A 46,779-nucleotide genomic window follows, 5' to 3' on the forward strand; every position below is an offset into this window, starting at 1 on the left:
GAGCTGACGCCGCCCGCGGACGGGGGTTTCGGGCGGCGTCAGCTCAGTGCCGGGACCAGGCCGTCCAGACGCTTGTGGCAGCCCCCGTCCCAGGCGGGGCTGCCACAAACGGGGAGTGCTGACTACTTGGCCTGCCGCTTCGCGATGCTGATTCGTGCGTGGTCGTCCCGCCGTTCGCGCGGCCAACGCCATCGATGACGACTGCGGCTTCCCTCCATGCACCTCATGCGTTCAGGCGTTCCGGGAGCCAGAGGTAGTCGGACGGACCAATGCCCGGGAGCCCGATCCCGCACAGCGTGTTCTCGAAGAAGCCGCAGGCGTGAGCAGGATCGGGAGGCAACCCCTCCGTGAGCGCGGTCTCCCAGCGACGGTCTACGGGCGCATACGGGGGACGGGAGATCTTGAACCACTCGCCGCCCACATGGGTCGCCGCGCAGCACCAGGAGCAGGACCAGATCTCCTCAGCCCACTCGTTCGGGTCCAACGGCCGTTGCCACATCCAACGCCCGCATACGTCGCACTCCACAGCGCGATTCTCACAAGATCGGGTCTTCCGCTCTGGGAGCTCTGACCGTCCATCCGTCCCGGATCCCTTAGACCGTGTCCTATGTGGTGAGGCGGACCAGGCGTTTGTAGCAGCACAGGGCGGCGGCGAGGCCGAGGAAGGCCAGGTGGTTGCGGGGGGCGTTCGTAGCGGTGGTTCAGTCGGCGGTAACCGGTCAGCCAGGACATGGTCCGCTCGATCACCCACCGCCGACGCCCTCATCGTTCGCTCGACTCGGTCCCTTTGCCGGCGATACGGACGCCGATCCGCTTGCCGCAGAGCCATTTCCGCAGTTCAGGTACGCCGTAGGCCTTGTCGGCATGCAGGCGCTGGGGCTTGAAGTGGCGGCCGCGGTGGGGGTCGTGTCTCGTTCGGTGACCGAGCACCATGGGCTTCAGCGCTTGGCTGTCGTGGGTTTGGCGGCCGAGACGCCGACGAGGAGGGGCAGTCCGGCCGCGTCCGACAGGACGTGCATCTTGGAGCCCGGCCTGCCCGGTCCACGGGGCTCGGACCTGTGAGTTCGCCCCCTTTTTGGCCCGTACGTGGGCGGAGTCGAGGACGACGCGGGACAGGTCGAGCAGTCCGGCGTCGTTGAGGCGGTGCAGAATCTCCTCGTGCAGCCGGCCCCACACGCCGGCCCTCGACCAGATCAGAAACCGGCGGTGGGCCGTCGACTTCGATATCCCGAAGCACGGTCGCAGGGCTCGCCAGGCACAGCCGCTGACCAGCACGTAGATGATGGCCGCGAACAGGGTCTCATCAGGCGTGTCCTGAGTCCCGCCGCCCTGCGGCCGCACCCTCGACGGAGGGATCACCGGCTCCGCGATCTCCCACAACCCGTCCGGAACAATCCAACTCCGCGTACCCCGCCCCATATCGAAGTGAACGACGCCTCACCACATAGGACTCGGTCTTAATCGAGTGCGAGAGTCCTGGTCCGGGTGATACAAGGTCCGCGTGACTGATCATCTCTCCTTCCCCACCCTGCTGCGGATGATTGACGAGCGTTCCGCCGCGTTCCGCGCCGCCGTCGCCGCGGCCCCCAGCCTCGACGCCGACGTCCCGTCCTGCCCGGGCTGGACGCTGTACGACCTGGCGAACCACCTCAGTGAGGGGGACCGCTTCTGGGCCTACATCGTGCTGAACACCGCGCCGGGCGACGAACGGCCGAGCAAGGACGGGCTGGCGGCGCCCAGGGAGCGCGAGGCCCTCATAGCCTGGCTGGCCGACTCGACGGAGCAGCTGCTCACTGCTCTGCGCGAGGCCGGCCCGGACCGGGGCTGCTGGGCCTGGTGGGAGCCGCTGGCATCGCCGCACACGGTGGCCGCCGTGGCCCGCCGCCGCGTCCCGGAATCGCTGATCCACACCTACGACGCCCAGCTGGCCTCCGCTACCCCGCAGGAGCTGCCGACGACCGAGGCGGTCGACGCCATCGAGGAGTTCCTCGCCACCGTCTGCACCGGCACGGTCCCGTGGCCGGGCGAGCCCGCCACCATGGACTACCACGCAGCCGAGGCCGGCTCCTGGCGCCAGACGGTGGACGCCGCCGGTTCCCGCTTCACCCGCCTCACCGCGGCGGAGGCCGCCGAGAGCAAGCCCACCGCCGCCGTCTACGGCACGGCGAGCGAGATGGCCCTGCTCATGTACATGCGCATCCCGGCCGGCTCGCTGCGGATCGAGGGCGACGCCGACCTGCTCCGGCAGTTGCAGGACTGGGGCTGAGGCCGACCGGCAGACGGATCACTTGAGGCGTCCGGTGGTGGGGCGGCCGTCCCAGCGGCAGCGGCTCGCCGAGCGCCGGATGAGCACGCGGAGCCTGACGGGAGTGGCGGCGAGGTAGAGGCGGAAGTCCACGGCGCGTAGCCGGAGCCGTGGACCAGCGCGAGCACGATGTACCCGAAGACGGTCCGGTCTGGAATCCGTCGCCGGTGGCAACCCGGCGCATGGCTCCCGGCGTATCCCTTCCGCACGGCAGCAGAGCGGCGAAGTGGTCCCACAGGGGTTTCGAAAGGCATGCCGGGACCGCAGGCGCGAGCCCTTCGGGTGATCACAGAGCGTCAAGAACTCCGTGATCCCTCAGGCTCGTGCCTGCCTTGCGTTCGGTCCTGCCCGGGCTGCCCCACCCGCCATTTGCCGGTCGGTCTCAGTTGGTCGTGTGTGTGGGGTAGACCTGGACGTCGGTGTAGGCGCCCTTGATCCCGCCCGCGCCCGCAGGCCACTTCAGGCTCACCGTATGGGTCTCGTTCGGCGGCGTCACCAAGATGTCGGTCGGGTGCGCGAGGCTCCTGCCACTGCCGTCGATGGTGTAGGCGAGATCGAAGACAGCGGCGTCGCCGGGCTTGAGAGTGGTGACGCGCGGCTGGGCCTGTCCCCGCTCGATGGGGTTCGAAGTGTGGTCGGCGTCCTTGATGTCGACGCCCGCGAAGCCCGTCGCCGAGCAGGTGCCCGAACCCCGGTTGACCATCGTTATGTTGATCCTGCCGGAACTCTGGTCAGGCGCAGCGTTCGTAGCCTCGATGGCCAGGTCCTGCGTCTTGCAGAACGGGGTCTTGCCAGCGCTCTCCGCCCCGCCGTTCACAGCGCTGGAAGACGACGAGGAACCTTTCCCTGAGCCAGGCTTCGCGCTTCCCCCCTGCGCACCACCGGAGCCCGAACTGTGGTCCGGGGACGTCCCGCCGCCCGACGACGAGGACGACGAGGACGAGGACGAGGGGTCCTTGGCTGCCGGGGCCTGCGCGGAATCCTCACCGTTGTTGCAAGCGGTAAGCGACAGAGCCGCGGCGAGGCCGAAAGCGGCGAGCACGGCGGTGCGGGACAGCTTCATGATGATCCCCAGCAGGTAGCGCATACAAACGGTCGGAACTCTTTGTATCCCGCATCGAGTTACAGGCCCTTCCCCAATACGTCATCGTTCGGTCACGGACGGACATCGACTGCACCAACACACCCAGCCGATCCTCACCCACTGCCAGGCCGTGGGAGCCCGTCCACCGAACACGTCCTCTGACATCCGTCGGCTCCCAGACGGACGGGGAGACGAGGCAGTCGTGACGGCCACCATCCGTCTGCAGCGCCCGGCCGGTTGTCCAGGCCGGGACCCCCTCAGGGAGCCGCGCCGGGTCTGCAGGAGCAGGCGGCCGCCGGGGCCGGTTGGGGGTGAAGAGGATCGCGCGGTGGCCGTCGAACTTCTGCTCCGCCGCGAAGCCGCGCGCTAGCCCCGCGGCGGCGATGCCTGCGAATGCCTGTGAATGCCAAGAAGTGTTCAGCCTTGCGCTCGTGGCGACGGTGCAGGCGGCGGCACCCGGACAGCCATGCCACGGTGCGTTCTACGGTGCATCGGTGCTGGCCAAGGCGCTGGGAGGGTTCGACGCCTCGCCGCGCGATGCGCGGTGTGATGTTGCGGGAGCGGGCCTTGTGCGTAGACGGTCGAAGTCGTGGCCGTTGTCCCCGTGCAGCTTGGCCGGCCAACGGCGGCGCGGTCCGCGGCGGGACCGGATGGGTGGGATGCCCCGCACCATGGACTCCAGCCCTTGGCTGTCGTGGGTGTTCGCTGCTGAGATCCGGGTGGAGAGGGGCAGACCGGTCCGCTCAGTGATCACGTGGCGAACACCTGTCGGTTCCCGCAACTTGGTCACCAGCCGGTGGTGAGGGTGGTGGGGCTTGCGAAGGTGGTGTCGTCGTGGCCGGCCCAGCTGCGGAGGCCGGTGGTGGTGTCGTCGCGGGCGATGAGGTCGGCCTTGCCGTCGCCGGTGAAGTCGGCCGCGGTGGTCTGGGAGAAGGGGCGCCAGCCGCTGGTGACGTTGATGGGGGCGTTGAAGTGGCCACCTGCGTTGTGCGTCCACATCTTGAGGTTCCCTGATCCGTCCCGGGCGACGATGTCGGCTTGGCCGTCGCCGGTGAAGTCGGCTGCGGTGGTCTGGGTGAAGTCCCAGCCGGCGGTCAGGGATGTCCCGGCGCCGAAGGTGCCGTCGCCGTGGCCTGCCCAGATCTTCAGGGTGCCCGAGGAGTCGCGGGCGATGAGGTCGGCCTTGCCGTCACCGTCGAAGTCGGCCGCGGTGGTCTGGGTGAAGTCCCAGCCGCCCGTCACCGTGAGGGCGGAGCCGAAGGTGCCGTCGCCGCGGCCCTTCCAGAGCTTCAGGGTGCCCGAGGGGTCCCGGGCGATCAGGTCGGCCTTGCCGTCACCGTCGAAGTCGGCTGCGGTGGTCTGGGAGAACGGGCGCCAGCCGGCGGTCACGTCGACGGCGGAGGCGAAGGTGCCGTTGCCCCGTCCGCGCCACATCTTGAGGGTGCCCGTCGGGTCGTGGCGAGCGACGAGGTCCTGGGCTCCGTCGCCGTCGAAGTCCGCGGCCGCGGTCTGGGACATGGCGACGCTGGGCCCGTCGGCTGCACGGATCAGGGTGTCGGCGAGTGTCCTGGTGCCGGCGTCACCGAAGTGGAGATGGTCATCGCCGCCCGGGTTCAGCATGTCCGGCAGGAGCTGGGAGGGCATGTCGGGGTCACGGGTGGCGAGGTCGAAGTCGGTGGGGGCGTCCGCCTCCGGCATCGTCCTGATGGCGGCGTTGACCTGCTGGCGTGCGGTGTCCTTGGCGTCGCTGTAGGCGTAGTAGCCCCCGAATGCGGGAAGGGTGGCGACGACGACGCGGATGCCGCGTGCCTTCGCCCGTGCGCTGATGCGGCGGATCGCGTCCGTGACCGACTGCGCGGAGGCGTTGTCATGGGCAAGGTCGTTGATGCCCTCGTAGATGACGACCGTACGGACGTTGCCCTGGGCGAAGACGTCCCGGTCCAGTCTGCTCAGGGCGCTGGGTCCGGCGCTGTCGGTGCGGTCGGTCAGCAGCCGGTTCGCGCTGATGCCCGCATTGACGACGCCGGCGGTCTGGGAGGTGGCGTTGAGCGCTGCGGCGTAGTGGTCGGGCCAGCGCTGGTTGTGGTCCGGGGAGGAGTGGGCGCCGTCGGTCTGGGAGTCGCCCAGGGTGACGATCGTTCCGATGTTCTCGGTGGTGGCGACGTCGATGCCGCTGACCAGGGCCCAGTGGGAGAGGGTGCCGGGGAATGCCGTTGCGGCGGTGTCGGCCGTGTGGTCGCCCGTTTGCCGGTTGCCGATGTAGGAGGTCGTCAGGGCGTAGTCGTGCGTGGGCACGACCGTGACCTGGTCGGGGAGGTAGATGCTGACCAGGAGGTTCCTTCCCGCGGTGACGGGGATGGTGACGGGATCGCTGTAGGTCTCCGCGCCGGCGGGAAGGGTGGTCTCCGGTGCACCGCCGAAGGTCAGGGAGACGGGTGGCTGGGCGGCGGCCGCGCCGCCCGCCGGGGCCTGGGCGGCGACCGTCGCGTGGCCGAGCCGGATCGGCTGTGGGGAGAAGGTGTTGGCGAACCGGATACGGGCGGTGGTCCCGCTGGTGTGGGGGTTCACGACCATCCGCAGGGTCTGCTGGGCCCAGCCGGGCTGGGCCAGCAGCTGGGCGGACCCGAAGGAGGCACCCCAGCTGCCTGCCCAGAACTTTCCGCCCGGGGCGGCGGGTGTGCTGCGTACGGAGAGGTCGAAGACGTGGAGCGCGGGGGCGCCCGGCGCGGCGGAGCTGCCGGTCCTGGGCAGAGTGACGGAGGCGAGGTTCTTGCGCGGGTCCAGCGGCACGGTGACTGCGTGGAGGCGGGCGGGGGCCGTCTGCTGTCCGGAGGGGGTGTTGCGGTGGTCCAGGCTGAGGGCGGCCGTGGTCGTCGCGCCTGAGGTCCAGTCGGCGATCTCCAGGGTCTGCTGCGCCGATGTGCCGTCGGTGTAGGTCACGGTGACGGGCGCAGTGGCGGGGCCGGACGTGGCCGAGGCCAGGAATCCCAGTGCGTTACCGGCGCCCCGTATCGCGATGGTCTGGCCTGTGGCCAGCACGTTGTCGGGCTGGCCGGGGGCGACATCGGCCCGGGTGTAGGTCGTTCCGGCGATCGTGACCCTGGTGCCCCGGCGCCAGCCCGCCCTGTCGAGGTCGGTGGCCGACAGGCTGCGTCCCGCGGCGTCGAAGTCGGCTGCTGCGGGTTCGCTGTCCGGGCTGATCGCCGTGTTGTTGAACGCCTCGCGCACGGTGGGGTACGTCGCGGCGTGTGCGGTGGTGGCGTTCGTCGTGACCAGGGTGCCTGCGGCCAGCGAGAGGAGCAGCGGCAGGGCCGTGGTTCTGATCCGGCGGACGGCGCGTCTGGGAGAGGGCATCGGAGCGTTCCTCGGGTCGGGGACGTGGCCGCCGCCCGGTGGTGTGGTGTCCGGTCCGGGCGGCGGTCGGTCGGTCGGTCGGGGAGCGGGGCTCTACCAGCCGCCGGTGAGCTTGGTGGCGGCGCCGAAGACGGTGTCACCGCGGCCGGCCCAGATGGTGAGGTCGCCGGTGGTGTCGTCGCGGGCGACGAGGTCGGCCTTCCCGTTGCCGTCGAAGTCCGCCGCCGTGGTCTGCGTGAAGTTCCAGCCGCCGGTGACGTTCGCGGCGGCGCCGAAGCTGCCGTCGCCGCGGCCCTTCCAGAGCTTCAGAGTGCCCGAGGGGTTGCCTTGACCGTGACGGCGGGGCCCTGTGTCAGCGCGCCCGCGCGGGCGGCGGCGAGTGTGATCCGTACGGCCTGGTCGGCGGTGCCCTCCTCGACCGGACCGGAGCCGACCAGCAGCCGGAAGTAGATCGGCGCTGCCATGGTTTCGAACACCGCGACGTGATCCGTCCCTGCCGGGAATTCACCCCGCTCGATGGCACGGACGACCACGGGCTCGGCTCGCCGGAACCGGTCGGAGAGGACCCGGCGCCGCCCCTCGGCGACCTCTGGCAGCCGGCCGGCGTCGGAGAACAGCGCGGCCTGCACCGCCCGGCCCACCGGGCCCGTCAGGCTCTGCACGAGTGCTCGCGCGAGTGCTTGGAGGTCGGTCTCGACGGCCCCCGTGTCCGGAATGGGGATGTCGGTGGCGAGGTGCTCGGCGAGCGCGTCGACGACCAGGCTCGCGCGGTCCTTCCAGTGCCGGTAGAGCGTCGTCTTGTGCACCCCGGCCCGCTGGGCCACGCCCTCGATGGTCAGCTCGGCGAACCCCCGGTCCACCAACTCGGCGAGGGTGGCGGCATGCACCGCTGCCCGCGCCTTGCGGCCGCGCCCTACCGGGCGGACGGGTCCGGAGGAGTCCGACTCCATTGCAACTCCTAGTTGCGTTAGCGAGCGATCGCGTGTCAGTCTCCACCGTATCGCAACTAGAAGTTGCGTTGCCTGGGCTCCTGCCGCGCTCCTGCCGCGCGCGTGAGCAGCGCCCCGACCCCGACAGGAGCCTCGCCCCGTGTCCCGCACCCCCGACGTCGTCACCCTCGTTTCCCTCGACACTCACCGCCTCATCGTCGCCCTTCCGAACCGGGGCCCCGCCGACGTCCGCTCGAACCTCCCGCGCGCCACCGCCGCCGGGGTGCTGCGCCACCTCGCCGACGAGCTCGACGCCGGGCACCGCGGCGCCGGGCAGCTCCCCGCCACTGCGCCCGCGGAGGCACCCGCCACCCGCACCCGCCCGCCCACCCGCCGCCACTGCCCCGCAGAGATCGCCCGGCACGCCGCCGACACCGTCACCCACCGCACCCGCGAGCTCGCCGGCATGCTCGCCGCCGCCCTCGACCGAGGCGTCGCCGCCGAAGCCGCGTCGGCCGGCCGGCACCGGGGTCCGATGCCGCGCTGCAACGCCGACGGGCCCGACGGCCCGCCCCGGATCGCCGCCGACGACATACTCGACCTGGCCGCTGCCCGCCGTGCCCGCCGCACCCTCCGACCGCGCCGATGAATGGTGAGCCCCGCTTCGGAACGGATCGGCCCGATACCCGTACCGGTACGTGAGCGAGTCCGCCTCCGCCTGCTCGATGTCGGCGATCGTCAGCTCCGGCATCCGCAGCTGGGCCGGGGTCACCTCGGCCGAGGACGGCTGGGCGTCCGCCGGCAGCCACTGCTCCGGATTCCAGGCGCCGCTGCGCAGGAGCGACTTGGGACAGCGCGGGTAGCCACCCTCGATCCCCAGCACCCGCGCAAGGGCCGCCGGCTCACAGGGCTTCCCCTACAGGCCCGTGGTGGTCGCCGGGGATTCCACCATTCGCCTGGACGGTGCCGATACCCTCGCCGCAATCCACAGCAGCCTCCACGAACGCTGCGTACGCCTGTCGCCGCCCATCCCGGCGCGAGCGCTCGTGCTGTGAGCAGCGTTGCATGGTGCCGCTCAGCCGTTCGCCCCCGAGTGCGCCCAGGGAGAGCTCGTAGCCGAATGCCCGGGCAAGCCGCCTCTCGCGGGTGGCTTGCCCAGGGTCGCCTTGAGCTTGCCCAGTCGTTCAGGCCTGTCCGGCGGCCGGCTCCCACAGTGGACGGGCGCGGTCGGCGCCGTCGCAGTGGAAGCACCGGCCGCCGCCGGGCGTACTGCGAGCCCCGATGGTGCCGACGGCCCGACGCAGGATCTGGGTGAGGCCGTGGACGTGGGCTGGGTGCAGCGTGAGTTCGTGGCGCGTGCCCACCTCGATGTCCAGCGTCTCCCCGGGAAGGGCACGCCTGTCGTCCCTATCCAGGGCAGGCACCAGATCCGCTACCAGGTCGTGCAGGTCGGCCATGGTCTCTCCACCTGCCGGCTCCACCCGCACCCTCCGGAGGAGTTCCGGCCGCGTGAGAGACCGCAGCGCCTCCGGCCGCTGGGGAAGCCCTCCACGCCAAGGGCTTGTTCAGCAGATTCGGCCGTTTTGTCTGACTGGATGTCGGTTCAGGTGGCTTGCGTGGCGCCGTAGTTGCTCAGGTTGACCCTGTGAGGGCGCGCAACGCGTCCACGCACACCAGGGCTCCGCGCGGACCGGGTCAGCTGCCCGGGTGGGAGGCCGCCCAACCGTGTTCGAGCAATGCGAAGGCATCGTCGGCGGCGCGGTGCGGCTCGGAGTGCCGCAGGATGAGGCTGCGGGCCTCAAGGGCGAAATGAGCCAGGGCGGCGCAGCTGACGTCGTCCTCGGGCGCGCCGACAGCCTCGGCGATGGCCCGCGCCAGCGCTGCCTCGTGGCGCGTCCACATGCGGTGAGCGTAGTCGCGCAGCGCAGGGGTCTCCTGCACCATGCGCGTGAAGTCGGCGAATCGTGGGTCCGCGGCATGGACGGCGAACTGGGTCTGCTTCAGCAGGATGTGCTCGCGCAGTGCCTGCGGGATCGACGTGCCGGGGGTGCGGTCGCGCACGGCGGCAACGAGCGCGGCCTCCAGGTCGTCGTCCTGGTCGAAGACCAGGGCTTCCTTGCCGGAGAAGTGCTTGAACAAGGTGGTTATCGAGACGTCGGCGGCGTCGGCGACGTCCTTGACGCCGACCTGGTCGTAGCCGCGGTCGAGGAAGAGCTCGAGCGCGGCGTCGGCCAGGGACTGGCGGGTCTGGGCCTTCTTGCGCTCGCGGCGCCCGGTCGGTTCGGTCACCTGCATATCGTACCCGATTGTGAAGTGATTGCAAAAGTTGAGTCGTTGTACTTATTTAGTGAGTGTGCTTTCTTGGTGAGGCCGGACCTTCCGGCGACTCACCCACCTCCCGAGGGACACTCCCATGAACCCTGCTCGTGGTCCCCGCATCGCGATTGTCGGCGCCGGCCTCGGCGGCCTCGCCTGCGCCCGAGTCCTGCAGCAACACGGCCGCTCCGTCACCGTCTTCGAACGCGAGGCTTCCGCCGACGCCCGCCCGCAGGGCGGCACCCTCGACCTGCACGCCGACACCGGTCAGGCCGCCCTGCGTGCGGCGGGGCTCCTCGACCGGTTCCACGCCCTCGCCCGCCCCGAGGCCGATGAGTGGCGCGTGCTCGACTACGCCAACGCCGCCCTCCTGGCGCATCAGGGTCCGCCCGCCGCCGGCGGCCGGCCGGAGATCGACCGAGGCCAACTGCGCGGACTGCTCCTGGACTCGATCACCGAGGGCACGGTGCGGTGGGCCCGCGCCGTCACCGGGGTCAGCCCGCTGCCGGACGGCACTTGCCGGCTGCTCTTCAGTGATGGCACAGCCGAGGAATTCGATCTGGTGGTCGGTGCCGACGGCGCCTGGTCGAGTGTCCGCCCGGCCCTGTCGGGCGCCGTGCCCGGTTACACCGGCGTCACCTTCGTCGAGGCCGGATTCGACCAGTGCGACACCCGCCATCCCGACCTCGCGCGGCTGGTCGGCAACGGATCGATGCTGGCGAAGGGCGCCGGCAGGTCCTTGGTCGCCCAGCGCAACGGCAACGGCCACATCCGCGCCTACATTGCGCTGCGTGCGCCGCAGGACTGGCACATGGCTGCCGGTATCGACCTCGGCGACCAACGGGCCGTGCAGACGCACTTGTTGAGGATGTTCGACGGCTGGGACGAGAGCCTGCGCTACCTCCTGCGCAACAGCGACAGCGGGTTCGTCAACCGGTCCCTCTTCGTCCTGCCCGCCCCGCACACCTGGGAGCACGTTCCCGGCGTCACGCTGCTCGGCGACGCCGCGCACCTGATGCCCCCGGTTGGACTGGGTGCCAATCTCGCCATGCTGGACGGCTCCGACCTCGCCCACGCCCTCGTCACCGAATCCAGCGTCGACGACGCCGTCCGCGCCTACGAGAGCATCATGCTGCCGCGCTCGATCGAGGCCGCGACGGGCAGTGCGCAGGGACTCGACCACCTCGTCCCCGCAGCGACTTCCTGAGTCATGACAGCTCTCCTCACGTTTTCACTGGAACCATCCAAACGTTATCAGCGATAGCATCAATGGAAACATGTGGCCGATAACGTTGATAGTGCTGTTGGTGCGCAGCGCTGCCGTTGTTGGTCCATGCCTGTTGAACCGACCCCTGCGCGGCGTGCTGCGGAACCCGGCGCCAACGATCAGGAAGAGCCCCTCCTCCGGACCGCTCCGAGCGAACGCGGCACTCGCCCCACCCAGCCCAGCTCGGCATCCTCAATCCGACGAACGCCCCGATGCCCGCGCATGAGAGTCCGTAACACCTATCAGCCGGTACGCGGCCCCTCGCATCGGCTCGCCCCCATCCGGCCCCGTACCCTTCTCGAACACGTACGCGATCTTGGGGGACTTGATGGGGCGCAGGCCGGGGCACAGACGGGGAGTTTGGGGATTCGTGCTGGTGGTGTTCGGTGTGGCGATGGTGTTCGCCGCGCTGGTGGCCATCGGCCGGTCGATGCCTTCGGGCGGGTACGACGGCCTGCGCATGGGCGACGAGTCCATGGTGCCGTCCTCTCCTCGCGGTGCGGCGCTCTGGTACGAGCTGTGCGGTGCGGAGCGGGTGCACCGCGGTGATGTCGTCGTGCTCTCCACCGGCCGGCCGGCCGGCGCCGTCGGTGTCGGAGGGCGGGTGGTGGCGGTCGGCGGGGACCGGCTCTCGTACCAGGTCGGCGACCGCACGCTGATGCTCAACGGGAACCCGCTCGCCGAACCGTACCTGCCGCCCGGGAGCCGGCCATCGGTCGCGGCCTTCGACGTCCAGGTCCCAGAGGGCCGGGTCCTGGCCCTCGGCGACAACCGGGCCGTCGCATATGACCATGACTTCCCCGACGGCCGCCCCGGCACGTTCAACACCGCGGACATCCGGGGCAGAGTCGTCCCCAAACCGAACTGGCTTCTGGTGGCAGCCGGTGCCATCGCACTTGGCGCGCTGCTCACCCTCGTCGGCGGCGGCCTGGGCCTGTCGGCACTGATCGCCAGACGTCGCAGACACCCCGCACCGGCCCAGCCCGCGTACACCACCCTCGGACCCGAAGGGGCACCTGCGGACGACCGCTGAGCGGACCACACCACGGTGCGGTGGCTGGCGAGCCGCAGCGGCCTGCCGACGCCGCCCGGCTCCCTCGGCGACAGCAGCTCTCCGCGCTCGCCGCACTCGGCGTCTGAGCCCGGTGATGCGCACAGCGTGTTTGGAGTGGTCGGTGACCCGCTGCTCGTCCGGGCCGGCCAGGGGTTGGTGCCCACGCCGCGCGCCGTGGAACTGCGGGAGGACGTCGCCTCGTTGCTGCGCGGCTGCGATGACGTGCTGCGGCCCGGTGCCGGCTTCGACGCCGTGCACCTCCAGCGCATCCCTCACGGTGCAGGCCGCTGACCTGCTGCTGGTGGGACCGGCGGGGAGCCTGACCGAGCGGATCCACGCGCAGGCCCCGCAGGTGGACGTCGTCTTCCTGCCGGAGTCGGTGGAGGGCGGCCCTGGGCTGCGGCAGGGCTGGGTGGACGTCGAACTGGGCGTCCTGGGGCACCTGGACCCGGAGATCCGGACGCGGCAGCTCACCCGGATGCCGCTGGTCGGCATCGCCCGCAGTGATCATCCGATCTTCGACGGGCGGATCGGCGCCCTCGCGAAGCTCGGCGTCATCTGGCACCGGACCTGTGGGCTCCTGTTTGCCCGGCGCGCGCCCGTAGGTCAGGTCGTGCCAGAACAGCGCCCCCGGCCGGCTTCCCGAGGCCTTGTCCGCTCTTCCCGCTCTCAGCTGGCCAATACGGCTCTCCCCCGGGCCGCATGAGCTGGCTGACGGCACCGAGAACGAGGCACGGTTCCTGGACTGCTCGTGGACTCGGCCGTGGACGGTCGACGTACGCGTCAGCCGACCCGGAGACCGACCGCCAGCGTCAGCTCGAGGACCCGGTGTGGCGATGCGAGATCCGGAAACAGCTCCCGCAGCTGCGACATCCGGTACCGGACGGTCTGTGGATGGACGAACAACGCCGCCGCCACCTCGTCCCGCCTGCCCTGGTGCAGCAGCCACTCCCGCAACGTCTCCTCCAGCCGCCGTGCGGTCGCGACGGGCAAGGTCCGCAACGGTGCGAGGGCTCGGGCACGCAGGTCTGCGAGCACGTCCGCGTCGGCACTCAGCACCAGCTCGGGCAGGTGGTCCTCGGTGTCGCGGATATCGGAGGAGAGCAAGCGGGCGCGTGCGGCTCGTGCGTACGAGGCGGACGCTCGGGTCCATGGCCGGGCCGGGCCGACCACGGCGGTGCGGTCGGTCAGCTGCCGCAAGAGATGTGACCGGTCGGCATCGGGGACGAGCAGCACACCGGTGGCGTCCGGCAGATCGTCGAGAACGAGGGTGCTCGGGTCGAGCGCGCGGTAGGCAGGCCGGGCCTGGGCAGCGGGCAGCAGGACCGCGGTCAGCGAAACCGGAGGCTGCCACCCGGCCCGTTGAGCAGAGGCCAGCAGCACGTCCGGGCTCGCGTCGGCAAGGAGGTCGCGGGCCAGGTGTTCCCGGTGGCGCTCGTGGTCCCGGCCCCGGGCGGCCAGTTCGTCGGCGTGGCCCGCGGCGCTCGCGGCGGAGAGCTCGTCGATGTAGGCGAAGGTCAGCTCGGCGAACTTGGCGACCTCGGCGGCGGGCAGACCTGCGGGTACCGCCCCCGCTGCCAGGCATCGCCAGGCCACGCGGGCGCCGACGCGGTAGGCGCTGAGCAGAGCGTCCATCGAACGGCCGTCGCGGACCTCGCCGCGCCCCAGCTCGTAGGCCGCGTCACCGCCGTCGCCGCCCGTGGCGTTCCCGCTCGCGAGGTCCAGGTAGTGCCCGAGGGCGGTGCGGACGGCGCGGCGGATGGTGGCGCCCATGTGTCCCGAAAGGGCGTTGGCGTAGGGAGGGACCTCGTCGATGATCGCCTGGACGACCTCGTCGGCGGTGGTCTTCAGCGCGGCCCGAAGTACGGTGACCGTCGTCTCATCCAGGGCCAGCTCGCTGGCCCTCCGGGTTACATGGCTCACGTTTTTGTTCCCTGCGAACAATTCTGCCGATCAGATTCACGCCCTACGGTTAGGATCTTACGCCCTGAGGCACAGCAAGCTGGAGCCATGACGAGTGCAGCCCTCCGCAGTAGGGCGTGGAAACTGCTGGAGATGGTCACGACGCCGCTGCTGCCGTCGGACTACCTCGACCTGGTCAGCCCGCTGCGTGCGGGCGCCGACCTGCGTGGGCGCATCGAGGCCGTGCACCCCGAGACGGGTGACGCCGCGACCATCGTGATCAGGCCGGGACGGGGCTGGCGCGGTCACACGGCCGGTCAGTACGTGCGGATCGGGGTCGACGTCGACGGGAGGCGCCTGTGGCGTGCCTACTCCCTCACCTCGCCGACCAACCGCCGGGACGGCCGCGTCACGATCACCGTGAAGGCGATCCCGGACGGCAAGGTCAGCAACCACCTGGTCCGCAGGGCGAAACCGGGCACGCTGGTCCAGCTCGACCAGGCAACCGGTGACTTCGTGCTGCCGCAGGCCAAGCCCGCCAAGGTGCTCTACCTGACGGCCGGCAGCGGCATCACGCCCGTGATGGGCATGCTGCGCGACATCGAGTTCGACGACGTCGTCATGGTCCACTGCGCGCCACAGCCGCAGGACGTGATCTTCCGCAGCGAACTGCACGACCTGGTCGCGGCCAAGAAGCTGCGGCTCACCGAGGTGCACACCGACACGGACGGCATGCTCGACATCACCCGTCTCGACGAGCTGGTGCCCGACTGGGCCGAGCGCGAGACCTGGGCCTGCGGGCCCGCGGGCCTGCTGGACGCCGCCGAAGGGCTCTGGAGCGAACACGGCGTACAAGAGCGCCTGCACACCGAACGCTTCCGCCCCGGCATCGTCGTCGCCGGCGAGGGCGGCGAGGTCACGTTCAGCGCCACGGGCAAGACCGTCGACGCGGACGGCGCCACGCCGTTGCTGGACGTCGGCGAGGAGGCCGGCGTGCTCATGCCGTCCGGGTGCCGCATGGGCATCTGCTTCGGCTGCGTCACGCCGCTCAAGGCCGGCGCCGTCCGCGACCTGCGCACCGGCGAGATCACCGAGGCCGAGCCGGGCGTCCTCATCCAGACCTGCGTGTCCGCCGCGGCGGGCCCCTGCGACATCGAACGGTAGGAGCACCTTGACCGCCATCGACCCCACCGCACACCTGACCGCGGAGCAGATCGAGGAGCTCGGCCGCGAGCTGGACGCGATCCGCGACGAGGTGATCGCCAGCCGTGGCGAGAAGGACGCCGCCTACATCCGCAAGGTCATCTCGGCGCAGCGCAAGATCGAGCTGGTCAGCAGGGGCGTGCTGCTGTTCTCGTTCTTCCCGCCCGCGTGGCTGATCGGCACCGCCGGGCTGTCCGTGGCGAAGATCATGGACAACATGGAGATCGGCCACAACATCCTGCACGGCCAGTGGGACTGGATGCGGGACCCGAAGATCCACTCCACCACCTGGGAATGGGATCACGTCTCGCCGGCCGACCAGTGGAAGCACTCGCACAACGAGCTGCACCACACGTACACCAACGTGATCGGCAAGGACAACGACCTCGGCTACGGCATCATGCGCGTCGACGAGGACCAGAAGTGGCACCCGTTCCACCTCGGCCAGCCGCTGTGGAACTTCATCAACGCCTGCTTCTTCGAGTACGGCATCGCAGCGTACGACCTGGAGCTCGGCAAGAACCTGCACAAGCGCCGCCGCAATACCCCGGAGTTCCGCGCGCGGGCCAGGGCCGTGGGCCGCAAGATCCGCAAGCAGGTGCTCAAGGACTACGTGATCCACCCGCTGCTGTCGGGCCCGTCCTTCCTCACCACGCTCGCCGCCACGTTCACCGCGAACCTGGTCCGCAACATCTGGTCCCACTCGGTGATCATGTGCGGGCACTTCCCCGAGGGCGTTCAGGTCTTCGAGCGCCGGTCGATCAAGGGCGAGACGCGCGGCCAGTGGTACCTGCGCCAGATGATGGGCTCGGCGAACATCAGCGGCAGCAGGGCCATGCACTTCATGACCGGCAACCTGTCGCACCAGATCGAGCACCACCTGTTCCCGGACCTGCCGAGCAACCGGTACGCCGAGGTCGCGGTGAAGGTGCGCGCGCTGTTCGAAAAGTACGAGCTGGAGTACGTCACCGGGCCGCTGCCCAAGCAGGTGTTCTCCGCGTGGCGCAAGGTCTTCCGGCTCTCGCTGCCGAACAAGAAGCCCAGGGTCAAAACGCCGGACCGCGAGCAGGAGCTCGTCGCGGCCTGAATCCCGGTACGGGTTCAGGTCCTTCGGCCGTACCGGCGGCACCGAGAGGTCGGCCCCCGCCGGCGGGCTGAGGACATGAACCCGGCTTGATGCCGCCGGGCGGGGCACGGTCTTCGTGGAGGGATCACGTCCCCGGATCCGCCTCGGGCCTCCCCCGGCGGCGTTCGTGAGAGGGCCGGTCTGAACATCCGTGCTCGGGCTCACTGCTGACCCATTGGATCCACCTCGCGGCCATCCACATCTGGGCCGCCAGGTGATCGTCAGCCACCCAAGGCCACACAACCACCGCACTCGGATCGGCTGCCCACGGGCTCGGCGCAGCGCTCAGCTGCGGGGCTCCTGCCCCGTCTTCCCCGGCAAGCTCCACCTCGACCGGAAGGGTCTCGACGCGGTCCGTCCGGTCCGCGACCGGATCAGGGATGCTGCTGGAGGGGCCTGATCACCGAGATCATGGCCGCCCGAACTGCGGCGACGTGTCGTTTTCGTCATCATCACGGCCGGAAAGAGCGGATCCTCGGCCCGGCGAGTCGCGTCTTGCAGAGGACGACAGGCGTCACGTGCCTGCGTTGGTACTGGCTGTTGCGAGGGGAGCCACCACGTGGCCGGAGCATTCCGATTCGAGATACTCGGCGCGGTGCGCGCGTACCGGGGGGACGTCGAGCTGCGAGTGGGGCCGCCGCAACAGCAGGCGTTGCTGTCGCTCCTGCTGCTGCGGGGGAACCAGCCCGTCTCCATGGCGCAGATCGTCGGGGCACTGTGGGGGGACGAGCCGCCCGCCCGGGCGGTCACCACCGTCCGCACGTACGTGTGGCGGCTGCGCAAGCTGCTGGAGCCGGGGGACGCCGCGCCGACCACCCTGGAGCTGGCCGGTGACGGCTACCGGCTGACGGTGCCCGACGGGGCACTGGACTTCTGCCGGGCGGAAGGGCTGGCGGCCGCGGCGGCGTACGCCACCTCCGACGGCCGGACGGCGGAGGGCGCCCGGCTGCTGGCACAGGCGTTGGAGCTGTGGCAGGCGGAGCCGCTGGCCGGGGTGCCCGGGCCGTTCGCGGAGCGGCAGCGGGTCCGCCTGGAGGAGTTGCGGCTGACCTTGTGCGAGGAGCACTTCGAGCTCGCCCTGGCGCTGGGTCGGCACCGCTCGGCCATTCCGGATCTGGTCGAACTGACCGAGGCCCACCCGCTGCGGGAGCGTCCCTACGGCCTGCTGATGCGGGCGCTGCACAAGGCGGGGCGGCAGGCCGATGCCCTGGCGGTGTTCGGCCGGGTGCGGGACCTGCTGATCGAGGAACAGGGCATCGAGCCCGGGCCGGAGCTGACCGAGGTGCAGCGTCGGATCCTCGTGGGCGATCCCGTGCAGGCCGGGCCGGAGCCGGTGCAGTCGATCGCGGCGCCGGAGCAAGTGCAGTCGCTCGCGGCGTCAGCGCCGGAGCCGCCGCCGGGGCCGGGCGTGGTGGGGGGCGGGACCGAGGGCGTGGTGCCCGCCCAGTTGCCGTACGACGCGCCGGACTTCGTCGGACGGCGCGATCAGGTCGACGTCTGGCACGCGCTGCTGACCGAGCGGGTGCGCCGGACACCGGTCGTGCTGGCCGCCGCGGGAATGGGGGGCGTCGGCAAGACCTGCCTCGCCCTGTACGTCGCCCATCGGGCGCGCTCCCACTACCCGGACGGCCAGCTCCATGCCGATCTGCGGGGCAACGGTCCCGACCCGGCGGAACCGGGTTTCGTCCTGGCCGGGTTCCTGGCGGCCCTGGGGGTGCCGGAGGACCAGGTGCCGGACGGCGTCGAGGACCGGGGCAGGCTCTTCCGGTCGCTGATCGACGGGCGGCGGCTGCTGATCGTCCTGGACAACGCCCGGGACGCCGCCCAGGTCCGTGAACTCATCCCCGGGTCCCCCAGTTGCGCGGTCGTCATCACGAGCAGGTCGCCCGTGTTCGACCTTTCGTTGACGTCCCAGCTGCTGCTGGAGCCGTTCCGCACCGACGAGGCACTGGAGCTGATCGGGGCGATCATCGGCCGGGATCGGCTGGCCGCGCAGCGGGAGGATGCGCTGCGACTGGTCGAGGCCTGCGGCCATCTGCCCCTCGCGGTGCGGATCGTGGCCGCCCGGCTGTCGGCCCGGCCCTCGTGGGCGGTGGCGACGCTGACCGCGCGCCTGGCGAACGAGCAGCGGCGCATCGCCGAGCTGCGGATCGGCACGCTGGCCATCGACGCCGTCTTCGAACTGGGCTACCAGCAGCTCACCGACGCCCAGGCGAGGGCGTTCCGGTTGGTCTCCCTGGCCGGTTCGGCGGACATCGGGGTACCCACGGCCGCCGCGGCACTGGGCGTCGACGAATCGACGGCGGAGGACCTGCTGGAGTCGCTGACCGATGCCGCGATGGTGGAGTCGGCCAAGCCGGGCCGTTACGGTTTCCACGAGCTGGTGCGGGTCTTCGCCCGGCAGCATGCCGAGTCGCACGACCCCGCGGAGGCGGCGGAGGCCTTCGGCAGGCTGCTGGACTTCCTGCTGGCGACGGCCGCCAGTGCCTTCCCGCACGCGATCCCCGGCGACGCGGTGGCGAACGCGTTCGGTCCGCTGCGCTCGGTCGGGCTGGAGTTCGGCGACGTGCACGCCGCCCGGGCCTGGGTGGTGGCCGAGATCGACGGCCTGGTGGCGGCCGCGCTGAGCACCGTCACCCTGCGGCTGCCGGACGCGGACGGGGACCGGCTCGCCGGCGCGGTCGACCTGCTGCTCGCGGTCAGCCCGTTCACTCCCGCCGTCTGGTACGAGCGGATGGCGCCGGTGGCGCTGGCGCTGACCGAGGCCGCGGAGCTGAGCGGCTGCCGGCGGACCATCGGGCGGGCGCGGATGCTGTGCAGCGGCATCGCCCTGCGCGCGGACAGGATCGAGGAGGCCGGGCGGCACGCCGAGCTGTCCGTGGCGGCGGCCCGTGCCGCGGGCGACGTCTACACGCTCCGCCAGGCCCTCAACGACCTGGGGCTGGTCGCCCAGTTCCTCCGCCGCTTCGAGGAGGCGGCGGCCTGCTACGAGGAGGCGATCGCCCTCGCCCACACCCTGGGCCACCGGTCCGGTGCGGCGGTGACCGGCGTCAACGCAGCGCTGGCCCGGGTGCGCGGCGGGTCTCCCGCGGAGGCGGTTCCCGCCTGTGAGTCCGCGCTGTTGGTCATGGACGAGTTACAGGACCGGGTCGGGGCGGCCTACGCGTTGTACGTGCTCGGAATGGCGCTGCACGGGGTGGGCCGCTTCGAGGAGGCGGTGGTGCGCTACGGCGAGGCGCTGGCCGTGTGCCGGGCGGCCGGGCTGCGGGAGCGGGAGGCACATGTGCTGTACCGGCTGGCGGAGACGCTGCGGCGAACCGGGCGGGTGCCGGAGGCGGTGGAGCACGCGGCCGCGGCGGTCGAGCGCTGCGAGGAGGTGTGCTCGGAGCGCGACCGGGCGCAGGCTTCGGTGGCGATGGGGCGGGCGCTTGCGGACCTGGGTGAGACGTACCGGGCCAGGGAGCAGCTGGAGCAGGCACACGGCGTCTTCACACGGCTCGGGCTGCCCGACGCGGCCGATGTGTCGGAGCTGCTGGCCGCCTTGGCCTGACCGGGGTTCCCGTTACGGGGGACGGGAACCCCGGGTGCGCAAGAGCTGCCCGGCGCGGGGTACCCGCGCTGGCGGACGGCCGTCCCCGGAGCGTGGGTCACATGATGGGTCCCGGCGGCGTGTAGTCCGACCCGGTGTTGTTGACGGCGATGGTGCTGCCACCGCCCGCCGCGACGAGGTCGGGGGCGGAACCGGCTCCCGCGAGGCCCAGTACGGCCGCGGCCAGAAGGGTCCGCAGGCTGAGGGCGGCGCGTGCGATGGGCAGCTTGGACATGGGTGGTCCTCCTTGACGTTCACCACCGGTGGTCCACCGGTGGGTGCTGGGGGGCGGTGCGGTGGTGCCGACGGGTCGCGTCAGCAGCACAGCGGGATGTCGCGCGCGGGGCGCAGGCTCTGGTGTTCGGTCGGCAGGACGCCCTGGTCCGCCGTCGAGGCGAGGGCGATGTGGACGGGGCACAGGGCCAGCAGCAGGGCCAGGACCACCGCGCGGGCCGTCAGCCGGGGGGATGGTCCGGTGGCGGCGCCCCCGAGGGTGGGGGCACCGGTGGAGCGGCTGGGGACGTGCGACATGCGGAGCGCTACTTTCGTCGGGGCATGGACCGGGGAGAGGGAACCCGGAGAGGGTTGCGGCCCGTCCCGGCCTGTCGTGTCCGACGCTAGTCGCCGACGATCAACACGGGATCAGCAGCCGATCTATGCCCGGGCCGACCCCTGTTGACCGAGGTCGCCGCTGCCGGACGCCCCGGTGGACGCGCCGGCGGCCGGGAGCAGGCTGCTGCGCTGGCCGAGGCAGCGCAGGCTCTGCCGGTACGCCCACACGGCCCGGTCCGTGCGCCCGGAGCGCTCCAGCAGCTCGCCGAGGTCGTTCCACGCGGACGCGGCCTGCCGGTCGGCTTCGGAGGCCTCCAGCAGGAGCGCGGCCCGCTCGCAGCCGGCTTCGGCCGCCGCCGCTTCGCCGAGCTGCAGTTGGGCGCCCGCCAGCACCAGAAGGGTCCGGGCCGTCTCCAGCCGGTGCCCGGACCCCAGCAGCTCCAGGGCCCGGCGGGCGTGCCGCTCCGCCTGGGGGGCGTCGGACTCCAGCAGGCAGGCGCGGGCCAGCGAGGTCTCGCAGTAGGCCATGTCGACGGTGCTGCCGTGGTCGGCGAGGGCCTCCGCGCTGCGTGTCAGCTGCGCCTTGGCCTCCGCGATGTCGCCGGTCTCCGACTGCATGAGCACGGACGCGTAGGCGTTGCGCAGCCGGGACAGGGCACGGGCGTCGTCACCCTCGGAGTAGATGGCCAGGGCGCGTTCGAGCAGGAGCAGGGCGTCGGCGGACGCACCGCTGCGGTGCGCCACCACACCGGCGTTCCAGTACGCGGCGCCCAGGGCCTTGCGGTCGCTGACCCCCTCGGCCTCCTCGATGGCGGTCCGGGCCAGTGCGGCGGCACGGTGCAGGTCGCCGCGTTCGCAGTGCAGTCCGACGAGTGTGGCCAGCAGTTCGATACCCAGCACGGTCGGGGTGATCCGGAGCCTGCGGGCCTCCTCCAGGGTGCTCGTGGCCAGGTCGACGGCGTGGGCGAGGTCGCCCATCTCGCGGTGGCAGCGGCACAGCGCCACCGCGACCGCGAGCCGCGGCACCAGGGACTGCCCGTATCCGGCGTGGTCGAGCAGCGCCTGGTAGCGCTCGGCGGCCTCCTCCAGCCGGCCGTCGTGCTCCAGCGCCTGGGCCGCGCCGTACTCGGCGGAGAGCCGGACGGCGTCCTTGCCCTGGGCGGCGGCCGCGTCGCGGACCGCGGTGAAGGTGTCCAGCGCGGTCTTCGGGTCGCCGTTGCGCAGGCTGATCTCCGCGTAGCGCAGATCGGTCTGGAGGGTGTCGGGCCGATCGGTCGCCACCATTTCCAGCAGGTGCTCGGGCGGGCAGCCGAGCCGGGCGGCGATCTGCTCCAGGACCTCCGGGGAGGGGGTCCGCTTGCCGGCCTCCAGCAGCGAGATGTAGCTCGGGGAGAGCTCCGTCCCGGCCAGGTCCATTTGCGACAGGCCCGCCTCCCGGCGCAGCCGGCGGATCCGTGACCCCAGATCCTGCAATTCCGCCATGGCGGCTTCCCCTTGTTTGTGACTGACTGCGGGACAGAACGAGTGAATATACTCGGTCAAGACCGGGCAGTACCAGGTCGGACCGGGTGGGACCCGGTGGTGCATCAGTCGCCGGCGGGCTGGGGCCGGCCCTCGGGGGCGGGTGGCGGCGAGGTGGTCGGCCCGGTACGGGTCCGGCCGGTGGCGCGGGCTTCAGTCGTGCCGATCGAACGGGCACGTCCAGTGCGGGGGGACCGCGCGGCCGGAGTACTGCCGTGCTTCGGAGATCTCGCCGTGCTCGGCGAGCATCGGGTTCACATCGCCCTGGAGCGCCACTTCCTTGCCGCGTATTTTCGTCTGCATTCCCTGGTAGACGCCGGTGCGCTTGAGTTCGGCGAACTGGCGGTGGGAATTGAAGACCAGAACGGGATGGGCGAAGCGCCGCGAGATGCGCGAGGCGCGGCGGTGCAGGCCGATGACGAAGAAGGGGTGGCCGCCGACACTGATCCCGAACCGGGGGTCGCGCGGGTCGGGCGAGACCTCGCGGGCCCACGGGTGGTCCGCGCGGTCGGCCCGGTGGAGTGCGGTCAGCTGCTGCCAGAGCAGCTTTTCGAACACCTCCTCGTCCGCCGGATCGGACCGCGTGAAGATGGCCGCGAAGGACTGGAAGCGTCCGCGGCCCGCCAGTGGGCCGGTGACGAACCGTACGAGGTCCGTGCGGAGCCGGTGCAGGTCCTCGCGGTCGCCCAGGGTCCCGTAGACGCCGGTGGCCAGTTCACCGCGCTGGAGTGCGGCGCGGGCGCCCAGGCAGGTGAACGTGTCGGCGCGCAGCCAGGCGGTGAAGCGCTCCACGACCTCCTCGGCGTGCCCGGGGTGCTCGCGGCCGGGCGTGTTCCGGTCCGTCATCGCCCGCTCCAGCCGCGGTCGGCGAGCGCCCGCAGGACCGCTTCTCGGCGGCGGCGGCGTTCGTCGCGGAGGGGGCCGTCGTCCGTACGGAGGAACTCCGCCCGTACGGTGAGCGAGAGGTGCCCGGCGGGCACCTGCCCGCCCTGCAGCAGGTCCTTCACCGCGACCCGCCGGTCCTCGGTGCCGCCGGCCCGGGCGACGACCCGCAGGACCTCGCCGGCCGAGACGGCCTCGGGCACGACGACGCTGACGTTGAACGCGGGCGGCGGGAGCGGCTCCGGGATCCGCACGGTGGGCGGGACCGGCGCGGGGCCGCCCAGCAGGTGCAAGTCGAGTTCGGCGCAGCACACCCGCTCCCCCGCGGCGTCGGCGAGGGCCGCGGTCTCCTCGGAGAGGACCCCGGCGCGGCCCACCGCGGTGCCGCGGACGTGGACGGTGAAGGAGGCGCCCGCCGCGAACTCCGCGTGGGGTTCGGGCGTCAGCGCGAGTGCCTCGTGGCCGGCCGCGGCGGCCGCCGTCCGCAGGAGGCCGTTCAGGTCTGCGAAGCCCGCGGTCCGTGGCCGGGGTTCGACCAGGGACGGGGGCGCGACGGCCCCGGCGAGGACGGCGGCGAACCGCCAGGACTCGTCCCCGAGCGCGGCGGAGCGCGCGACCTGGCCGACTTCGAAGACGTGGGCCGTTCCGGTCCGGCGCAGCGCTCGGCCCGCGACGACGAGCAGACCGGGCAGCAGCGAACCGCGCACCTGCATGGCGCGCAGACCGGCCCGCCCGTGCACGGTGACGGGCTCGGCCTCCGGTGGGGTGCCGACCGCGCCGAGGGGCTCGCCGGAGCGCAGCAGCACCGGGGTGGTGACCTGCTGCAGCCCCCGTCTCAGGGCGGCCGTGGTGAGGCCGCGGCGCAGCAGGCGCGCCCGGTCCGGCCACGGGCCGGCGGCGGAGGGCGGCAGTCGGCGCAGCAGCGTCGGGTAGCCGCGGACCCGTGCGGCCTCCCCCGCCAGCGCGGGGACACCGTCCAGATCCGGCCGGGCGGCGGGCACCGTGACGTGCAGCGGGTGGCCTTCCTCGGGAGGCGCGACGACCGCTCCGCCGGCGGCCAGCAGGGCGGCCAGCGTCGCGAGGTCGAGGTCCGGGTCGACCAGGCGGCGCAGTTCTCCGGGGTCCGGGCGCAGCACGCGCGGTGCGGGCGCGGGCGCGCCGGCCCCGCCGGCCGCCGTGACGGTGCCGCCCGCCCAGTCGGTGACGAGCGCGACGAGGCGGGCCACTGCCCGGTCGCAGGACCGCGGGTCGTGTCCCCGTACGGCGGGGGGCCCGTCGGGGTCGGTGCACGGGCCGGTCCCGGGGGCGGGGTGCACGGCCGCCGGGTCGAGCCACCAGGCCCACACCAGGGTGTCGCGGCCGTCGGCGGGGACGGCTGCCGCCGGGGTGTCCCGTCCGAGGACGGCCACGGTGCGTTCGCCGGCGCGGAGCAGCAGTCCTGCGGGGGGCGGCCCGGCGGGATCCGCGGGATCGGCGGGGGCCGCGGAGCACAGTCGAAGGCCGTTGAGGTCGAGTTCCCCGGCGTCGGCCGCGCCGAGGGGCTGCCCCGTTTCGAGCCCGACGTACGCCGCCAGGTCGGCCACGGTTCCGGTGAGCGGCACGCCCGCCGCGCGCAGCCGGCCCGCTGCCGCGTCCGGCAGGCGGACCTCGCCCGGGAGCCGGACGAGGGCTGCCGCCACGCGGCCGGGGAGGCCGTCCTCCGCAGCCAGGGCGAGGCCGTCCGGGAGGGGCGCCGACGGCTGGGGTGCCGGCCGCGGGGGCGGGGTCGGCCCGGCCGGGTTGCGGGCGCGGACCTCGGCGGCCAGTCCGCGGACGGAGCCGAGGTGGGCGAGTTCGGGCGGGGGCAGGACCTCCACTGCGCGATCGGCGTGCAGCCCGGCGCGAGCTCCGCTCTCGTGGAGGTGGTGCAGGAGGGCTGCGCGGTCGACGGGGCCGCCGCACTCGTGCTCCAGCCAGGCGAGGGGGATCTTCACGGTCGGTCGGTTCCTTTCTGCGGCGGCCCCGCCGGCAGGCCGGCGTGGTCGAACTGCTCCAGCAGGCGCACGTCGTTGACCAGCAGTTCCCGGATGTCGGTCAGTCCGTGGGTGAGCCTGAGCAGGCGCTCGACGGAGCAGCCGAAGCTCAGCCCCACGACCTCGTGGGGGTCGTAGCCCCCGGCGGTGAGCACCTCGTCGCGCAGCAGGCCGCCGGCGCCGATCTCGATGCGCCCGCGGCCCTCGCACTCGTCGCAGCCCGGGACGCAGCGGGGGCAGTCCACGTCCACGGCGAATCCGGGTGAGGCGAAGGGGTAGTCGCCGCGGCGCACGCGCCACGGATGTCCTTGTCCGAACAGGCCGCACACCAGGCGGTCGAAGAGCCCCATGAGGTCCGGCAGGCCCGCGCCCGGCTGGACCACCAGTCCGTCGATCTGGGTGAACTGGGAGCCCGAGTAGGGGGAGGAGAGTTCGTTGCGGAAGCAGGTGCCCACGAGCAGCGTGCGCAGCGGCCCGGGGGCGGCGGCCCGCATGGCCTGCGGGCCACCGGACGTGGCGTGGGTGCGCAGGACCACGTCGGGGGCCGGGAAGAAGCTCAGGCGGGTCCTGGTCGGGTGGTCCTGCGGGTAGCCGAGGACGTCGAAGTTGTCGCGGGCCGACTCCAGCAGGGGCAGGTCGACGACGTCGAAGCCGAGCGGCACGAACAGGTCCCCGATCCGGTCCACGAGGGCCGCCACCGGATGGGGCCGCCCGGTGTGCGGCCCGGCCGGCGGCAGGCCGGGGTCGCAGCGGGCGTCGGCCACCTCCGGGGTCAGGGCGGCGGGGGCCCGTTCGTCCGGCACGGTGTCAGCTCGCCTTGCGGTAGACGCCGATGTGGTTCTCGGAGTACGTGTCATAGGGGACGTTGCCCCAGTCGCCCCAGCGCTCGCTGAGTTCGAGCCCGGCGATCCTGGCCATGAGGTCGAGCTCGGAGGGCCACGTGTACCGCAGGAAGGCCGGGTAGAGCTTGATGCCGTCCTCCCGGATCTCGACGTGGTTCTCCTTGATGTGCTGGGTGGCGCGGTCGAAGGTGTCGGCCTCGATGCGGACGTGGTCGAGTCCGACGTCGTACACGTGGGCGCGGCCGTTGAAGCGGAAGCGGGTCGGGTCGGGCACGAAGGTCTCGACGACGAAGAGCCCGCCGGGCTCCAGGTGGGCGGCCACCGATTCGAAGCACTGGATCTGCTCCTCCTGGGTCTGCAACGCGTACAGCGAGTTGAGCAGCAGGAAGATGAGGGAGTAGCGGCGCTCTGAGGTGAAGTCGGCGATGTTGCCGATGGACACCTCGATGGACTCGCCGCCGGGCTTGGTGCGCATCACGTCGACGATCTCGGGGGACGCGTCGAGCCCGTCGAGGGGGACGCCGCGCTGCGCGAGCGGGAGGGCGACGCGGCCGGTCCCGATGGCGAGTTCGAGGGCCCGGCCGCCGCCGACGCGCTTGGCGAGGAAGTCGACGGCTCCCTCGGGCTGCGGCCAGTCGATCTCGTCGTACACGCTCTTCCAGCGGGGGCCGTACGTCTCGGGCTTCCAGTCGGTCATGGTGTTGGCCTTTCTCGTGGTCCGGGGTGGTGCGGTGGGGTCGGGCGGTGGGGTCATGTACCGAGGACGCGCAGCTCGTGGTGGGCCAGGAGCAGGCGGTCCTCGACCTCGTCGGCGTGCGGGCCGGTGGCCATGACGTAACCGACGCGCCCGTAGAGGTCCTGCGGAGGGGGCGTCACCGTCTCGCCGCGCGGGCGCAGCTCCCCGATCTCGTGGATCCAGGGGCGGGCGCGCAGCGCGGGGGCTTCGGCGAGGCCGTCGAAGCGCTGGCGGGTGCGGGGGTAGAGGAAGCGGATGCCGGCCGAGCGGTCGCCGCTGGAAGCGATCTCCGGCGCGCGGCCCAGGGCGGCGGCGGTGAGCAGGGAGCCCAGGCGCACCCCTCGGGCCAGCTCCACGATGCGGGAGGCGATGTCGCCGCCCGGTCGCGCGTTGAGCTCGATGATGCGCGGTCCCGCCGGGGTCATCTTGACCTCGACGTGGGCCACGGTGCGGTCGATGCCGGCGGCGAGGACGCTGCGGCAGGCGAGGTCGAAGCCTTCGGTCATCTCGGCCCGGCCCAGGGTGCCGTGTCCGGTGATGAAGCCGGCCTCGACCGGGTAGGGGTCGTAGGCCCAGATCTTGCGGGCCCAGGAGACGGGGGTGGCCGTGCCGTCGTGGACGAGGCAGTCCACGTCGAATTCGAAACCCTCCAGGAATTCCTCGACGAGGATTCCCTCGCTTTCGAGACCCATCTTGTCCGCGTGCAGCGCGGCGTCGAAAGCGGCGTCGAACTCGGATTCCTCGTCCACCCGGCGCACGCCGGCGCTGCCGGACAGGCCGCGCGGTTTGACGATCAGCGGGTAGCCGATGTCGCGGGCGGCCCGGTGGGCCGCGTCCAGGTCGTGGACGAGGTGGGAGCGGGTCGGGGAGATGCCGGTGTCGGCGAGCAGGGTGCGCTGGCGGTGCTTGTCGCGTGCCAGCTCGGCCGCGGCGACGGGCACGCCCGGCAGTCCCAGGCCTCGGGCCAGGCGTGCCGCGGTGACGACCATGGTCTCCTCGTAGGTGACCACGGCCGCGACCCGGCGGCGTGCCAGCAGGGCCTTCGCGGCCCGCAGGGCGTCGTCGTCGGTGTCGCCGCCCGCGGAGGCGTCGAAGACCGCGCAGTCCTGGACCCAGTGCAACTGCCAGGTCGGCGGTTCGGGGTTGAGCAGGACGAGGTCGGCGTCCGCGGCCATCTGGGCCAGCAGGCGCTCATGGCCGGCGCGGTAGCCCGACCCCACGACGAGCAGCGTCTCACGGCTGCCCGCACGGTCGTGTGTCACGTGTCTTCCTCTCGGTCCGGTCGGGTTCCGCAGTCGCCGATCGAGGATGGAGTAAAAGAGAGTCAAATATCTCTATGACTCGCTGTCAAGTTTAGTCAGTAATTAAGTCACTAATATTCTTGCGCAGGCAGTCGGAGGGTCCGGACGGTCACGACCGGCGCACGCGGCGACTCGTCCGGCGCCGCCACGGCGAGGGCCGCACGGTGGCCGGGCGGCAGGTCGAGGTCGACGAACGCCCAGCCCCGGGTGGTCGGCTCCGGCCCCCTCCCGTCGGCGGCCGCGTCGGCGGCCAGGCCCACGCACGGGCCGGCCAGTCCGCCGGGCAGCCCCGTGCCGATGGCCTTCAGGTAGGCCTCCTTCCGCACCCAGCAGCTGAGGAAGCCCTCCTCCCGGCGCTCGGGCGGGAGTTCGGCGAGCGCCGCGCGTTCGGCCGGGTGCAGCCGCCGGATCATGCCGTCGAGGGGGCTGTCGGGGTGGCGGAAGGCGCGTGACTCGACGTCGACGCCGACGGTGACCGCGGCGAGCGCAACGACGGCCAGGTCGCCCGCTCGGGACAGCGAGAACTCGAAGGCCGGCCCGTCGCCCGCCGTCCTGGGCCGCCCGTGCGGCCCGTCGCAGTGCGGCAGGCCGCACGGCTCGCGGGTCAGGCGTACCTCCCGGGGCCCGATGCCGAGGCATCCGCCGAGGACGGTCCGCAGCGCGAGGTGCGAGGCGACGTAGCGGCGACGCGCGGGGGCGTCCCGGAACGCGGCCGCCCGGGCCCGCTCCTGCCGGTCGAGCACCCGCTCGTGATGCGCGTCGGGCGCGAAGTCCAGGGGGACGACCCAAACGGCGGCCCCGCCCGGTCCCGGCAGGTCGCCGCGCGCGGGCCGGCCGTCCCGCGTCGTCGCGGCCGGCGGTGCGTACCGCGGCGGCTCGGGGCGCATGTGCGGCTCCTTCACGGACGTGGTGGCTGGGGAGCCTGATCCGAAGGACACGCCCTAAGGGGGTGCCTCCTTGCTCAGGACGGGGGCGGGGAGGCGGCGCGCGCTGCGGCCGCGGAACGAGAGCAGGGCGTACAACGCGAGTGCGTAGCCGCCCAGTTGCAGGGACAGGTAGCTCCAGACCCCGCCGCCGTCCACCACCGGCAGCAGCACCAGCGGCGCGACGAAGGCACCGAGGCCGTGCGCGAGCGAGGTGGCGGCGGCGTAGCTCTCCAGCCGGGCCGCCGGGGCGGTCAGCGCGACGAGCGGCTGGACGCTCGGCGCGATCAGGCACTCCCCGACTGCGAAAACCAGCCCGAACAGGGCACCGAGCAGCAGGCGTACGCCGGTTCCGGGCACCAGTACGGCGGCCGTCAGGGCGGCCATGGCGGCCACCCAGACCAAGATGGCCGCCGTCAGCGCGGCAACGTACCCGATACGTTCGACGACCCGCAGGGCCAGGCCCTGGAAGGCGATCACGCCGACGGTGTTGCAGGCGACCACGATGCTGACGGCGGACACCGACAGGTGCGCGTTGCGCAGGATCGCGGGCACCACGGCGTCCACCTGGGCCAGCCCGAAGACGACCAGGGCCGTCTGCAGGAGGAAGAGCCGCCGGAACACCGGATCCCGCAGCGCCGCGCCCCGCTCCCCCGGGTCGGCGCGCGGGGCGCCGCGGTCCGCGCGGTGCGTACCGGGTCCCGCGGCCCGCCGCTCCGCCGGGCGCAGCCGCACGAGCGTCGCCCCGTACAGCAGGTAGCTGGCCGCGTTGGCGGCCACGCACAGGGTGTAGCCGCCCTCGCCGAGGTGTTCCACGGCCTGGCCTCCGAGCAGCGCTCCCACGGCCACGGTCAGGGCGGAGACGCGGTGCTGGCCGGAGAGGACGCGGCTCAGGTGCGAGGTACCGAACACCTTGGTGAGCAGGGGGGTCTGGACCGCGTAGTAGGCGCCGGTGCCCGCGCCGGAGAGACAGGCGGCCGGCACGGTGGCGGCCATCGAGTCCGCCAGGGCCAGCCAGGCCGCGCCGGTGGCCTGGAGGACGGTGGCCCCGATCGCGGGCAGACCGGGGCCGTGGATCCGGCCGATCCTGCCCGCGAGCGGGTTGACCGCGAGTCCGGCCACTGCGAACAGCGCGAAATACAGCGAGACGCCGGAGGTGGGCAGGCCCAGGACCTCCCGGAGGTAGGCCACGGTGAGCGGCAGCATGAGGCCGGTGCCGAACGTGGTGGCACCCCAGCCGGTGAGGAACCCCGTGTAGAGGGGCAGCGCCTCCCTGCGTGCCGCCGCCTTCACCGGTCCGCACCGCCCGGTACGGACGCGGGCGCGGCGCGCCGCGGCGGATCACCCGGGGACGCCCGGCCGTGGAAGCCCGGGAGCGGGCGGTTTTCAGAGGTATCCATAGCTGAGCCAGCCTCCGTCGACGACCAGCGTCTGGCCGTTGATGTAGTCGGCCTCCGGGGAGGCCAGGAAGAGCACCGGGCCGACGATGTCCTGCGGTCTGCCGCGCCGGCGGGCGGGGATCCGCCCCACGATGGCGTCCTCGGCGAGCGCGGCCGGGTGCGGGGTCTCGATGCGGATCATGCCGGGGGCCACCGCGTTGACGTTGACTCCGCGCGCCGCCCACTCGACGCCCAGGCTCCGGGTCAGCTGCAGGACCCCGCCCTTGCTCGCCCCGTACAGCGCCCGTTCGGGGAAGGCGGTGTAGGAGAGCAGGGAGCAGAAGTTGACGATCTTGCCGTGGCCCTGCTCCAGGAGCCGTCCGCCGAACACCTTGCAGGTGAGGAAGGTGCCGATGACGTTCGTGTCGAGCAGGTCGCGGGCGGCGTCCACGGAGAACCCGGTGGTCGGGCCGAGGTCGAACAGCCCAGCGGCGTTGACGAGCACGTCCACGCCGCCGAACGCCCGGTCGACCTGCTCGGCGCACCGTTCGACCTGCTGTTCGTCGGCGACGTCGGCCGGCAGCGCGAGGCCCTCGGCGCCGAGGGCCTCGATCTCTGCGGCCACCGACTCCACCTGGGCGGCGGTACGGGCCATCAGGGCGACGCGGGCGCCACGCTCGGCGAATCCGAGGGCGACGGCGCGTCCGATGCCCCGTCCGCCGCCCGTGACCACGACGCGCATCAGCGGGCCCGGAATTCGCCGAACCAGTGCAGCTGGTCGGGCTTGGCCTGGGTGGGGACGTTGCGGTAGACGTACAGCCCCACACAGGTGAACCGGTCGGAGCGGAAGGTGGCGAGGATCTCCTCGCTGGTGATGCGGCGCGGGCCGGTGCCCTCGACCATGTGGTCGGAGAAGGAGTTGAGCAGGAACAGACCGCCCGGCTTCAGCAGGCGGTGGACCTCGTCGGCGTACCGCTCCCGTGCGTCGTCGCGCATGTTGTGGAAGACGAACGAGTCGGTCACGACGTCGGCCGAGTGGTCGGGGAGCGGTACGTCGAGCACGTCGCCCTGTATGAACTCGGCTGACGCGCCGGCGAGTTCGGCCCACCGGCGGGCACGGGCCACCGCGTCGGGCGACAGGTCGACGCCGGTCACGTCGAGTCCCTGCACCGAGAGGAACACGGCGTCGACGCCCGGGCCGCTGCCCAGGTCGACGAGGCGCTGGCCGGGCTTGAGGGTGCCGTCGATGACGCGCTTGATGAGTTCGAGCCCCGGGGAGGCGTTGAACCAGGAGAGCTTGGCGAGCGGCTCCTGCGCGTACACCGAGGAGAAGGTGTCGGTCCAGGTCTGCGTGAAGGCGGTCATGCGATGGACTCCTGACTCGTGCCGCGCGGGGCGGCGGGGGTGTCTTCGACGACGAGGCGTACGTAGCCGGGCACGGCCGGGCCGCCCGCCTCGGGGAGGGAGAGGACGACCAGGTCGTCCGTGCGGGACTCGACGGTGAATCCCGCGAACCGGTAGGTGACGAGCATCTGCCGGTTGCGGTCGGTGGGCCGGAAATGGGCGACGGTGCCGGCGCCGTGCGCCGCGGCCAGTCCGGCGACGGCGGCGATGAGGCTGGTGCCGATGTTGCGGCCCATGACGCGGCACGACATCAGCAGCAGCCGGATCGTCCAGGGGGGCGCTGCGGCGCGCGGCTCGGCCCCGGCCGGCCCGGTCGTACCGGTGGCGACCACGGCGAGCCCGATGGTGCCGTACGTGCCGAAGCGGTCGTCGAGTTCGGCGACGAGCACACGGTGGCCCGGGTCCCGGATGAGTGACGACAGTTCGTCCTGGCCGAAGGTGATGCCGGTGGTGTTGAGCTGGTGGGTGCGCTGGGTCAGTTCGGCGGCGCGGGCGAGGTCCGCGGTGCTCGCCTCGCGCACGCGCAGCGTCATGTCGAGGGACTCCAGGAACTCCGCCGCCGGGCCGTCGAACGCCACCTCGTGGGTGCGGCGCCTGCTCTCGGCCAGGTACATCGCGCGGCGGCGCCGCGCGTCGTCGGTCACCCGCGCGGGCAGCACGGCGCCGGTCTCCACCAGGGCGTGCAGCTCCTGCCGGGTCATGCAGCGCACGCCGGGCAGTGCGCCGGCCACTTCGGCGCGCTCGAACTCGGAGTCGTCGACGAACAGCACGCTCTCGGGCGAGATGTTCAGCTCCTGGGCGACGGTGCGCAGGGAGGCCGACTTGGCCGACCAGCCGACCTGCGGGTACAGGAAGTACTCGTCGAGCCCGAAGGCGCGCAGCCGCTCGGTGACGGCGTCGGGTTCGTTGCGGCTGGCGACGGACTGGAGGATGCCGTGCTCGTCGAGGGTGCGGACCAGTTGCCGGTTGGCCTCGGGGACGCTGAGGTCGTCGCCCTCCAGGAGGGTCCCGTCCCACAGGGTGTCGTCGAGGTCCCAGACCACGCATTTGACCTGCGGGGCCGGCGGGGTGTGCGGCTCAGTGCTCTGCACGGTGGTCGTCCTCCTCCCTGTACGGCGCCGCAGGGGACGGGGCGCGGTCCGTGGTGTCGTGCCGGCCCCGCAGGAGGTCGGCGGCGATGATGTCCTGGAGTACTTCGGTGGGGCCCTCGATGACCTCGTGGACGCGCGCGGCGGCGTGCAGGCGGGCCAGCGGGTGGTCCTCGGTCTGCCCGGCCGCGCCCAGGAGGCGGGAGGCGGTCGCGGTGGCGGTGATCGCCGCCCGGCTGGCCAGCAGCTTGGCGCGGGCGGCGGTGACCGCTGCGGACGGCTCCCGGTCCTCGACCTCGTGGGCGGTCTGCCGTACGTAGCGGGCGGCGGCGTCGGTGGCGAGGGCGGCGTCGGCCAGCAGGCCCCGGACGAGTTGCCGGTCACCGAGGGTGGTGCCGCCGTGGGCGCGGGTGGCCGCGTGGTCGGCGGCCAGGCGCAGGGCGGCCTCGGCGACGCCCACGGCGCCGGCGGCGACGTACAGCCTGCCCAGCGTCAGGCAGGAGGTCACCACGAACGGGATGCCGATGCCGGGGCCGGCGACCGCGCGGGCCGTTGGTGCCGTGGCGCCGTCGAACGTGACGCGGGCGAGCCGGGCGGCGCGCAGCCCCGCGGTGACGGGTTCCACGGCGACGCTCACGCCCGCTCCGGCGTCCACCAGGGCGCAGCTGCCGCGCCCGTCCGTGCTGCCGAAGACCAGGTAGGCGTCGGCGATCTGGCCGAACGACAGCCAGCGTTTGGTGCCGTTGATCCGCAGCGTGTCGCCGTCCCGTTCGATCGTGGTGGTCAGGGCCCCGGTGTCGGCGCCGGCCTGCTGCTCGGTGAGGGCGAACGCGGCGAGCATCCGGCCGGTCGCCAGCTCGGGCAGCAGCGCGTCGCGCAGTTCGGCGGAACCCCAGCGGCGCACCGCGTGGCAGACCATGGCGTGGACGACGAGCAGGCTGTGCAGGCTGGGTGAGGCGGCGGCCACCAGGCGGTGCACGTCGGTGACGGCGGCCGGAGGTGCGCCGCTGCCCCGGTGGGCGGGGTCCACGGTGAGGCCGAGCAGGCCGAGGGCGGCCAGTTCGTCGATGGCCCCGCGCGGGACGGCTCCCGCGCGTTCCCAGGCGGTGGCGCCGGCGGTGAACGCGTCGTCGCGCAGGGCCGCCAGGAGGGCTTCGGGGACGGAGCCGGTCACGACGCGGCCAGCCGGCGGTTGACGAGCCCGGCCAGACCCCGGATGGAGTCGAAGTTGGCGAGTTCGAGATCCTCGTCGGCGATCTCGACGTCGAAGGTGCGCTCGACGAAGTCGACCATCTGGACGGCGGCCACGGAGTCGAGGACCCCGTCGGAGATCAGCGGCCGGTCGTCCTCGATGCCGGGGCGTCCGCTGAGCCGGCTGATGAACTGCCGTACGGTGGCGGTGACTTCCTCGGGGGTGTGCGGGCGTGGGGCGGCGGTCTGCGGAGCAGCCATGGTCAGTTCCCGTCGTAGGAGTAGAAGCCTCGGCCGCTCTTCGCGCCGAGCCGGCCCTGGTCGACCATCCGGCGCAGCGCCGGATGGGTGACGAACTCGTCGGTCCCGTAGTGCTCGTGCAGCACCTCCAGGGTGTGGACGACGGTGTCGATGCCGATGAGGTCCGCGGTGCGCAGCGGGCCCGATGTGTGGCCGAGGCAGCCCTTGAAGAGGTCGTCGACCTGGCTCGGGGTGGCGACGCCGTCCGCGACGACGGCGGCGGCGAGGTTGACGACCGGCATCAGGACGCGGTTGATCACGAAGCCGGGCGCGTCCCGGACGACGACGGCCTTCTTGCCCAGGCGCCGCAGCATCAGGTCGACGTCCCGCAGAGCGGCGTCGCAGGTGTCCTCGCCGCGGACGACCTCGACCATGTCGATCCGGTCGACCGGGTTCATGAAGTGGACGCCGACGACCCGTCCCGGGTCGGTGAGCCCTTCGGCGAGCCGGCCGATGGGGACCGCAGAGGTGTTGGCGGCGATGGTCGTCCCCGGGGCGAGGACCTTCTCCAGCTCCGGGTAGAGGGCCCGCTTCGCCCGCTCCGACTCGGTGGTGTTCTCCACGACGAACCCGACGTCCGCGAGGGCGGCGAGGTCGGTGGCGGGGCGGATGTCGAGCGTCGGGGCGCTCGTGCCGCCGAGGAGGGTGGCCAGGCGCTGGTGGCGGCGGACGGTGCGGCGGGCGGTGTCGAGCGCCGCGGGGTCGGAGTCGACGAGCGTCACCGTGTAGCCGGCCACCGCGGCGGCGTGGGCGACGCTGGATCCGATGACTCCGGCTCCGAGCACGCCGATGGTGGGTGGGGTCATGGCCTGCGGCTTTCGTTGTCGTCGAGGGGTTGTGGCCGGCGTTGCTCCGCGGCGGCCAGCCAGGCCTCCACCTCGCGCGTCATGCCGCCGAGGGTCGCGGAGGCGAAGACGATGGAGGGGGGCACGGCCGTACCGGTGAGTTCCTTCAGGCCCGCGATGAGGTGAACCCCCATCAGCGAGTCGCCGCCGAGGTGGAAGAAGTGGTCGTCGGGGTGGACCTCGCGCAGGCCGAGGAGGAGGCGGAAGCGCTCCGCGAGGTACCTGCCCACCGTCGAGGGCGGCTGCGGGCCGGCCGCCGGAGCCGGGCGGTGCTCCGGTCCGTTCTGCTCTTCCCCGGCCGCGGTCGCGGGCATGCCGGCCGCCGGTAGGGGCGCCGACGGCGCGAAGGGGTCGGCGGGCGGCGGTGTGTCGGGGAGGTACCGGCGCCGGACCAGGTTCCGGGGCGGCAGGGTGGTCCTGCGACCGGGTGCCGGGTGCAGGCGCTCCCAGTCGGCCTCGACGCCGTGGGTCCACAGCTCGCCGAGGGCCTCCAGCAGGACCTGCCGGTCGGGCACGTGCTCGTAGGACTGCCGGACGGTCCGTACGCAGACGGCGTCGGGGTCGCTCTGGCCGATCCACGGGCGTGCGGTGCCGGGGCCCACCTCGATCAGGACGCGGTGGCGGGCCAGGACCAGCCCGGCGGCGGCCTTGAACCGGACGCGGCCGACCATGTGGTCGCGCCAGTAGGCGGGGGTGGGCGTCTCCCCGTCGAGCCAGCGGCCCAGGACGCTGGAGGCGATCGGGATGCGCGCCGGGCCCAGCGGCACGTCGCGCATGTCCTCGCCCAGCAGGTCGGCGGCCCGGGTGAGCTGGGGGGTGTGGAAGGGGTGGGCGGTGTCGACGGGCAGGACGGTGAAGCCGTCGTCGCGCAGCCGGCCGGCGAGTGCGGTGACCGCGTCCGGGCGCCCGGAGAACACGCAGTGCCCGGGTCCGTTGTCGGCGGCGAGCCAGGTGTCGTCGTCGGCGTACTTCTCGACGTCCTCGGCGGGGGCGAGGACGCCGAGCATGGCGCCCTCCCCGGCCGTCACGACGAGGTCGGCCCGGCGGGCGACGGCCGCCATGGCGTCGTCGAGGCCGATGACGCCGGCCAGTACGGCGGCCACCCACTCCCCCAGGCTGTGGCCGAGGAGGGCGGCGGGCCGGATGCCGAGGTCGATGAGGGTGCGGGCCATGGCGTGTTCGAGGCAGAACAGCGACAGGTGGACCTCGCGCAGCGCGCGGACGGGAGGACGGGCGGCGCCGTCGCGGCGCAGCAGGGCCCGCAGGTCGACGCGGCCGCCGTCACCGGCGGGGCGCGGGACGGGGGCGGCGAAGGACCGGCCCACGGCTCCGTCCGTCAGTGCGTCCGCGATCTCGACGGCGGCCCGCAGGTGGCTCGCGAACACCGGGTCGGTGGCGGCGAGGCCGGCTCCCATGCCCGGGTAGTGGCTGCCGATGCCCGGCAGGACGAAGACGACCTCGGGCGGTTCGGACGGGGCCCGGCCGTGCTGTACGCGCAAGCGGTCGGCGTCGAAGGCCGCCCGCGTGCCGCCTTGGGGGGTGACGACGGCGTAGCCGCGGTGCGGGTGGCGGTGGCGTGCGGTCTGGGTGGTCCAGGCGGTGTCGGCCGCACGCGCCGGGTGCCCGTCGAGGTGGTCGCGCAGGGCGTCGAGGTCGGCGGTCAGCGCGTCGGGGTGGTGGCTGGAGACCAGCAGCAATTGCGCGCCGTCCGTGCCCTGTCCGTGCTCCTGGGGCCGGGGCGGGGCCTCTTCGAGGACGACGTGGCAGTTCGTCCCGCCGAGGCCGAAGGCGCTGACTCCGGCGCGCCGGGGGCGACCCTCGGCAGGTGGCCAGTCGAGGGCTTCACCGAGCGGGTGCAGCGGGCCACCCGTACGGGCGAGGTCGGAGGGCAACCGGTCGAAGTGCGGGGTGGCGACGAGCCGTCCGTGCCGCAGAGACAGCACGGCCTTGACGAGTCCGGCGAGCCCCGCGGCCTCCCGGAGGTGGCCGAGGCCGCCCTTGGCGGCGCCCACGCGGACGGGGTGGTCCACGTCGGCGAAGACCTCGCCGAGGGCGCTCCACTCGGTGGCGTCGCCGATGCGGGTGCCGCTGCCGTGCGCCTCGACGTAGTCGATGTCCTCCGGCCGGAGACCGGCGACGTGCAGGGCGGCCCGGATGACCTCGGCCTGTGCCGCGGCGTCGACGCCGGCGAAGCCGGATTTGCCGGAGCCGTCGTTGTTCATGGCGGTGCCGCGGACGACCGCCCAGATGTCGTCGCCGTCGCGCACCGCGTCGGCGAGGCGCTTGAGGACCACGGCGCCGGCGCCGTCGCCCGGGACGGAGCCGCCGGCCGCACGGTCGAAGGGGCGGCACAGGCCGTCCGGCGATCCGATGCCGCCGAGCGGCGCGTCGTATCCGCCCGGGGCCGGCACCCGCACGGCGGCGACGCCGGCGACGGCGAGGTCGCTGCCGTGGGCGAGGAGGTCCTGCACGGCGAGGTGGACGGCGGTGAGCGCGGTGGAGCAGGCGGACTGGACGGTCACGGCGGCGCCGTGCAGGCCGAGCCGGTAGGCGACGCGGGTGGCGGCGTAGTCACCGCGGTTGGTGACCTCCAGGGCTTGGGCGTCGACGCCGGGCTGCCCGGCGAGGGCGGTGCCCACCCAGCGTTCGTAGTCGTTGTGGCCGACACCGGCGTAGATGCTGACGGCCGGGGTGCGGACGCGGTCGACGTTGGCGGCCTCCAGCGCCTCGTCGGCGGCCTCCAGGAGCAGCCGGTGCTGCGGATCGAGGAGCAGGGCCTCGGAGGGGGCGATGCCGAAGCGTGCCGGGTCGAAGTGGGCGGGCCGGGGGACGGAGCCGTAGGCCGGGACGAACGTGCCGGGCTTCTGCGTGCGCCGGGTGACGGCGTCCTCGCCCGCCGCGAGGATCTCCCAGTAGCGGTCGAGGCTGTCGCAGCCGGGCAGGCGGACGGCCATGCCGATGACGGCCACGGCGTACTCGTCGTCCGCGGCAGCGGCCGGGGCCTGGTGGCCGGGCAGGGGGGCGCTCACCTGGGTTCGCCTCCTTCGGACGGACGGGTGCGGGGGGCTGGGACGGTGCCGGCGCGCCGCGGCGGGCGCCGGCGTTCGGCGGGGCGGCGGGCGGCGACGGAGCCGGTCGCCTCGCCGAGGAGCCGGGCGAGGCCGCGCGGGGTGCGGGCGGCGAGGACGTCGGCGAGGGCGATCGCTGCGCCGCTGGCCGACTCCAGCGCGCCGCGCAGCATCATCAGGCGCAGGGAGTCGCCGCCCAGGGCGAAGAAGTCGTCGTCGATGCCCACGGTGTCGAGGCCGAGGACGCGTGCCACGAGGACGGCGGCGCGCTCCTGGTCGGCGGTGGCGGGCGGGGTGCAGGGCACGTCGAGGTCGGGGCGGGTGCGCGGTGACACGCGCAGTGCGCCCCGGTCGACCTTGCCGCTGCCGAGCAACGGCAAGGCGGGGACCGAGGCCAGGTGCGCGGGCACCATGAAGTCCGGGAGCCGGGCGGCGAGGTGCTCGCGCAGCCGCTGGGGCGGGACCTCGTCGTGCTCGGGCACGACGTAGGCCGCGAGGACGGCGCCCTGGTCGGGGTCAGGGATGCCGACGACGGCCGCGTCGGCGACGCCCGCGTGCGTGCGCAGCACGGTCTCCACCTCGGCGGGCTCCACCCGCTGTCCGCGGACCTTGACCTGGTCGTCGACGCGTCCGAGGTACTCGATCTGGCCGTCGGGCAGGTGGCGGGCGAGGTCGCCGGTGCGGAAGAGGACCTCGGGGCCGGTGGGGTCGATCCGGTTGGGGCGGAAGCGCTCGGCGGTCAGGTCCGGGCGGCCGAGGTAGCCGTCGGCCAGCCCGGGTCCGCCGGTGTGGATCTCGCCGACGACGCCGGGCGGCACCAGCCGGCCCGCCGGGTCGCAGAGGTAGGTCCGCATGTCGAGCGGGACGCCGACGACGGTCCCGACCGCGCCCTCGGGCCGGGGGGCGGTGAGCGGTCCGGTGCGGTGGCACACGTAGTCCGCCTCACTGAGGGTGTACGTGTTGTGGACCTCGAAGCCGAGGCCGCGCAGCTCGTCCTCCAGGTCCTGCCCGAGGGCCTCGCCGCCGACGAAGACGTGGCGCAGTGCGGGCGCGGTGCGGAACGCGGGCTGGGTGAGCAGCAGCCGCAGCATGGACGGCACGAAGCTGACCGTGGTGATGCGCTGGTCGTGGATGAGTTCCGCGAGGTGACGGTCGTCGCGGTCCTTGCCGGGGGCGGCCAGCACCGCCGTGCCGCCGGTCGCCAGCGGCCAGACGAACTCCCGGAAGCTGATGGCCGACTTCAGCAGGTGCCGGTCGTCCGGGCCCATGCCGTACATCCCCTGCTCCAGCCGGATGCGCGAGGTGTGCATGCGGTGCGGGCGGACGACGCCCTTGGGGGTGCCGGTGCTGCCGGAGGTGAACAGGACGTAGGCGGTGGTGTCGGGGCGGGCCCGGTCGTCGGGGGGCGCGGGCGGGCCGTCGGCCGCGCCGGGGTCCGGTGCGCCGTCGAGGAACGCCGCGGCATCGAGGGCCCGGTGCGCGACGGCCCGGTGACCGGTCGCGGTGGTCAGCGTGATCGCGGGCGCGGTGACGCGCAGGAGCTCCTCGGCCCGCAGGTCCGGCAGGTGCGGGTCGAGGTGGACGAAGCCGGACCCGGCCTTCCAGATGCCGAGGACGGCGGTGAAGAGCGCGAGGTCCCGGTCGCCGGTGAGGACGACGAGGTCACCGGGCCCGGCGAGGTGCGGGCGCAGCCGGCGGGCGAACCGGTCGGAGGCGGCGTCGAGTTCGCCGTACGTCAGCTCGGCGGCGCCGTCCCGCAGGGCGATCGCGTCGGGGGTGCGGGCGGCCTGCTCGCGGACCATGCGGTGCAGGGTGGTGTCCGCGTGCGGGGTGGGTGGTGCGTTCCAGGTGTCCAGCAGCAGTTCGCGCTCGTCCGGCAGGAGCAGGTCGACGGCTCCCGCCGTGGTCGAGGGCTCCCGCGCCGTGCGGTCGGCGAGCAGGGCCAGGTGCCGGGCCAGGTGTTGCGCGGTGGTGGCGTCCACGAGGGCTTCGTCGTAGGCGAGGTGGAGGGCCGGGCCCTCGGCGGCGGCGGTCCAGACGGGTCGTCCGAGAGCGGGCGGCTCGGTGTCCGGACGGGCGGGGAGCACCGCCGCGTACGGTGCGCCGTCGAACGGCAGGGCGGCGTCGACGGCGCGGGTGGCGGCAATGAGCTGTGCCAGGGTGGCGCTCTCCTGGTCCTCGGCGGGGAGGTAGCACAGCGGTGTCGCGCCGGTGGCGCCGAAGACGTCCCAGCCGGTTCCGTAGCGGTGGAGCAGCAGATGGGTCAGCGCGGCGAGCGCCAGGTGGCCTCCGGGCGCGTCGAGCAGGGCCGCCGCGGGCGCGGACAGGGGGGTGGTGCAGTGCGCCGGGCGGGCCGGGGTGGCGGTGCGCACGCGGTGCGGCAGGACGATCATCGGGGTCCCCCGCTCGCGGCCGGGGTCATGGCCGTGGCCGTGCCGGCCGCAGGTGGTGTGGCGGCCCGGCGCTGCAGGACGGAGCGGGCCGCGGCCATGCCGGTGGCGGCGCCGTACGTGATGCCGATGATCTTCGAGGAGCTGTCGCCGACGAAGTACAGGCCGGGGACGGAGGACTCCAGGTCTCCGGAGAGGTCCAGGTCGGGGAAGAGGCGTTCGACGACGGGCGCCGCGACCGTGGCCGTGCCGGGAACGAGCCCCGGGTGGAGGGTGTTGAGGCGGTCGACCATGGCGAGGACGTCGCGGACGGTGGAGGCGGGCAGGCAGTCGCGCAGGTCGCCGTGGTGGTAGCTGATGAGGCTGGTGGCGAGCGGTCCGTCCGGGGCGGGGCGTCCTGCCAGCTCGTCGACGGTGCTGACGACGGGCCGGCCGGAGCCGTGGGCGGCGACGCGCCGGGCGAAGGCGGCGGCGTGTTCGGTGCCGTCGGTTCCTTCGGGCAGGTCGACGGTGGTGAGGATGCCGAGGTTCGACTTGGTCGTGGGCTGGTTCAGGCAGTGCTGCCCGTCGAGTGCGACGGCGTCGAGGAAGCCGTACTGCATGACGCGACCGCCTTCGCACACGCAGAACGTCCGGACCGAGTGGCCCTCTTCGTTGAGGAACGACAGTTTGGGGTTGTGGCAGCCGTCCAGAAGGGGTGCGAGGTCCTCGCGGGCCGCCTCAAGCCGCACGCCCAGGTCGACGCGGCTGCTGGGCCGGTGGCGTACGCCGATCCGTCCGACGAGGTCGCGCACCCAGGGAAGGCCGAGCTTGCCGACGCCGACGATGACGTCGTCGGCGCGGAACACGGCGGGCCCGTCGGGGGTGTCGGCGCGGACGTGGAAGCCGCCCCCGGTCAGCGGCTCGACATCGGTGGCCCGGTGGCGCAGCAGGACGCTGCCGCCGCCGTGTTCCAGTTCGGCCTTGAGCCGGGCGATGACGACGAGGGAGTCGTCCACGGTGACGCTCTGCGAGTACGCCGTGTCGACGTGCTGGAAGACGGTGCCGTCGCCGAGGAGGGCGCCGTCGGCCTCGTGCGCCGGTCCGGCGGGCGGCAGGCCCAGCTCGTAGAGGATGCGGTACGCCTCGGAGATGAGGTCCTGGGCACGGGCGAAGGAGCCGAGGGCGCGCTCCAGGCCGCTGTAGGAGCGGACCGTCCCGTCGGGCGCCGTCTCGATCTTGGAGCGGGTGAGCGAGGAGATGTAGCCGAGGTTGGTGTCGAAGTGGAACGCCGCTCCGCCGAGTCCGGTGAGGCAGGTGCAGCGCGCGCACTGCAGGCGGAACTTCTCCGCGTCGCGGACCGTGCGCCCCTTCATGCGGGCCACGAGCCGGGGGCACAGGCTCTCGGTCATGTCGCCGCCCGCTTCGAGGAGGACGACGCGCCGGCCCGCCCGGACCAGGGTGAGCGCGGCGAACAGTCCGGCGGGGCCGCCGCCGATGACGACGGTGTCCGCGGGCGTGATGCGGGTCTGCTCAGACATGGCTGCTCCCGTGGTCCGCAGGGCGCTGCTCCAGGTAGCGCTCGACGAAGGTGCGGTAGAAGAGCCCGCTGGTGTCGCGGCCTTCGGCCTCGATGCGCTCGATGAGCCACTGGCAGGTGAAGGGCAGCAGGTCGAGGACGCGGCCGGGGTGCTGTCCGGTGAGCACGGCGTAGTGGTCCAGTCCCTGCTGCAGGACGGACCGGAACCAGTGGTCGGAGGCGAAGACCTGGTCGTAGAGCCAGTCGAAGCCGTGTTCCGGGTAGTCCGGGAAGACCGGCAGGGCCGTCGTGACGAGCAGGTTCACGACGTCCATGGCGGCGATGCCGGTGGCACGGTAGTCCTCGAAGTCCAGCACCCGGGCGGAGCCGTCGCGGGCGTCGTAGCGCACGTTCCACGGACCCAGGTCGCCGTGGGTGGGCGCGAGCAGGGCAGTGCGCAGCGCCTCGTCGGCGTGCGGGACGCCGAACTCGGGTTCGCGGACGTACGCGGCGGCCGTCTCAAGGGCCTGGTCCGGGGTGGTGGCCGGGCCGGACGTTCCTGGGGACAGGTGCAGTTCGGCCACCCGTTCGACGGCGGGGCGCAGCACCTGCCACAGGGCGCCGGGCCCGTCGGTGCCCGCGACGGCGGTGGGCAGGTCGACGCCGGGCAGGTGGGTCATGGTGAACCCGCCGCACAGGGCGTCCAGCGGTACGGGGCTGCCCAGGGGGGCGGGGGCGGGGAAGCCGCGCAGGATCTCCAGCTCCCGGGCGAGTTTGGGATCGGTGACGGACAGCGGGACCTTGGCGACGGCGACGGGCGCGCCGTCGATGTCGAGCCGGACGAAGGTGCGGCGGCGGACCTTGCGGGCGCCGGCCGGTGTCCAGGTGGTCGAGCGCACGCGGTCGGGACCGGGCTCGGGGGTGCCGGTGCGTTCCAGGTGGGCGGCGAGCATCAGCCGGGCCACCTCGTCGGTGTCGACGCTGCGTTCGGTCAGGTCGGCGAGGTCCGCGGGGGCGCCGGAGGCGGGCGGGGGCGGGACGGGGGTGCGGGTCATGCGGTGCTCCCGGCGGTGGCGGGGGTGAGGTCGACGAGGTCCAGGAGTTCCGCCAGTGCGGGTCCGCCGAGCAGGGCGCCGAGTTCGTCGACGGCGGCGTCGCGTTCCTCGTCCGTCAGCTCCTGGTAGGCGGTCAGGCGCGTGTCCAGGTGGTCGGCGAGTCGGCGGTAGCCGGACTCGTCCGTGAGCAGCTCGCGGGTGAGCCGGTCGAGGGCCTTGGTGCCCTCCAGGTCGTCCTCGGGGACGATGAACCTGCTGCCGAGGTCGGTGAGGCTGGCCGCGATGTCGCCCGCGACGGTGCCGCGCAGGGCCCGCAGGTTGGCGATGTGTCCGTAGTGCTGCTCGGGGAGCAGCAGCGGGAGCCGGCGCAAGATGACGGACTCGTGCAGCGAGGTGAGGCTCGGCGGGACGGCGTAGAGCGGAGCGTGGGCGAGCTGGCGCAGGAACTCCGTCTGGGGCAGGAAGGCGTACTCGACCTCGACGTCGCCGTGGGTCTCGGTGACGCCCCGGCGGAACGCTCCGCCGCAGACCAGGATGCGGCCGAGTTCCGGCCGGGCCACGGCCAGTTCGGAAACCCAGCGGCGCACGAGGTCGAGGTAGGCGTTGTGGGACTCGTAGTCCAGGAAGAAGTTCTGGAAGCCACCGAGGTTGATCAGCAGGCCGGCGGGCCGCTCCGGGGGCGGTTCGGTGAGGGCGCCTTCCAGGGCGCCCCGGTCGACGATGGGACCGCACAGCTCGATGTGGTCGGCGCCCGTCGCGGCCAGAGCGGCGATGCGCGCGGGGACTCCGGGGAAGTTCTGCGCGTAGGACCGGCGGGCGAGGAGGTGCGCCAGCAGGATGCGCTCGTGCGGGGCGAGGGTGTCGAAGACGTAGCGGGCGGTGTCGTGGTCGGCCCAGCGCACGAGCTGTGCGCGCGCCGCCAGCTCCTCGAAGCTGCGGTCGGTCAGCCAGAAGCCGAGGAGGCTGTCGAAGAAGAGCACGGGGCGACCGGCGCGCACCGCCCGGAAGACGAGCTCGGCGTCCATGACGCTGACCACGAGGTCGGCGTCGGCGAGGTCCTGTGCGAGGTCCTCGTGCCGGCTGGTGTCGCCTTCGGTGATGCGGTGGAAGCGGTGGCTGTGGCGCCGGGCGAAGTCGAGTGCGACGCCCTGGCCGACGAAGTCGACGCGGCTGCCGGCGAGCAGGGGGGTGATGGCGACCAGCTTGGAGACGGGCCCGAACCCGCAGGCCTGGGCGCTGGAGAGGATCCTCATCGTCACGCTTTCCTCGTGTTCCTGGTGAACCGGCCGAGCACGGCGGACCGGATGCCGCGGCTGTCCACGCCGTAGAAGTGGAGAAGGTCTTCGTGGGAGGCGACCGGCGGGTAACGGTGGTCGGTCTCCAGGCGCACCAACGGGGGGCCGTCGCGGCCGAGGGTCAGTGCGGTGCGGTCCCCCAGGCCGCCGGGGCCCAGGGACTCCGCGGCGGTGACGACGAGCGCCCGACGGCGGGTCAGGGCGCGGACGGCGTCCCCGGGGAAGGGGTGCAGGGTGGTCACGGAGGCCACGGCGGCGTCCACCCCGTCGGCGGCGAGGGCGTCGGCCGCGGCGAGGGCCTCGGCCACGCAGCGGCCGGTGGCGAGCAGCAGGACGTCGTCGCCGTCGCGCAGCAGCCGGGGGGCGCCCGGGTCTCCGACGGACGCCGCGACGGGCAGCGGCGGGTCCTGGCGCGCGGAGAGCCGTACGTACGCGGGACCGCCGGACGACAGCACGCTGCGCAGGACCGACACGGCGTCGGCGGCGTCGGCGGGGCAGTGCACGCTCATGTGGGGCAGCGCCGACATGAGCGTGATGTCGTCGGTGGCGTGGTGGGTGGGGCCGAGGGGGCCGTAGCCGAGTCCCCCGCCGACGCCGAGCAGGACGACGGGCAGTGCGGGCACGCACACGTCGAGGCGCAGCTGTTCGTAGGCGCGGCGGACGAGGAACGGGGCCATGGCGGCGGCTACGGGGCGCAGTCCGCTGCGGGCGAGTCCGGCGGCGACTCCGACGAGGTTGGCCTCGGCGATGCCGACGTCGACGTACCGGCGCGGGTGGCGGGCCATGACGCCCTGGAACAGGGCCTGTCCGTCGGCGCCCAGGGTGATCAGGGCGGGGTCCGCGTCGACCGCATCGGCGAGTGCGGCGGCGAGTGCGGTGCGCATGGTGGGCGGTGGGGTGGTCGGTGTGGTGGGCGGTGTGGTGAGCGGTGTGGTGGTCACGGCCGGCCACCTCGCGCGGCCGCCAGGGCGGGGACGGCGGGTGCACCGAGGCCGGCGAGGGCCGTCCGGAGCTGTTCCGCGTCCAACGAGCCCATGTGCCAGGCGGGATCGCCCTCGGCGAAGGGAACGCCCTTGCCCTTGACGGTGTGCGCGATCAGTACCGCGGGGCCGTCGCCGGACCGGAGTCCGGCCAGGGCGTCGGTGACCGCGGCCGTGTCGTGCCCGTCGGCCTCGGCGACGCGCCAGCCGAAGGCCCGCCACTTGTCGGCGAGCGGTTCGAGTGCGTTCACGTTCTCGGTGTCCCCCTCCTGCTGGAGCCGGTTGCGGTCCACGACGGCGACGAGGTTGCCGAGGCGGTGGTGCGCGGCGAACTGCGCGGCCTCCCAGTTGCTTCCCTCGTCGAGCTCGCCGTCGCCGGTCACGACGACGACCCGCTGGTCACGGCCGGCCAGCCGTGCGCCGAGGGCCATGCCGCAGCCGAGGGACAGTCCGTGGCCGAGGGCACCGGTCGCGGCCTCGATGCCGGGCACGGCGTCGGAGGGGTGGCCGGGCAGGGTGGCCAGGTCGGCTTCGATGACGCCGAGTTCGGCGAGGACCGCGTACAGACCGTAGGCACCGTGGCCCTTGCTGAGGACGAGCAGGTCCCGGTCGGGCCAGTCGGGCCGGTCCGGGCGGTAGCGCAGCCCTCGGGTGTAGAGGACGGCGAGCAGGTCGGTCATGGACAGTGCGGCGCCGAGGTGGACCGCCTTGCGTGCGGCCAATTCGACAACCCGCTGCCGGGCACGCCGGGCCAGTTCGTCCGGGTGGAGCACGACGTCCTCCGGTCTGCCGCGACGGGGCGGCTCGTGGGTCGGGTGCGTATCAGCCGGCGGGGATCCGCTGAAGGAGCTCCTGGGGCGGACCGCGAGGCGGCGCCCCGACGCCGGGCGAGGCAGAGTCAAGCCGCTTCACAGCCACCTGTCAACTTCAGTCACTAATCGAGTCACTAACTTCCGCCATGAATGATCGAGAGAAAGCATGCGCGCATTGACATTCGCAAGTCCCGTGACATTGACTGAAGTCGAGAGCCCGCCGCGCTCATTTCCCTTCGTTCGCGCTGCCGTCGGGCGGGCAACCGCGAGACCCGAGGAGTTCTCCGTGAAACCCCTTGTCCATGCCGTGGTGGGCTGCGGTCGCGTAGCCCCCAACCACGTCGACGGATTTTCCGCACTGCCGGACGCCGAACTGCGCTGGGCCTGCGACCGCGACCCGTCCCGGGCGCGCGCCCTGGCCCGGGAGTACGGCATCCCGCGGGTGACCTCGGACGTGCGCGAGGTCTTGGCGGACCCCGTGGTCGGGCGCCCGGGCCGCCCCCGCGCCCCCCCCCCGCCCCCCACACAGAGGCGCCCCCCGCCCCAGGGCGCGCCGACAGCAGATGTCTGTGACAC

Annotated in this window: 41 protein-coding genes and 4 pseudogenes; 10 read left to right on the forward strand and 35 right to left on the reverse strand. The window is 73.0% G+C overall.

What is annotated here, in order from left to right:
- Positions 1–223: 223 nt before the first annotated feature.
- Positions 224–484 (reverse strand): hypothetical protein, encoded by a 261-nt coding sequence (locus tag ACFXA3_RS00860; protein ID WP_385180073.1) that lies wholly within the window; start codon positions 482–484, stop codon positions 224–226.
- Between the two features lie 121 nt (positions 485–605).
- Positions 606–1,419 (reverse strand): annotated as a pseudogene (locus tag ACFXA3_RS00865) (IS5 family transposase).
- Between the two features lie 82 nt (positions 1,420–1,501).
- On the opposite strand from ACFXA3_RS00865, the gene ACFXA3_RS00870 reads away from it, so the two are divergent.
- Positions 1,502–2,266, forward strand: coding sequence for a maleylpyruvate isomerase family mycothiol-dependent enzyme (locus tag ACFXA3_RS00870; RefSeq protein ID WP_385180075.1), 765 nt, complete (start codon positions 1,502–1,504; stop codon positions 2,264–2,266).
- A gap of 137 nt (positions 2,267–2,403) precedes the next feature.
- Here ACFXA3_RS00870 and ACFXA3_RS00875 read toward each other — a convergent pair.
- The 6 genes and pseudogenes from ACFXA3_RS00875 to ACFXA3_RS00900 all read right to left on the reverse strand — a co-directional run.
- Positions 2,404–2,543 (reverse strand): annotated as a pseudogene (locus ACFXA3_RS00875) (IS5/IS1182 family transposase); the annotation flags it as partial.
- Positions 2,544–2,687: 144 nt separating this feature from the next.
- Positions 2,688–3,392 (reverse strand): DUF4232 domain-containing protein, encoded by a 705-nt coding sequence (locus ACFXA3_RS00880; RefSeq protein ID WP_385180078.1) that lies wholly within the window; start codon positions 3,390–3,392, stop codon positions 2,688–2,690.
- Between the two features lie 374 nt (positions 3,393–3,766).
- Positions 3,767–4,146, reverse strand: a pseudogene (locus ACFXA3_RS00885) (transposase); the annotation flags it as partial.
- Between the two features lie 29 nt (positions 4,147–4,175).
- Positions 4,176–6,743 (reverse strand): FG-GAP-like repeat-containing protein, encoded by a 2,568-nt coding sequence (locus tag ACFXA3_RS00890; protein WP_385180081.1) that lies wholly within the window; start codon positions 6,741–6,743, stop codon positions 4,176–4,178.
- A 93-nt stretch (positions 6,744–6,836) separates the two neighbouring features.
- Positions 6,837–7,052, reverse strand: coding sequence for an FG-GAP repeat domain-containing protein (locus ACFXA3_RS00895; RefSeq protein WP_385180176.1), 216 nt, complete (start codon positions 7,050–7,052; stop codon positions 6,837–6,839).
- Positions 7,049–7,693, reverse strand: a complete 645-nt coding sequence (locus tag ACFXA3_RS00900) for a TetR/AcrR family transcriptional regulator (RefSeq protein ID WP_385180084.1) — start codon at positions 7,691–7,693, stop codon at positions 7,049–7,051. Before ACFXA3_RS00900 ends, ACFXA3_RS00895 begins: the two co-directional genes overlap by 4 nt.
- Positions 7,694–7,832: 139 nt before the next feature.
- Here ACFXA3_RS00900 and ACFXA3_RS00905 point away from each other — a divergent pair, with 139 nt between their 5' ends.
- Positions 7,833–8,321, forward strand: coding sequence for a hypothetical protein (locus ACFXA3_RS00905; protein ID WP_385180087.1), 489 nt, complete (start codon positions 7,833–7,835; stop codon positions 8,319–8,321).
- 39 nt (positions 8,322–8,360) lie between these two features.
- Here ACFXA3_RS00905 and ACFXA3_RS00910 read toward each other — a convergent pair.
- The 3 genes and pseudogenes from ACFXA3_RS00910 to ACFXA3_RS00920 form a co-directional block, all read right to left on the reverse strand.
- Positions 8,361–8,576, reverse strand: a pseudogene (locus ACFXA3_RS00910) (pyridoxamine 5'-phosphate oxidase); the annotation flags it as partial.
- A gap of 280 nt (positions 8,577–8,856) precedes the next feature.
- Positions 8,857–9,129, reverse strand: a complete 273-nt coding sequence (locus tag ACFXA3_RS00915) for a hypothetical protein (RefSeq protein ID WP_385180089.1) — start codon at positions 9,127–9,129, stop codon at positions 8,857–8,859.
- 238 nt (positions 9,130–9,367) lie between these two features.
- Complete coding sequence (locus ACFXA3_RS00920) at positions 9,368–9,967, reverse strand: TetR/AcrR family transcriptional regulator (RefSeq protein WP_385180092.1); 600 nt, start codon at positions 9,965–9,967, stop codon at positions 9,368–9,370.
- A 118-nt stretch (positions 9,968–10,085) separates the two neighbouring features.
- Here ACFXA3_RS00920 and ACFXA3_RS00925 point away from each other — a divergent pair, with 118 nt between their 5' ends.
- The 4 genes from ACFXA3_RS00925 (at position 10,086) to ACFXA3_RS00940 (ending at position 13,015) form a co-directional block, all read left to right on the forward strand.
- A complete protein-coding gene (locus tag ACFXA3_RS00925; RefSeq protein WP_385180095.1) occupies positions 10,086–11,195 on the forward strand; it encodes an FAD-dependent oxidoreductase in 1,110 nt (369 codons plus the stop codon).
- A gap of 430 nt (positions 11,196–11,625) precedes the next feature.
- Positions 11,626–12,288: a signal peptidase I gene (gene lepB / locus ACFXA3_RS00930; RefSeq protein WP_385180098.1), complete on the forward strand. Its 663-nt coding sequence runs from the start codon at positions 11,626–11,628 to the stop codon at positions 12,286–12,288.
- 135 nt (positions 12,289–12,423) lie between these two features.
- A complete protein-coding gene (locus ACFXA3_RS00935; protein ID WP_385180101.1) occupies positions 12,424–12,600 on the forward strand; it encodes a hypothetical protein in 177 nt (58 codons plus the stop codon).
- Positions 12,587–13,015 (forward strand): hypothetical protein, encoded by a 429-nt coding sequence (locus ACFXA3_RS00940; RefSeq protein ID WP_385180104.1) that lies wholly within the window; start codon positions 12,587–12,589, stop codon positions 13,013–13,015. Before ACFXA3_RS00935 ends, ACFXA3_RS00940 begins: the two co-directional genes overlap by 14 nt.
- A 77-nt stretch (positions 13,016–13,092) precedes the next feature.
- Here ACFXA3_RS00940 and ACFXA3_RS00945 read toward each other — a convergent pair whose 3' ends face one another.
- Complete coding sequence (locus ACFXA3_RS00945) at positions 13,093–14,232, reverse strand: helix-turn-helix domain-containing protein (RefSeq protein WP_385180107.1); 1,140 nt, start codon at positions 14,230–14,232, stop codon at positions 13,093–13,095.
- Between the two features lie 132 nt (positions 14,233–14,364).
- Between ACFXA3_RS00945 and ACFXA3_RS00950 the strand changes: the two genes are divergently transcribed.
- The 3 genes from ACFXA3_RS00950 (at position 14,365) to ACFXA3_RS00960 (ending at position 20,090) form a co-directional block, all read left to right on the forward strand.
- Entirely contained in the window at positions 14,365–15,375 is a 1,011-nt protein-coding gene (locus ACFXA3_RS00950; RefSeq protein WP_385180179.1) for a ferredoxin reductase, read from the forward strand.
- 7 nt (positions 15,376–15,382) lie between these two features.
- Positions 15,383–16,501, forward strand: a complete 1,119-nt coding sequence (locus ACFXA3_RS00955; RefSeq protein ID WP_385180109.1) for a fatty acid desaturase family protein — start codon at positions 15,383–15,385, stop codon at positions 16,499–16,501.
- Between the two features lie 598 nt (positions 16,502–17,099).
- A complete protein-coding gene (locus ACFXA3_RS00960; RefSeq protein ID WP_385180112.1) occupies positions 17,100–20,090 on the forward strand; it encodes a BTAD domain-containing putative transcriptional regulator in 2,991 nt (996 codons plus the stop codon).
- A gap of 97 nt (positions 20,091–20,187) precedes the next feature.
- Here the strand turns inward: ACFXA3_RS00960 and ACFXA3_RS00965 are convergent, their stop codons facing one another.
- The 23 genes from ACFXA3_RS00965 to ACFXA3_RS01075 all read right to left on the reverse strand — a co-directional run bounded on the left by ACFXA3_RS00965 (position 20,188) and on the right by ACFXA3_RS01075 (position 46,164).
- The gene (locus ACFXA3_RS00965; protein ID WP_385180115.1) at positions 20,188–20,364 is read right to left on the reverse strand and encodes a hypothetical protein; all 177 of its coding nucleotides are present in this window, start codon (positions 20,362–20,364) and stop codon (positions 20,188–20,190) included.
- Positions 20,365–20,444: 80 nt separating this feature from the next.
- Complete coding sequence (locus ACFXA3_RS00970; RefSeq protein ID WP_385180117.1) at positions 20,445–20,660, reverse strand: hypothetical protein; 216 nt, start codon at positions 20,658–20,660, stop codon at positions 20,445–20,447.
- Between the two features lie 123 nt (positions 20,661–20,783).
- Positions 20,784–22,163 (reverse strand): helix-turn-helix domain-containing protein, encoded by a 1,380-nt coding sequence (locus tag ACFXA3_RS00975; protein ID WP_385180120.1) that lies wholly within the window; start codon positions 22,161–22,163, stop codon positions 20,784–20,786.
- A gap of 192 nt (positions 22,164–22,355) precedes the next feature.
- Positions 22,356–23,048 (reverse strand): guanitoxin biosynthesis heme-dependent pre-guanitoxin N-hydroxylase GntA, encoded by a 693-nt coding sequence (gene gntA / locus ACFXA3_RS00980; protein WP_385180123.1) that lies wholly within the window; start codon positions 23,046–23,048, stop codon positions 22,356–22,358.
- Positions 23,045–25,057 (reverse strand): hypothetical protein, encoded by a 2,013-nt coding sequence (locus tag ACFXA3_RS00985; RefSeq protein WP_385180125.1) that lies wholly within the window; start codon positions 25,055–25,057, stop codon positions 23,045–23,047. Before ACFXA3_RS00985 ends, gntA begins: the two co-directional genes overlap by 4 nt.
- Positions 25,054–25,899, reverse strand: coding sequence for a hypothetical protein (locus tag ACFXA3_RS00990; protein ID WP_385180128.1), 846 nt, complete (start codon positions 25,897–25,899; stop codon positions 25,054–25,056). Before ACFXA3_RS00990 ends, ACFXA3_RS00985 begins: the two co-directional genes overlap by 4 nt.
- 4 nt (positions 25,900–25,903) lie before the next feature.
- Positions 25,904–26,635 (reverse strand): class I SAM-dependent DNA methyltransferase, encoded by a 732-nt coding sequence (locus ACFXA3_RS00995; RefSeq protein WP_385180130.1) that lies wholly within the window; start codon positions 26,633–26,635, stop codon positions 25,904–25,906.
- 53 nt (positions 26,636–26,688) lie between these two features.
- Positions 26,689–27,936 carry an ATP-grasp domain-containing protein gene (locus ACFXA3_RS01000; RefSeq protein WP_385180133.1) on the reverse strand — a complete coding sequence of 416 codons (1,248 nt, stop codon included), beginning with the start codon at positions 27,934–27,936 and terminating at the stop codon, positions 26,689–26,691.
- Between the two features lie 110 nt (positions 27,937–28,046).
- A complete protein-coding gene (locus ACFXA3_RS01005; protein ID WP_385180136.1) occupies positions 28,047–28,862 on the reverse strand; it encodes a 4'-phosphopantetheinyl transferase family protein in 816 nt (271 codons plus the stop codon).
- Positions 28,863–28,916: 54 nt separating this feature from the next.
- Entirely contained in the window at positions 28,917–30,191 is a 1,275-nt protein-coding gene (locus ACFXA3_RS01010; protein WP_385180138.1) for an MFS transporter, read from the reverse strand.
- 93 nt (positions 30,192–30,284) lie between these two features.
- On the reverse strand, positions 30,285–31,019 hold the full coding sequence (locus ACFXA3_RS01015) for an SDR family NAD(P)-dependent oxidoreductase (protein WP_385180140.1): 735 nt from the start codon (positions 31,017–31,019) through the stop codon (positions 30,285–30,287).
- Positions 31,019–31,642 (reverse strand): class I SAM-dependent methyltransferase, encoded by a 624-nt coding sequence (locus ACFXA3_RS01020; protein ID WP_385180143.1) that lies wholly within the window; start codon positions 31,640–31,642, stop codon positions 31,019–31,021. The genes ACFXA3_RS01015 and ACFXA3_RS01020 overlap by 1 nt, the downstream gene beginning before the upstream one ends.
- A complete protein-coding gene (locus ACFXA3_RS01025; protein ID WP_385180144.1) occupies positions 31,639–32,772 on the reverse strand; it encodes an HAD-IIIC family phosphatase in 1,134 nt (377 codons plus the stop codon). The genes ACFXA3_RS01020 and ACFXA3_RS01025 overlap by 4 nt, the downstream gene beginning before the upstream one ends.
- Positions 32,759–33,943, reverse strand: coding sequence for an acyl-CoA dehydrogenase family protein (locus ACFXA3_RS01030; RefSeq protein ID WP_385180147.1), 1,185 nt, complete (start codon positions 33,941–33,943; stop codon positions 32,759–32,761). The genes ACFXA3_RS01025 and ACFXA3_RS01030 overlap by 14 nt, the downstream gene beginning before the upstream one ends.
- The gene (locus tag ACFXA3_RS01035) at positions 33,940–34,221 is read right to left on the reverse strand and encodes an acyl carrier protein (RefSeq protein ID WP_385180149.1); all 282 of its coding nucleotides are present in this window, start codon (positions 34,219–34,221) and stop codon (positions 33,940–33,942) included. Before ACFXA3_RS01035 ends, ACFXA3_RS01030 begins: the two co-directional genes overlap by 4 nt.
- Positions 34,222–34,223: 2 nt before the next feature.
- Positions 34,224–35,066 (reverse strand): 3-hydroxyacyl-CoA dehydrogenase family protein, encoded by an 843-nt coding sequence (locus ACFXA3_RS01040; protein WP_385180152.1) that lies wholly within the window; start codon positions 35,064–35,066, stop codon positions 34,224–34,226.
- Positions 35,063–38,134, reverse strand: a complete 3,072-nt coding sequence (locus tag ACFXA3_RS01045) for a type I polyketide synthase (protein WP_385180155.1) — start codon at positions 38,132–38,134, stop codon at positions 35,063–35,065. Before ACFXA3_RS01045 ends, ACFXA3_RS01040 begins: the two co-directional genes overlap by 4 nt.
- Positions 38,131–40,566: a non-ribosomal peptide synthetase gene (locus ACFXA3_RS01050; RefSeq protein WP_385180158.1), complete on the reverse strand. Its 2,436-nt coding sequence runs from the start codon at positions 40,564–40,566 to the stop codon at positions 38,131–38,133. Before ACFXA3_RS01050 ends, ACFXA3_RS01045 begins: the two co-directional genes overlap by 4 nt.
- Positions 40,563–42,083 carry an FAD-dependent oxidoreductase gene (locus tag ACFXA3_RS01055; protein WP_385180161.1) on the reverse strand — a complete coding sequence of 507 codons (1,521 nt, stop codon included), beginning with the start codon at positions 42,081–42,083 and terminating at the stop codon, positions 40,563–40,565. The genes ACFXA3_RS01050 and ACFXA3_RS01055 overlap by 4 nt, the downstream gene beginning before the upstream one ends.
- Positions 42,076–43,116: a phosphotransferase gene (locus tag ACFXA3_RS01060; RefSeq protein ID WP_385180164.1), complete on the reverse strand. Its 1,041-nt coding sequence runs from the start codon at positions 43,114–43,116 to the stop codon at positions 42,076–42,078. Before ACFXA3_RS01060 ends, ACFXA3_RS01055 begins: the two co-directional genes overlap by 8 nt.
- Complete coding sequence (locus tag ACFXA3_RS01065; RefSeq protein WP_385180166.1) at positions 43,113–44,375, reverse strand: hypothetical protein; 1,263 nt, start codon at positions 44,373–44,375, stop codon at positions 43,113–43,115. Before ACFXA3_RS01065 ends, ACFXA3_RS01060 begins: the two co-directional genes overlap by 4 nt.
- Complete coding sequence (locus ACFXA3_RS01070) at positions 44,372–45,352, reverse strand: transketolase C-terminal domain-containing protein (protein WP_385180168.1); 981 nt, start codon at positions 45,350–45,352, stop codon at positions 44,372–44,374. Before ACFXA3_RS01070 ends, ACFXA3_RS01065 begins: the two co-directional genes overlap by 4 nt.
- On the reverse strand, positions 45,349–46,164 hold the full coding sequence (locus tag ACFXA3_RS01075; RefSeq protein WP_385180171.1) for a transketolase: 816 nt from the start codon (positions 46,162–46,164) through the stop codon (positions 45,349–45,351). The genes ACFXA3_RS01070 and ACFXA3_RS01075 overlap by 4 nt, the downstream gene beginning before the upstream one ends.
- 325 nt (positions 46,165–46,489) lie before the next feature.
- Here ACFXA3_RS01075 and ACFXA3_RS01080 point away from each other — a divergent pair.
- Positions 46,490–46,779, forward strand: a 290-nt coding sequence (locus ACFXA3_RS01080) for a Gfo/Idh/MocA family oxidoreductase (protein ID WP_385180173.1), incomplete at its 3' end; no start/stop codon positions are given.

It is taken from the genome of Streptomyces sp. NPDC059456 (genome assembly GCF_042750055.1).
Taxonomy (GTDB): domain Bacteria; phylum Actinomycetota; class Actinomycetes; order Streptomycetales; family Streptomycetaceae; genus Streptomyces.

Coding starts and splice junctions, on each gene's coding strand:
- ACFXA3_RS00965 (WP_385180115.1), bottom strand. CDS start 20,364: ATGTCCAAGCTGCCCATCGCACGCGCCGCCCTCAGCCTGCGGACCCTT.
- ACFXA3_RS00920 (WP_385180092.1), bottom strand. CDS start 9,967: ATGCAGGTGACCGAACCGACCGGGCGCCGCGAGCGCAAGAAGGCCCAG.
- ACFXA3_RS01035 (WP_385180149.1), bottom strand. CDS start 34,221: ATGGCTGCTCCGCAGACCGCCGCCCCACGCCCGCACACCCCCGAGGAA.
- ACFXA3_RS00880 (WP_385180078.1), bottom strand. CDS start 3,392: ATGCGCTACCTGCTGGGGATCATCATGAAGCTGTCCCGCACCGCCGTG.
- ACFXA3_RS00890 (WP_385180081.1), bottom strand. CDS start 6,743: ATGCCCTCTCCCAGACGCGCCGTCCGCCGGATCAGAACCACGGCCCTG.
- ACFXA3_RS00975 (WP_385180120.1), bottom strand. CDS start 22,163: ATGGCGGAATTGCAGGATCTGGGGTCACGGATCCGCCGGCTGCGCCGG.
- ACFXA3_RS01050 (WP_385180158.1), bottom strand. CDS start 40,566: ATGATCGTCCTGCCGCACCGCGTGCGCACCGCCACCCCGGCCCGCCCG.
- gntA (WP_385180123.1), bottom strand. CDS start 23,048: ATGACGGACCGGAACACGCCCGGCCGCGAGCACCCCGGGCACGCCGAG.
- ACFXA3_RS00900 (WP_385180084.1), bottom strand. CDS start 7,693: ATGGAGTCGGACTCCTCCGGACCCGTCCGCCCGGTAGGGCGCGGCCGC.
- ACFXA3_RS00995 (WP_385180130.1), bottom strand. CDS start 26,635: ATGACCGACTGGAAGCCCGAGACGTACGGCCCCCGCTGGAAGAGCGTG.
- ACFXA3_RS01055 (WP_385180161.1), bottom strand. CDS start 42,083: ATGTCTGAGCAGACCCGCATCACGCCCGCGGACACCGTCGTCATCGGC.
- ACFXA3_RS01040 (WP_385180152.1), bottom strand. CDS start 35,066: ATGACCCCACCCACCATCGGCGTGCTCGGAGCCGGAGTCATCGGATCC.
- ACFXA3_RS01060 (WP_385180164.1), bottom strand. CDS start 43,116: ATGACCCGCACCCCCGTCCCGCCCCCGCCCGCCTCCGGCGCCCCCGCG.
- ACFXA3_RS01020 (WP_385180143.1), bottom strand. CDS start 31,642: ATGACCGCCTTCACGCAGACCTGGACCGACACCTTCTCCTCGGTGTAC.
- ACFXA3_RS00925 (WP_385180095.1), top strand. CDS start 10,086: ATGAACCCTGCTCGTGGTCCCCGCATCGCGATTGTCGGCGCCGGCCTC.
- ACFXA3_RS00970 (WP_385180117.1), bottom strand. CDS start 20,660: ATGTCGCACGTCCCCAGCCGCTCCACCGGTGCCCCCACCCTCGGGGGC.
- ACFXA3_RS01015 (WP_385180140.1), bottom strand. CDS start 31,019: ATGCGCGTCGTGGTCACGGGCGGCGGACGGGGCATCGGACGCGCCGTC.
- ACFXA3_RS00950 (WP_385180179.1), top strand. CDS start 14,365: ATGGTCACGACGCCGCTGCTGCCGTCGGACTACCTCGACCTGGTCAGC.
- ACFXA3_RS01005 (WP_385180136.1), bottom strand. CDS start 28,862: ATGCGCCCCGAGCCGCCGCGGTACGCACCGCCGGCCGCGACGACGCGG.
- ACFXA3_RS00915 (WP_385180089.1), bottom strand. CDS start 9,129: ATGGCCGACCTGCACGACCTGGTAGCGGATCTGGTGCCTGCCCTGGAT.